The 57,671-nt window shown below is 72.4% G+C and carries 47 protein-coding genes and 1 riboswitch (2 of these 48 only partly in view); of the genes, 19 read left to right on the forward strand and 28 right to left on the reverse strand.

Annotated features, from left to right (window positions below; translation table 11 throughout):
• From OG570_RS37555 to OG570_RS37565, 3 genes are all read right to left on the reverse strand, one after another.
• Positions 1-1,410, reverse strand: partial view of an extracellular solute-binding protein gene (locus OG570_RS37555; RefSeq protein WP_326949273.1) — the 5' portion only. Its footprint begins 27 nt before the window's first position; only the first 1,410 of its 1,437 coding nucleotides appear in the window; the start codon lies at positions 1,408-1,410; the stop codon falls past the left edge of the window.
• 95 nt (positions 1,411-1,505) lie between these two features.
• Positions 1,506-1,781, reverse strand: coding sequence for a hypothetical protein (locus OG570_RS37560; protein WP_326953584.1), 276 nt, complete (start codon positions 1,779-1,781; stop codon positions 1,506-1,508).
• Between the two features lie 49 nt (positions 1,782-1,830).
• The gene (locus OG570_RS37565) at positions 1,831-2,571 is read right to left on the reverse strand and encodes a FadR/GntR family transcriptional regulator (protein WP_326953585.1); all 741 of its coding nucleotides are present in this window, start codon (positions 2,569-2,571) and stop codon (positions 1,831-1,833) included.
• Between the two features lie 72 nt (positions 2,572-2,643).
• Between OG570_RS37565 and OG570_RS37570 the strand changes: the two genes are divergently transcribed.
• Entirely contained in the window at positions 2,644-3,801 is a 1,158-nt protein-coding gene (locus OG570_RS37570; protein ID WP_326953586.1) for a mandelate racemase/muconate lactonizing enzyme family protein, read from the forward strand.
• Positions 3,802-3,856: 55 nt separating this feature from the next.
• Here the strand turns inward: OG570_RS37570 and OG570_RS37575 are convergent, their stop codons facing one another.
• Positions 3,857-4,432 (reverse strand): CGNR zinc finger domain-containing protein, encoded by a 576-nt coding sequence (locus OG570_RS37575; protein WP_326953587.1) that lies wholly within the window; start codon positions 4,430-4,432, stop codon positions 3,857-3,859.
• Positions 4,433-4,593: 161 nt separating this feature from the next.
• Here OG570_RS37575 and OG570_RS37580 point away from each other — a divergent pair, with 161 nt between their 5' ends.
• From OG570_RS37580 to OG570_RS37595, 4 genes are all read left to right on the forward strand, one after another.
• Positions 4,594-5,865, forward strand: a complete 1,272-nt coding sequence (locus tag OG570_RS37580) for an MFS transporter (protein WP_326953588.1) — start codon at positions 4,594-4,596, stop codon at positions 5,863-5,865.
• 30 nt (positions 5,866-5,895) lie between these two features.
• On the forward strand, positions 5,896-7,017 hold the full coding sequence (locus OG570_RS37585; protein WP_326953589.1) for an epoxide hydrolase family protein: 1,122 nt from the start codon (positions 5,896-5,898) through the stop codon (positions 7,015-7,017).
• A 68-nt stretch (positions 7,018-7,085) separates the two neighbouring features.
• Positions 7,086-7,538, forward strand: a complete 453-nt coding sequence (locus tag OG570_RS37590; protein WP_326953590.1) for a hypothetical protein — start codon at positions 7,086-7,088, stop codon at positions 7,536-7,538.
• Positions 7,539-7,618: 80 nt separating this feature from the next.
• Positions 7,619-7,813 carry a hypothetical protein gene (locus tag OG570_RS37595; protein ID WP_326949266.1) on the forward strand — a complete coding sequence of 65 codons (195 nt, stop codon included), beginning with the start codon at positions 7,619-7,621 and terminating at the stop codon, positions 7,811-7,813.
• Here OG570_RS37595 and OG570_RS37600 read toward each other — a convergent pair.
• From OG570_RS37600 to OG570_RS37630, 7 genes are read right to left on the reverse strand one after another with little or no spacing between them, the layout of a single operon-like run.
• A complete protein-coding gene (locus tag OG570_RS37600; protein WP_326953591.1) occupies positions 7,791-9,050 on the reverse strand; it encodes a 2-hydroxyacyl-CoA dehydratase family protein in 1,260 nt (419 codons plus the stop codon). The two genes, OG570_RS37595 and OG570_RS37600, sit on opposite strands and share 23 nt — an antisense overlap.
• Entirely contained in the window at positions 9,047-10,069 is a 1,023-nt protein-coding gene (locus tag OG570_RS37605) for a 2-hydroxyacyl-CoA dehydratase family protein (protein ID WP_326953592.1), read from the reverse strand. The genes OG570_RS37600 and OG570_RS37605 overlap by 4 nt, the downstream gene beginning before the upstream one ends.
• A complete protein-coding gene (locus OG570_RS37610) occupies positions 10,066-11,304 on the reverse strand; it encodes a CaiB/BaiF CoA transferase family protein (protein ID WP_326949263.1) in 1,239 nt (412 codons plus the stop codon). The genes OG570_RS37605 and OG570_RS37610 overlap by 4 nt, the downstream gene beginning before the upstream one ends.
• Complete coding sequence (locus tag OG570_RS37615; protein ID WP_326953593.1) at positions 11,301-12,440, reverse strand: CapA family protein; 1,140 nt, start codon at positions 12,438-12,440, stop codon at positions 11,301-11,303. The genes OG570_RS37610 and OG570_RS37615 overlap by 4 nt, the downstream gene beginning before the upstream one ends.
• Entirely contained in the window at positions 12,437-13,222 is a 786-nt protein-coding gene (locus OG570_RS37620; protein ID WP_326953594.1) for an amino acid ABC transporter ATP-binding protein, read from the reverse strand. Before OG570_RS37620 ends, OG570_RS37615 begins: the two co-directional genes overlap by 4 nt.
• Positions 13,219-14,085, reverse strand: coding sequence for an amino acid ABC transporter permease (locus OG570_RS37625; RefSeq protein WP_326949260.1), 867 nt, complete (start codon positions 14,083-14,085; stop codon positions 13,219-13,221). Before OG570_RS37625 ends, OG570_RS37620 begins: the two co-directional genes overlap by 4 nt.
• 5 nt (positions 14,086-14,090) lie before the next feature.
• Positions 14,091-15,011, reverse strand: coding sequence for a transporter substrate-binding domain-containing protein (locus OG570_RS37630; RefSeq protein ID WP_326953595.1), 921 nt, complete (start codon positions 15,009-15,011; stop codon positions 14,091-14,093).
• 209 nt (positions 15,012-15,220) lie between these two features.
• On the opposite strand from OG570_RS37630, the gene OG570_RS37635 reads away from it, so the two are divergent.
• A complete protein-coding gene (locus tag OG570_RS37635; RefSeq protein WP_326953596.1) occupies positions 15,221-16,204 on the forward strand; it encodes a PaaX family transcriptional regulator in 984 nt (327 codons plus the stop codon).
• Between the two features lie 67 nt (positions 16,205-16,271).
• Here the strand turns inward: OG570_RS37635 and OG570_RS37640 are convergent, their stop codons facing one another.
• From OG570_RS37640 to OG570_RS37675, 8 genes are all read right to left on the reverse strand, one after another.
• Positions 16,272-17,477 carry an MFS transporter gene (locus OG570_RS37640; RefSeq protein WP_326953597.1) on the reverse strand — a complete coding sequence of 402 codons (1,206 nt, stop codon included), beginning with the start codon at positions 17,475-17,477 and terminating at the stop codon, positions 16,272-16,274.
• Between the two features lie 137 nt (positions 17,478-17,614).
• A complete protein-coding gene (locus OG570_RS37645; RefSeq protein ID WP_326953598.1) occupies positions 17,615-18,640 on the reverse strand; it encodes a prenyltransferase/squalene oxidase repeat-containing protein in 1,026 nt (341 codons plus the stop codon).
• Positions 18,637-19,509: an ECF transporter S component gene (locus OG570_RS37650; RefSeq protein ID WP_326953599.1), complete on the reverse strand. Its 873-nt coding sequence runs from the start codon at positions 19,507-19,509 to the stop codon at positions 18,637-18,639. Before OG570_RS37650 ends, OG570_RS37645 begins: the two co-directional genes overlap by 4 nt.
• Entirely contained in the window at positions 19,506-21,098 is a 1,593-nt protein-coding gene (locus OG570_RS37655; RefSeq protein ID WP_326953600.1) for an ABC transporter ATP-binding protein, read from the reverse strand. The genes OG570_RS37650 and OG570_RS37655 overlap by 4 nt, the downstream gene beginning before the upstream one ends.
• Positions 21,095-22,222, reverse strand: coding sequence for an energy-coupling factor transporter transmembrane component T (locus tag OG570_RS37660; protein WP_326953601.1), 1,128 nt, complete (start codon positions 22,220-22,222; stop codon positions 21,095-21,097). The genes OG570_RS37655 and OG570_RS37660 overlap by 4 nt, the downstream gene beginning before the upstream one ends.
• Positions 22,222-23,148: an ABC transporter substrate-binding protein gene (locus tag OG570_RS37665; RefSeq protein WP_326953602.1), complete on the reverse strand. Its 927-nt coding sequence runs from the start codon at positions 23,146-23,148 to the stop codon at positions 22,222-22,224. Before OG570_RS37665 ends, OG570_RS37660 begins: the two co-directional genes overlap by 1 nt.
• Positions 23,145-24,008: an ABC transporter substrate-binding protein gene (locus tag OG570_RS37670; RefSeq protein ID WP_326953603.1), complete on the reverse strand. Its 864-nt coding sequence runs from the start codon at positions 24,006-24,008 to the stop codon at positions 23,145-23,147. The genes OG570_RS37665 and OG570_RS37670 overlap by 4 nt, the downstream gene beginning before the upstream one ends.
• Positions 24,009-24,012: 4 nt before the next feature.
• Entirely contained in the window at positions 24,013-26,535 is a 2,523-nt protein-coding gene (locus OG570_RS37675) for a prenyltransferase/squalene oxidase repeat-containing protein (RefSeq protein ID WP_326953604.1), read from the reverse strand.
• Positions 26,536-26,602: 67 nt separating this feature from the next.
• Positions 26,603-26,751, reverse strand: a riboswitch (adenosylcobalamin (AdoCbl) riboswitch).
• Positions 26,752-26,960: 209 nt separating this feature from the next.
• On the opposite strand from OG570_RS37675, the gene OG570_RS37680 reads away from it, so the two are divergent.
• Both OG570_RS37680 and OG570_RS37685 read left to right on the forward strand, forming a co-directional pair.
• The gene (locus tag OG570_RS37680; protein WP_326953605.1) at positions 26,961-27,842 is read left to right on the forward strand and encodes a hypothetical protein; all 882 of its coding nucleotides are present in this window, start codon (positions 26,961-26,963) and stop codon (positions 27,840-27,842) included.
• A 106-nt stretch (positions 27,843-27,948) separates the two neighbouring features.
• Entirely contained in the window at positions 27,949-28,812 is an 864-nt protein-coding gene (locus tag OG570_RS37685; protein WP_326953606.1) for a serine hydrolase, read from the forward strand.
• A gap of 79 nt (positions 28,813-28,891) precedes the next feature.
• Here OG570_RS37685 and OG570_RS37690 read toward each other — a convergent pair whose 3' ends face one another.
• Positions 28,892-29,302: a hypothetical protein gene (locus OG570_RS37690; protein WP_326949248.1), complete on the reverse strand. Its 411-nt coding sequence runs from the start codon at positions 29,300-29,302 to the stop codon at positions 28,892-28,894.
• A gap of 387 nt (positions 29,303-29,689) precedes the next feature.
• Here OG570_RS37690 and OG570_RS37695 point away from each other — a divergent pair, with 387 nt between their 5' ends.
• The 4 genes from OG570_RS37695 to OG570_RS37710 all read left to right on the forward strand — a co-directional run bounded on the left by OG570_RS37695 (position 29,690) and on the right by OG570_RS37710 (position 35,755).
• Positions 29,690-33,103 carry a S8 family serine peptidase gene (locus tag OG570_RS37695; protein ID WP_326953607.1) on the forward strand — a complete coding sequence of 1,138 codons (3,414 nt, stop codon included), beginning with the start codon at positions 29,690-29,692 and terminating at the stop codon, positions 33,101-33,103.
• Positions 33,104-33,189: 86 nt separating this feature from the next.
• Entirely contained in the window at positions 33,190-33,600 is a 411-nt protein-coding gene (locus tag OG570_RS37700; RefSeq protein ID WP_247051428.1) for a VOC family protein, read from the forward strand.
• Positions 33,601-33,618: 18 nt separating this feature from the next.
• Positions 33,619-34,215 carry a TetR/AcrR family transcriptional regulator gene (locus OG570_RS37705; protein ID WP_326949246.1) on the forward strand — a complete coding sequence of 199 codons (597 nt, stop codon included), beginning with the start codon at positions 33,619-33,621 and terminating at the stop codon, positions 34,213-34,215.
• 46 nt (positions 34,216-34,261) lie between these two features.
• Entirely contained in the window at positions 34,262-35,755 is a 1,494-nt protein-coding gene (locus OG570_RS37710) for a carboxylesterase/lipase family protein (protein WP_326953608.1), read from the forward strand.
• 9 nt (positions 35,756-35,764) lie between these two features.
• Here the strand turns inward: OG570_RS37710 and OG570_RS37715 are convergent, their stop codons facing one another.
• Positions 35,765-38,329: an ABC transporter substrate-binding protein gene (locus OG570_RS37715; RefSeq protein ID WP_326953609.1), complete on the reverse strand. Its 2,565-nt coding sequence runs from the start codon at positions 38,327-38,329 to the stop codon at positions 35,765-35,767.
• Positions 38,330-38,489: 160 nt separating this feature from the next.
• Positions 38,490-39,035 carry an EF-hand domain-containing protein gene (locus OG570_RS37720; RefSeq protein ID WP_326953610.1) on the reverse strand — a complete coding sequence of 182 codons (546 nt, stop codon included), beginning with the start codon at positions 39,033-39,035 and terminating at the stop codon, positions 38,490-38,492.
• Between the two features lie 237 nt (positions 39,036-39,272).
• Between OG570_RS37720 and OG570_RS37725 the strand changes: the two genes are divergently transcribed.
• Complete coding sequence (locus OG570_RS37725) at positions 39,273-39,977, forward strand: DUF6218 family protein (protein ID WP_326953611.1); 705 nt, start codon at positions 39,273-39,275, stop codon at positions 39,975-39,977.
• Positions 39,974-41,218, forward strand: a complete 1,245-nt coding sequence (locus tag OG570_RS37730) for an exonuclease domain-containing protein (RefSeq protein ID WP_326953612.1) — start codon at positions 39,974-39,976, stop codon at positions 41,216-41,218. The genes OG570_RS37725 and OG570_RS37730 overlap by 4 nt, the downstream gene beginning before the upstream one ends.
• A 33-nt stretch (positions 41,219-41,251) precedes the next feature.
• On the opposite strand, the gene OG570_RS37735 is transcribed toward OG570_RS37730, so the two are convergent.
• Together OG570_RS37735 and OG570_RS37740 are read right to left on the reverse strand one after the other, a co-directional pair.
• On the reverse strand, positions 41,252-42,157 hold the full coding sequence (locus tag OG570_RS37735) for a universal stress protein (protein WP_326953613.1): 906 nt from the start codon (positions 42,155-42,157) through the stop codon (positions 41,252-41,254).
• Between the two features lie 86 nt (positions 42,158-42,243).
• Complete coding sequence (locus OG570_RS37740; protein ID WP_326953614.1) at positions 42,244-46,917, reverse strand: RHS repeat-associated core domain-containing protein; 4,674 nt, start codon at positions 46,915-46,917, stop codon at positions 42,244-42,246.
• Between the two features lie 305 nt (positions 46,918-47,222).
• Between OG570_RS37740 and OG570_RS37745 the strand changes: the two genes are divergently transcribed.
• Positions 47,223-50,315, forward strand: coding sequence for an MGH1-like glycoside hydrolase domain-containing protein (locus OG570_RS37745; protein WP_326953615.1), 3,093 nt, complete (start codon positions 47,223-47,225; stop codon positions 50,313-50,315).
• Here the strand turns inward: OG570_RS37745 and OG570_RS37750 are convergent.
• The 3 genes from OG570_RS37750 to OG570_RS37760 all read right to left on the reverse strand — a co-directional run bounded on the left by OG570_RS37750 (position 50,287) and on the right by OG570_RS37760 (position 53,867).
• Positions 50,287-50,739 carry a VOC family protein gene (locus tag OG570_RS37750; RefSeq protein WP_326953616.1) on the reverse strand — a complete coding sequence of 151 codons (453 nt, stop codon included), beginning with the start codon at positions 50,737-50,739 and terminating at the stop codon, positions 50,287-50,289. The two genes, OG570_RS37745 and OG570_RS37750, sit on opposite strands and share 29 nt — an antisense overlap.
• A complete protein-coding gene (locus tag OG570_RS37755; RefSeq protein ID WP_326953617.1) occupies positions 50,736-51,578 on the reverse strand; it encodes an alpha/beta fold hydrolase in 843 nt (280 codons plus the stop codon). The genes OG570_RS37750 and OG570_RS37755 overlap by 4 nt, the downstream gene beginning before the upstream one ends.
• Before the next feature lie 387 nt (positions 51,579-51,965).
• Positions 51,966-53,867, reverse strand: a complete 1,902-nt coding sequence (locus OG570_RS37760) for a neutral/alkaline non-lysosomal ceramidase N-terminal domain-containing protein (protein WP_326953618.1) — start codon at positions 53,865-53,867, stop codon at positions 51,966-51,968.
• A gap of 62 nt (positions 53,868-53,929) precedes the next feature.
• Between OG570_RS37760 and OG570_RS37765 the strand changes: the two genes are divergently transcribed.
• Positions 53,930-54,577: a TetR/AcrR family transcriptional regulator gene (locus tag OG570_RS37765; RefSeq protein ID WP_247051414.1), complete on the forward strand. Its 648-nt coding sequence runs from the start codon at positions 53,930-53,932 to the stop codon at positions 54,575-54,577.
• A gap of 8 nt (positions 54,578-54,585) precedes the next feature.
• Here OG570_RS37765 and OG570_RS37770 read toward each other — a convergent pair whose 3' ends face one another.
• Entirely contained in the window at positions 54,586-55,491 is a 906-nt protein-coding gene (locus tag OG570_RS37770) for an SGNH/GDSL hydrolase family protein (protein WP_326953619.1), read from the reverse strand.
• Between the two features lie 205 nt (positions 55,492-55,696).
• Between OG570_RS37770 and OG570_RS37775 the strand changes: the two genes are divergently transcribed.
• From OG570_RS37775 to OG570_RS37785, 3 genes are all read left to right on the forward strand, one after another.
• Positions 55,697-56,098, forward strand: coding sequence for a YciI family protein (locus OG570_RS37775; protein WP_326953620.1), 402 nt, complete (start codon positions 55,697-55,699; stop codon positions 56,096-56,098).
• Complete coding sequence (locus OG570_RS37780; RefSeq protein WP_326953621.1) at positions 56,098-57,324, forward strand: RNA polymerase sigma factor; 1,227 nt, start codon at positions 56,098-56,100, stop codon at positions 57,322-57,324. The genes OG570_RS37775 and OG570_RS37780 overlap by 1 nt, the downstream gene beginning before the upstream one ends.
• Before the next feature lie 122 nt (positions 57,325-57,446).
• On the forward strand, positions 57,447-57,671 hold the beginning of the coding sequence (locus OG570_RS37785) for an ABC transporter ATP-binding protein (protein ID WP_326949231.1). Its footprint extends 687 nt past the window's final position; the window shows 225 of its 912 coding nt (coding positions 1-225); it begins with the start codon at positions 57,447-57,449; its stop codon lies beyond the right edge, outside the window.

Consider the following 57,671-nt stretch of genomic DNA (forward strand, 5'->3'; position numbering starts at 1 on the left):
GATCTGGACGATCCGGGTGTGGGTCGAGGCCACGGCGTCGGCCGGCCGGGTGCCCTGGATGACCGACTGCATCATGTCGGTCAGCAGGTAGGCGGCGGTGGCGGCCTGCTCGCCGGGGCTCGGCGCCTGCGGGAAGGCGTACCCGGTCTTGGTCTTGATCGGGAGCGCCGCGCGGGTCTGCTCGCGCAGCGCGGCGAAGGCCGGGTCACCGGTGGTGTAGTACGGGTCGGAGTCCCACACCTTGTCCCACGAGGGATTCACCAGGCACGGCGCTTCCTTCGCGACACCGAGCAGGGCGCTCCCGCCGACCATGAACTTCGCGACCAGCTTGGCGAGGTCGGGGTTCTTCGCCCCCTTGAACACGACGAACGAGTTGGACTCGCCGTACGCGAGCGGCCGGTCGAGCGCCGGTCCGGTGGCGCCGTTGAACGGGTGGGTGTTGGCGTAGACCGGGTTCTTCTTGGTCTTCGAGTCGGCGTAGACGCTGAACTGGTTGAGCGTGAGCCCCAGGATCTGGGCCAGCCAGTTCTCGTTGTTGCTCGAGTCGGTCCAGCTGCCGATCCCGGGCGGCAGCATCGGCGCGTACTTCGGGTTCGTGTAGATGTCGCCGATGAACGTGACGGCTTCGACGGTTTCCGGCGAGTTGAACGTCACCTTCGTGCCGGTGTTGTCCGCGATCGCCCCGCCGTAGGTGTTGATGACGTTCGCGATGAAGCCGTTGGCGTCGCCGGAGCGGTTCACCGTGAGCCCCCAGCCGAAGCGCCGCTTCGCCGGGTCGGAGACGGCCAGCGCGTTGTCGCGCAGCTCTTCCCACGAGTAGTAGGGCTTGAGCGGGAGACCCTTTTCCTGGTACCAGTCCTTGCGCAGGTACATCCCGGTCGCGATGAAGTGGTACGGGATCGCGAACCAGCGCCCGTCGAACACGCAGTAGTTGGCCGCCTCCGTCGCGGGCTCCCCGTAAAGCGCTTTCATCTCGGTGACCACGTCGGTGACGTCGGTGAGGGCGCCGAGGTTGTGGAGCTGGCCGACGAACCGCCGGTCGCTCATGAAGGCCAGGTCGCGGTTGGTGCCCGCCTTCACCTCGGCGTCCATCTTCGCGACCATGTCACCGGCGTCGCCGGAGACCAGGTCGTTGCGGACCGTGGTGCCGGTGGCCTGCGCGAACACCTGCAACGACTTGTCCAATGCCTTGTTCGCGGCCTCGGAGTACAGCTTCTGCGAGAGCATCCCCGCCGACCCGCCGCGCAGCGCGGCCGCCTGGTCGAGCAGCGCCTTCGGCACCTGGACGTCGACCTGCGGCGCGGGTGCGGGGCCGCTCCCGCACCCGGCGAGACCGAGCACGCCCAGCGCGCTCACTCCCGCGCTCATCCCGAGGAACGTGCGTCTCGACAGGTCCGTTTTCTCTTCCATGACAACTCCTCTCGCGTCCGATCGAGCGGACGCGTACCGACGGGGCGACGGTGCAACCGGCGGGACAGCGAGGCGAGCGCCCCGCTGCGGGTCGTTCATGCGGCGAAGGACGCCGAACTGTTGCGGGCGATATGGAGAACGCCGAAGCGGGCGTCGCGCGGGTCGTCGCGGTGGAAGAAGTTCTCGCCCAGTAACAAGGTTCGGTCCGGATGTCCGGCCGCCGGTGCGAGGAAACACGCGTCGACGTGGTCGCGGGCGAGCGGGCGACGGGGCTCGACGGCACGGGCCGGCGGCCGGCGGCCCGCACGTGCGACGTCCGGTCCGGGGCCGGTCGGTCCCGGCCGGATCGGCGGGATCGCGGGTGCTGCCATGCCTCGTCCGTCCTCGTCGTCGGTTCCGGATCCCGGTCGTGCGGTGTGGCTAGCGCCGCCGGGTGGCTCGCTTGGTTCGCTGTGTCTGCGCGATGAGCGTGGAGTTGTTGCTCAGGTGCTTGCGCATCGCCGCGCGGGCCCGTTCCGGGTCGCGCGCCACGAGCGCCTCGTAGATCTCCGTGTGGTCGGTGGTGGCGCAGCGCAGCGCGGCCGGCCCCTCGTTGGTGATGCGCCGGCTGGCCGTGCCGAGCCAGCGGGCGGAGTACATGATCCGGTCGAGGATGCGGTTGTCGGCCGCCCGGCAGATCTCCATGTGGAACTCGTGGTCGACCTCGAGGTAGGCCTCGGGATCCGCCTCCAGCACCGACATGCGGTCGATCTCGGCCCGGAGCCGGGCCAGCGTCTCGTCCGTGACGGTGGCCGCGGCCATCGCGGCGAGTTCCGGTTCGAGCAGCACGCGCAGCTGGTGCAGCTCCTGCAGCAGCTCGCCGACGATCTCCGCGGGCAGCCACTCGATCAGCAGCGGGCTCAGGTAGTCCCACTCCGCGCGGGGACGCACGACGACGCGGCGGCCCTGCGCGACATCGACGATGTCGAGTGAGGCGAGGATCTTGAGCGTCTCCCGCGCCACCACACGGGACACCCCGAACTCCTGGGAGATGTCGAGCTCCGACGGGGCCCGGCCCTCCTCGAACTCGCCGCTGACGATGCGCCGGGTCAGGTGGGCCGCCACCTGCACCGGCAGAGTCCGGACCTTGACAGCGTCCTGTGACTCTTGTCTCCTTTGCATGTCATCAGCTTATAGGACAAGTTGGACCTCGCGACAGTCCATTCGTACGCACTACCCGGCGGCGGGAGAACAATGCGGATCGTGAACGTCACGACGGCGGTGGTGGCCTACCACGGTCAGGCCACGCTGGTGCGGATCGACACCGACGAAGGCATCAGCGGGTTCGGCGAGGCCAATCCCGACGCCGGTGCGGGCGCCGTCGTCGGGATGATCGGCTTCCTGGCGCCCCTCCTGATCGGCGAGGACCCGCGCAACGTCGAGCGGTGCTGGGAGAAACTGCGCCGTAGCAAGGTTTTCGCGGGTGTCCAGGGCGGAGTGTCCGTGATCGCGCTGTCCGGGATCGAGCTCGCGCTGTGGGACATCGCGGGCAAGGCCGCGGGCCAGCCGGTCTACCGGTTGCTCGGCGGGAAGTTCCGCGACCGGATCCGCCTCTACGCCGACTGCGGCGACGGCGACGACCCGGCGGGCTCGCTCGCCGGGTGCGTCGACCGGGCCCAGCGGATGGTCGCCGAAGGCTTCACCGCCATCAAGTTCGACATCGACAACCTGCGCCACCCGGCCAAGTTCGACGATTTCAACCACACGATCAACGCCGCCGAGCTGCGCTCGATGGTCGAGCGCGTGGCCGCCGTCCGGGAAGCGATCGGACCGGACGTCGATCTGGCCATCGACCTCCACGCGCGCTACGACGTGCCGAGCGCGTGCCGGATTTCGTGGGAGCTCGAGCCGTTCCACCTGATGTGGCTGGAAGAACCGCTGCCGGCGGAGAACATCGACGCGCTGGTGCGGGTGCGGGAGCAGACCCGCACGCCGATCTGCGCGGGCGAGAACCTCTACCTGCGGTGGGGATTCCGCGAATTGCTCGAACGCGGCGCCGTCGACGTCATCGAACCTGACGTGCCGAAGTGCGGTGGTCTCGCCGAGGCCAAGAAGATCGCCAACCTCGCGGAGCTGCACTACATCCCGTTCGCACCGCACCTGGTGTCGACGCCGCTGGGCACGATGGCCACGTCGCACATGTGCGGCGCGATCCCCAACTTCCTGGTCCAGGAATGGCACGCCCTGGAGGAGCGCGCGGTGTGGGACAGCTACGTCCACGCCCCCGACGGGAGCGGCTCGATCGTCAAGGACGGTTACATCACGCTTCCCGACACGCCCGGCGTCGGCGTGGAGCTCGACATGGACGGCGTCCGGGCCCACGCCGTCGCGGGCTACGGGGTGTTCGAGTAGCCGGTCACGCGAGCCGGCCCGGGCACCGTCCGCGCGGTCAGTACACAGTGGAGGGTCAGCCCTGGGCGTTCCGGCTCCGGTAGGCCGCGACGCTGGCGCGGTGGGCGCAGGTCCGGGTGCAGTACTGCTTCGAGCCGTTGCGCGAGAGGTCCACGAAAGTGCCCCGGCAGTTCGACCCGGCGCACACGCCGAGACGGGCCGGGCCGAGCGTGGCGATCACGGCGGCGAGCGCGCTGAGCGTGGTCGCGGCCAGGTGCGCCGAGCAGCGGTCGGTGTCGGCGGTGACCTCGGTCCACCAGCGGTCGTGCTCGTGGCGCAGCGCCGGGGTGGCGCGGCTGCGACGCAGGCCGTCGTTGATCAGCGCCGCGGTTCCGGCCGCGTCGGTGGTGGCTCGTTCGAGCACGGCGCGCACCGTCTCGCGCACCTCGCGGACCTCCGCCAGGTCGGTGCCAGTGAGCCGCCGTGGACCGGTCCCCTGCTCCCCGGCCAGACCGGCTGGGGAATGGGCGTCGAGGAAGTCCCGGAGCTGCGCCACGGTCTCGAGCGCGTCCTCCCCCTTGATCGGCTTCCAGGTGTTGGCGAGATCGACGGCCGCCTGGACCGCCGCGTCGGTGTAACACGCATCGAGCATTTGACGTGTCTCCTCACCGTTCCGTAACGTGACATCCAAAGCAGCTGTCACGTGTCACACCATACCGAGAGGAGACGACGATCCGAGCGGACGGGGCCCTCAGCGGCGAAACGGACCACTCCCCGGACGGGCGCCGGCTGGGGCTGGTCCTGGGATTGCTGGTGCTGCCCCAGTACGTCGCACTGGGCGCGCCGTCGGTGGCACTGCCGGCCATCGGCCGCGGGCTCGCGGTGCCGTTCGGGGCCACGGCCTGGATCCTCGCCGCGTGGTCGCTGACCTCCGCGCTCGCGATGCCGGTCGCAGGCCGGCTGATGGGCCGGTGGAGCCCCTTCCGGGTCCTCGTCGCCGGGGTCGTGACCCTCGCCGCGGGCTCGGCGCTCGCGGGAGCCGGCCCGACGCTGCCGGTCGTCATCGCCGGCCGGCTGCTCGGGGGCGCCGGGGCGGGCGCGACCGTGATCGCCGTCTTCGCCGCGGTCACCGCCCTTCCCGGGCGGGAACGGATCCGGGCGCTGGGGATCATCGCCGCCGCCAGCGCGACGGCGTCGGCGTGCGGGACCCTGCTGGGCGGGGCGGTCACCGCCTGGCTGGGGTGGCGTGCCGTGCTCGCGATCCCGTTCGTCGCACTGCCGCTCCTGCCGGCCGCGTGGGCGAGCAGGCGCTCGTTCGCGCGGACCGGCGGCGAGCCGGCCGGGCGGTTCGACGTCGCCGGCGCGGCCGTGCTGTCGGTGCTCGCCGGCGCGGTGATCACACTGCTGCAGGCGCACTCGGTCGGCCTGCCCGCTCCGGTGACGCTCGTCGTGGCCGCCGCCGGCGTGCTCGCCGCCGTCGGGCTGTGGTGGCGCGTGCGGCGCACGCCCGACGGGTTCGTGCCCCGCCGGGTGATCACGGCCCGCGGCTTCCTGCCCGCCGGCGTCATCGGCGGGACGGTCTTCGCCGGCTACTACGGGGTGCTGTTCCTCGCCCCGTCCCTGATCGAGCAGGCCACGGGCGGCGGCGCCCTGGAAGCCGGCGCGCTCCTGGTCCCGGCCGCCGCCTGCTCGGTACTGGCCGGGCGGCTGGTCGGCACCCTGACCGGCCGGCTCCCCGGCTGGCGGATCTCGGCCGGGCTGGCGGCCCTCACCGTCGTCGGCGTGCTCGTGGTCGCGGTCTTCACCGGGCCGGTTCCGGTCGTCGCCGGCACGGCGCTGACCGTGTGCGGGTTCGCCGGCGCGCAGGCCGTGCTGGTGGGCCTCGCACCGGAACTGGTCGACGCGCGCGACCGCGACACCGCACAGGGCCTGCTCACCTTCATGATCTTCCTGGGCGGCGGGATCGGCCCGGCCGCGGTCGCGGGCCTGTCCGGCGTCGTGCCGGTGCCGGTGGCCCTCGCCGCGCTCGCGGCCCTGCCGCTGGCCGGACTCGTCCTCAGCCTGACCCGGCGCCCCGGCGCCTGACCCGCATCCGATCCGAGAAAGGGGCCCGCTGTGGCCGCCGAACCGTTCGAAGCCAGCGTCACCGAAGCCGAGATCGCGGATCTGCGTGACCGGTTGCGCCGGACGCGGTGGCCCGATCCCGAGCCGGTGGACGACTGGTCGCAGGGGTTGCCGCTGGCCTACGCGCAGGAGCTGTGCCGCAGCTGGGCCGAGGACTACGACTTCGGGTTCGCCGCGCGGCTGAACGTCTTCCCGCAGTACCGCGACACCGTCGACGGGCTGGGCGTCCACTTCCTGCACGTCCGCTCGCCGGAGCCGGGCGCGTTCCCGCTGGTGCTCACGCACGGGTGGCCGGGTTCGGTGCTCGAGTTCCTGGACGTCCTCGGCCCGCTGACCGACCCCCGCGCGCACGGCGGGGACCCGGCGGACGCGTTCCACGTCGTCGCGCCGTCGCTGCCCGGCTACGGCTGGAGCGACAAGCCGTCGACGACCGGCTGGGGCGTCAAGCGCATCGCGCGCGCCTGGGACACGTTGATGGTGTCGCTGGGCTACGAGCGGTACGGCGCGCAGGGCGGCGACTGGGGTTCGGCGGTGTCCGGCGCGCTGGGCGAGGTGGCGCCCGAGCGGGTCGCCGGCGTGCACGTGAACCTGGGGTCCGTCGCGCTGGGGACGTTCGACGACCCGACGCCCGCGGAGCGCGTGAACCTCGCGGCCGCGAAGGAGTTCCAGCGCACCGGCCGGGGGTATTCGGGACAGCAGGCGACCCGGCCGCAGACGCTCGGTTACGGCCTCACCGACTCCCCCGCGGGCCAGGCCGCCTGGATCGCCGAGAAGTTCCGGGCCTGGACGGACAACAACGGCCACGCCGAGGACGCGGTGTCGCGGCAGCAGATCCTCGACGAGATCTCGGTCTACTGGTTCACCGCGTCGGCCACGTCGTCGGCGCGCCTGTACTGGGAAAGCTTCGCCGACTTCCGGGACACGGTCACCGCGCCGTCCGGGGTGTCGGTCTACCCGCGCGACATCACGGTCCCGTCGCGCCGGGAGGCCGAGCGGCGGTTCACCGACCTGCGCTGGTTCGAGGAGCTGCCGCGAGGTGGCCACTTCGCCGCGATGGAGCAGCCGGAGTCGCTGGTCGAGCAGGTGCGCGGGTTCTTCCGCCTCTTCCGCTGACGCCACGGGAAGCCCGCGCGGTCCCGTGCAACCGTGCGGCCGGCCCCTTCCGTCCCTGAAGCGTGCCCATGCGAAGACGGCCCGCCGTGGCCGGCGTCCTGCTCCTCCTCGCCGCCGCCACGGCGTGCGGCCGCGCCGAACCGGGGTCCGGAGACCTTCCGGCGCTGTGCTCCCCCGGCTACGAACCCCGGGAACTCGTCGACCGCCCCCTCCAGGTGGCGCTTCCCAGCCTCTCCGGCCGCACCCCGGCCGAAGCCCGCACCACCGACGCGGCGGCGATCAAGAAGATCGCCGCCGCCGCGTGCTCCCTGCCGGCCCCGCCTGCGGACATCGCCTGCACCCTCGAACTCGGACCGAGCTACGAACTCCGCTTCCTCGACACCCAGAACCGGACCACGACTCTCACCTCCGCAAGTTTCGGTTGCCAGTTCGTCGAAGGGCCGGGCCTCCACCGGTACGACGCGAAGCCCCTCTGGGACGCCCTGGCCGCCGCCGGTCTCCCCGCGCCGCAGCCTCGCTAGCGCCCGTCGGGAGCTCACCACCTGTAACGGCCTCGCCACCGCTTGCGACCTACGAAGACCAACGCAGCGAGGAGTGATCGATGGCCGTCGAGGTAAGTACCAGCCGCAGCTACGAAGACAAGTATCCGAACGGCGAGCACTTCGAAGCCTCGCGGCCGGAAGGGATCCTCTACGTGTACGGCGGCAAGGACCCCCAGGGCGACGACAAGGTCCTCGCCATCTACGCGCCGGGGAACTGGCAGTCCGTGAAGATCACGGAGGGCAAGGAGAAGTGAGCGTCCGCCGGAGTTCGTCGAGCCACGCGGTCATCTGCGTGCTCAGGTCGTCTCCGGTGCGGGCGTCGACGTTGTCCGCGTGCAGTTCCAGCACGGGGATCCCCGCGGCGCGCAGGGCGCGGGTGGTGAAGTAGCCGCCGCGGGCGTCGTCGGAGACCAGGTGCACGACGCCGTCGACGCCGTGGTGCCGCGCTTCCTTGACGTACCACCCGGCCGACCACGGCGGCGTGTAGAGCTGGTCGCTGAAAGCGGCGAAGCGGGCGGCGAGGGCGCGCAGCGGGTCGTCGCCGTAGCGCAGGTAGCCGTCCGCGGCGATGGCGAGGTACATCGACCAGACGAAGACCGCGCCGTGTGAGCGCTGGAACCGCTGGTAGAACTCGAGGTCGAACCACAGGCCGCGGCCGATCCACATCAAGCGCAGCCGCTCGTCCGGGCACGCCGCGACGCCGGCGTCGATCCTCTCGCGCACCTCGTCGTGGAACGCGCGGGCGGCGTCACGGGCCCACTCGGTGCCGCGGTGCCACTGGGGCACCATGACGCTCGGGATGCCGTCGGTGACGGCGATCGGGCACGGCCGGGCGGCGGCGATCAGGTCGCGGGTGCGGCGGTTCCACTCCTGCTGCTCGTTGACCAGCGCCATGACTTCCCGGAACCGGGTTTCGGAGAACACCCGGCCGGTGGTCTGCTCCAGGAACCGGATCAGGCCGGTCAGCTCGCCGGTCAGCAGGTCGAGCCGGTCGCTCCCGATGGCCTCCTCCCAGCGGTGCGGCATCAGCTCCCACCACCGCTCGGGCACCGCGTTCTCCGCCGCGCTCTCCAGCGGGTAGTACGTGACGCCGGGCTGCGCGTCCCAGACGTCGAAGATCTTCCGGGACGCGTCGCCGGTCGTCTCGCCGAGCACGATCGACGGCTTCGGCAGACCACCCCACGGGGCCTGGCCGGGATCGTCCTCGAACGCCGACGCGAGCGACGTGGCGCTGTACTGCTCGATGTAATCGGGGTAACCGCGCTCGCGCAGCAGGCCGAGGTAACGCTGCGTCTGGCGTTTCGCCGCGACGATCGAGGCCCACCACTGGTTGACGACGTACGGGATGCCCATCGCGCGGAAGATCTCCTGGGGCGCGTCCGCGTTGACGAGCGCCAGCGGTGCACCGGCGGCGACGTCGTCGCGCATCCCGGCGAACCACTCGCGCTGGTAGCCGGTCGCAGTGGTCGCGGAGGCCAGCCGGCCGGTCATCCCGCGACCCCGGCCGGCAGGAGCGCCGCGAGGGCGTCGCCGGTCAGCTCGCCGTACGGTTGCCGTTCCGCCGCCACCGCCCGCAGTCCGGTGGCGGCCCGTTGCGCCGGGAAGTCCCACGGTGGGGCGTCGTCGTGGACGCGCGCGTAGGAGAACAGGACTTCCGCGTCGCAGGCCCGGGCGGCCGCGGCCGTGTGGGCGGCGCGCTGCCGGATGGACGCGCGGGGCGCGGCCGGGCCGTTGTGCTGGTAACGCTCGGCGAGCGCGAGTTCCGTCGGCGCCGCGCACGTGCGCGCGAAGAGCAGCTCACCCCAGTCGTGGTCCTCCCCCACGACGAGGAAACCGTTGTCTTCCAACGTTTTGTAGACGCCGGGGTCGTCGTGGGAGCTGCCGGTGAGGAACAGCCGCATCCCCTCGACCTGGGGCGAGCCGGCGGCCACGCGGTCGGCGAGCGCGGTGGCCGCCGTGACCGGCAGCCTGGTGGTCGCGGCGACCAGGGTGAGGAACTCGGTGCCGCTCAGCCGGTTCGCCCGGCGCAAAACAGCGCAGCGGCCGAGCGACCGCCGCAGGGTGTCGTGCGCGGTGATCGCCGCGGCGAGGTCGTCGTCGCCGATGGGCCGCCACCGGCCGAGCCATTCGCGCAGCTGGGCGATCTTCGCGTGGACGTACCGGGTGGTCGTGTGGTGCGGCAGGTGCAGGACGTCCACCAGGCGCACCGGCGGCAGCCGCAGCTCCGGCTCGACCCGGTGCAGCTCGCGCAAGGCGTAGAACAGGCGCAGCGAGGCTTCGCAGTCACGGGAGACGACGACGGCTTCGAGCGGCCCGTAGCCGCCGGTGAGGATCCGCGTCAGGATCGACCGGGCGACCGGATCCACGCCGCGGCCGAGGTAGCGGTCGCCAAGCGTGCTGTCCTCGCCCGGCTTCCCGGCCAGCCGCAGCGGCAGCAGCCCCGCCGCGGTGATCAGCTCGACCGGGACGTCGGCCCCGACGTACCCCACCGCGGGCAGCCCGGCGCTCAAATCACCGCCTCCGCCACCAGGTCCGCCAGCTGCTGTTCGGTGTAGCCGAGCAGCTCGCGGTAGACGTGCTCGTTGTGCTCGCCGAGCGCGGGCGCGGGCCGGTCCAGGGCGACGCGGGCGGCGGAGAACCGGATCGGCACGCCGGTCCCGGCCAGGTCGGCGACCGCGCCGTGCTGCGGGTGCCGCAGCGGCACGACTTCTTCGCGCGCCAGGACCAGCGGGTCCCGGACCGCCTCGCGCGGCTCGCGGACCTCGGCCGCGGGCACCCCTTCGGCGGTGAACGCGGCGAGGATCTCGGCGAGCGGCCGCACCCGGCACCACTCGCGGATGAGGTCGTGCAGCTCGTCGGCGGCACGCACGCGCTGGTCCCGCGTGCGGTAGCGGTCGTCCTCGGCCAGGTCCGGCCGGCCGATCGCCCGGAGCACGCCGTGGGCGAACGCGTCGGTCGGCGCGCAGAGCGCGAGGTAGCCGTCGAGAGCGGGCAGGATCCCGAACGGCGCCAGCCGCGGCACCATCGAGCCGGTGCGCTGGGGCAGGCCGACCGCGTCGAAGGCGTCGAACGGCTCGCACGCGACGAGCGAGGTCAGCGCGCCGAGCATCGACACGTCCACGCGCTGGCCCTCGCCGGTGTGCTCGGCCTGCAGCAACGCGGACACCGTGCCGACCACGGCGAACAGCGGGGCCAGGAGGTCACCGATCGGCAGGCCGAACCGGACCGGGCCCTCGTCGGGCTCCCCGGCGGTCATCATCACCCCGCTCAGCGCCTGGATGATCGAGTCCATCGCCTTGCCCGAGCCCGGGCCGCCCTGGGCGCCGAACCCGCTGATCGAGGTGTAGACGAGCCGCGGGTTGATCTCCCGGACGCTCTCGTAGGAGATGCCGAGCCGCTCGGTGACGCCCGGGCTGTAGTTCTCCACCAGCACGTCGGCGTCGCGGACGAGGTCGGTGAACACGGCCCGGGAGCGCGGGTTCTTCAGGTCGAGGGTGACGCTGAGCTTGTTGCGCCCGCGCAGCAGCATCGACACCGACAGGTCGTCGTCGTGGCGGCGGGCCAGGTTCAGGCCGTCGCGGCCGACGTAGGGCGCGTTGTTGCGCGACGAGTCGCCGCCGGTGGCCGGGTTCTCGACCTTGATCACGGTGGCCCCGAGCCCGGCGAGCAGCAGCGTCGCGTACGGCCCGGCGAGCGCGGTGGTCAGATCGACGACGACGCGGCCGGCCAGTGGCTGGTCGGTCATGTGGCAGCTCCCTCGGAGAGATCGACGAGCACTTCGGGGCCGCGGGTGGTGAACCGGCCGTTGAGGCCCGCGCCGCGGGTGATGTCCTCGACGTACTTCGCCACGGCTTCGCCTTCCGGGGTGCCGCCGACCGGCACCGGACGGCCCTGGTCGTCGACCCGGCAGGGCACGAAACCGGCTTCGTGCAGCCCGGTCTCGTCGAAGCGGCAGAAGGCGATGGCGGTGTTGCGGCTTTCGGGGTGGAACGGGAAGAACGGCATGTCCGGGTCGGGCGCGAAGCCGTAGAGCTTCGTCCGGCGTTCGGCCCACGCGCGGAGTTCGTCGGCCCCCACGCCCGCGCCCGGCGTCAGCGCGTGGGTGACCGTGACGAAGTTGCCGAGCCCGTGGAACACCGGCCGTCCTTTGTAGACCTCGATGCCGCGCATGATGTGCGAGTGGTGGGAGAACACCGCGTCGGCCCCGGCGTCGACCGCGGCGCGGGCGACCGGGCTCTCGTACATCGCGACCACGACCGGGGTGTGCCCGACGCCCTTGTGCAGCGACACGAGCACGATGTCGGCCTCCGCGCGCAGCCGGCGCACGTCGTCGGCCATCGCCTCCAGGCTGTCAGGATCGGCGAAGGTGTAGACCTTCGGCGGGCCGCCCGGGCTCGCGTGGTCGAGTTCGTAGTGGGTCAGCACGTGCACGTACGCGCAGCCGGGCTTGCGGGAGGCGGCCCAGGAGTCGCGCGGGCCGACGCAGTTGTAGGACAGCACGCCGATCCGCAGGCCGCCCCGCTTCACGATCGCCGGGCGCCGGGCCCGCGCGAGGTCCGGCCCGGCGCCGGCCGTCAGCAGGCCCGCCGCGCGGGAGTAGGCGATCGTGTCGGCCAGTCCCCCGTCGCCGGCGTCGCAGACGTGGTTGCCCGCCAGGGTGACCACCGCGAAACCCGCCTCGGCCACCGCCTTCAGCGCCATCGGGTCCGCCGGCGGCGCGGGGACGTCGGTGCTGCTCTGCACCGACGTCGTCGAGTGGGGTACCTCGATGTGCCCGATCGCCAGGTCCAGCTCCCGCAGCACCGGCGCGGCGGGCGCGAGGAAGAACTCCGGATCCGGTTCGTCCAGGATGAGGTCGCCGACGGCGCCGACAGTGATCACGAAACACCCTCCTCGTGGGACAGATGACGGGACAGGAAGGCACGCAACCGGTCGGTCCGGGGCCGGGTGAACAGCTCCTCCGGCGGCCCTTCCTCGACGATCCGGCCGGCCTCCATGAACACGCACCGGTCGGCCACTTCGCGCGCGAACGCCATCTCGTGGGTGACGACCACCATCGTGGTGCCCGCCGCCGCGAGGTCCCGCAGCACGGCCAGGACCTCGTCGACCAGCTCCGGGTCGAGTGCGCTGGTCGGTTCGTCGAACAGCATGATCCGCGGCCGCACCAGCACGGCCCGCGCGATCGCGACCCGCTGCTGCTGCCCGCCCGAGAGCTGCCGCGGGTAGTGCTCCTCCCGGCCGGCCAGGCCGATGCGCGCCAGCAGCTCGCGCGCCTCACCCTCCACAGTGGACCGATCGCGGCGGTGCACGCGGATCGCCGCGTCGGTGACGTTGCGCAGCACGGTGAACTGCGGGAAGAGGTTGAACTGCTGGAAGACCATGCCCATCCGACGCCGCTGGGCGGCGATCCGCCGCTCACTCAGCGGGCGCAGGCCGCCGGGCGAGCGCCGGTGGCCGAGCAGCTCGCCGTCGAGGTACATCGCGCCGCCGTCGACGGACTCCAGCTGGTGGGCGCAGCGGACGAGCGTCGACTTGCCCGAGCCCGACGGCCCGATGACCACGACGGTCTCGCCTTCGCGGACGTCGAGGCTGACCCCCGCCAGCGCGTCCACCGTGCCGAACCGCTTGCGGACGTCGCCGATCCGCAGCACCGGGGCGCTCACCGGGCACTCCGGTGACCACGGGAGAACCGGCGTTCCAGCCGGCGTTGCCCGGCCGTCAGGACGGTGACCACGACCAGGTACCAGAAGCAGGCGACCAGCAGCATCGGCACGATCTCGTAGGTGCGGTTGTAGATCACCTGCACCGAGTGCAGCAGGTCCGACATCGCGATGACCGACACCAGCGCGGTGCCCTTGAGCACGTTGATGAACTGGCTGCCCGCGGGCGGGATGATCACGCGCATCGCCTGCGGCAGCACGATCCGCAGCAGCGTCTGCCCCGGCGGGTAGCCCATCGCGCGGGCCGCGTCGCGCTGGCCGGGATCGACCGACGACACCCCCGCGCGGAAGATCTCCGCGAGGTAGGCCGATTCGACCAGCGACAGGCCGATCACCGCGGCGGTCACCGGCGTGATCACCGCGTTGGCGTCCCAGCTGCCGAAGACCGGGCCGAACGGGATGCCGATCGAGAGCCGCGGCAGCAGGTAGGCGAGGTTGAACCAGAAGATCAGCTGCACCAGCGGCGGGATGCCGCGGAACAGGCCCACCCACAGCGTCGCCACCCACCGGGCGGGGCCGAACCCGCTGAGCTGCATCGCCGCGACCACCCCGCCGGCCAGCGACCCGAGCACCATCGCCGCGATCGCGAGCACCACCGTGGTGCCCAGCCCCGCCAGGACGCTCTTCTCGAAGAGGTACTTCGCCACGACGTCCCACTGGAACCGGGAGTTGCCGACCAGGAAGACGGCCAGCTGCGCCGCGAGCACCGCGAGCACGAGCACGAACAGCCAGCGCAGCGGCCGGAAGCGGCCGCGCGCGGACGCGACGTCGTCTTGGGCCGCGGCCGTCTCCGCCACAGTGGACATCGCGGTCATTTCGCGGACGCCGCGTCGAACAGCGGCTGCGGGACCGTGACGTCGGCCAGGGCCCACTTCTGCATGATCCGGGTGTAGGTGCCGTTGCGGAACAGCTCCTCGAACGCCTTCTGCAGCACCGGGCCGAGCTTCCCGGCCTTCGGGGTGTACAGCGCGAGGTTGTCCGTCGTGGCGCCCTGCTCCTCGGTCTGCGTCACGTACTCGTACTGCCCCTTCTGCTGTTCGGTCACGTCGATCGCCGCGGCCTGGGTCATGCCGGCGGCCTCGACCCGGCCGGACTTCGCGGCCAGCAGGATGGCGTTGGTGTCGTCGAGCCCGATCACCTGCACCCCCGGCCGCTGTTCGCGCTCACAGAACGCGGACAGCTTCGCGAGCTGGCCTTCCACCACGCTGGCGGTGACCACGGCGACGCGCTTGCCGCACAGGTCGGCGGTCTGCTTGATGCCGGCGGCGGACCCCTCGGGCACCACGTAGGCGGTGCGCGTGGTCATCCAGGTGACGGTGTCGAACTGCTTCTCGCGCTCGGCGGTGGCCTTGACGGGCCCGTTGAAGGCGTCGTACCGGCCGCTGAGCATGCCCTGCAGCGCGGCCGGGAGCCCGGCGACGATGGTGGTTTCCGTGCGCACGCCCAGGATCTGGCCGAGCGCCTGCTGGAAGTCGGGGTCGATGCCGGTGACGGCCTTGCCGTCCGGCCCGACGGTGCGGTACGGCGGGTGGGAGTCCCCGGCGAACCGGAGCACCCCCGCGTCCTTGATCGCCTGCGGCAGCTGGTCGTGCAACGCCGCGACGACGGTGAGCGCGGCCGCGGAGGGCGCGGGCGCCGCCCCGTCGTCGACCGTGCAGCCGGCCAGGACGAGTCCCGCGGCGGCGGCCACGGCGAGCGGGCTTCGACGCCATTGACGAAGTGAGGAACCCATGTCGTTTCTTCCTGAGGAAGGCCGTCCGAACCGGGCGGCGCGAGAACCCGAGGGGAGATTGGTTGCTATCTGGGCGCCGATCGTCGCATGATGTGTCGTGTGATTCAACCCCTCGATTCGGACACCGGTCCGGGACTGCCACCATGGACACCGGCGGCGGGCGACCCCGGCCGATCGCCGGCCCGAACCCCGGAAGAGGCGAGCGCGCGATGACGACGGGCCCGCTGCCCCGCTCCCAGCAGGGAGCCGAACCGCAGCTCCTCCTGACGTCCCTGCTCGGCGACTTCTGGTACTGGCGCGACGAGCACATCCCCTCGGCCGCCCTGGTGGAGCTGCTCGGCGAGTTCGACATCAGCGCGGCCAGCGCGCGGGCCGCGATCCGCCGCCTCGCCGCGCGCGGCCTGCTCACCGTGTCGCGGAGCGGGCGGACCACGGCGTACGGCATTCCCGCCCGCACGTCCGAGGTGATCATCGAGCGCACCCACCGGATGCTGACCTTCGGCACGACCGCGCCGGAGTGGGACGGGCAGTGGACGGTCGTCACCTTCTCCGTGCCGGAGCAGGACCGCGGGCTCCGCACCGCACTCCGGTCACGGCTGCGGGTCCTGCGGTTCGCCGCCCTCTACGACGGCGTGTGGGTCAGCCCGCACGACCTGGCCGCCCCCGCGCTCGCCGCGCTGCGCGAACTCGGCCTCCGCAGCGCGACGGTCTTCCGCGCCACCGAGGTCCCCGGCGACGCCGGCAGCCCGGTCGCGGCGTTCGACCTCGAGCCCCTCGCCCGGGAGTACGAGCAGTTCGTCGAGCGGTACGAACGGGTGCTCACCGGCCTCGATGCCGGTCTGGTCAGCCCGGCGCAGGCGTTGCGCACCCGCACCGAGCTGCGCGTGGACTGGCGCCGGTTCCCGGAGACCGACCCCGACCTGCCCGCCGAGCTGCTGCCCGCCGGCTGGGCGCGCGACCGGGCCCAGAAGGTGTTCCTGCAGATCTACGACCGGCTCGGGCCGCTCGCCGAGCTCCGGTTCCGGCAGGTGCTGGCGGCCACCGACCCGGCGCTGGCCGACTTCGCCGCCCACCACGACTCGGTGAAGGTGGCCGCGCTGTTCGCCGGCCTGGGCGACCACCACGCGGCAGGCGACACGCCGTTCGAACAGGCCGCGCAGGCGCGTCGGCTGGACGAAGCGGGCCACCAGTAAGCGGCACTTGCCGAGCCGGACGTCCCGGGACGTGCGTCAAGGATCAACGACGTCGGGCCGCAGCGCGTCACCCAGTGCCCGGGCCGGCGCGTGCGGGCCGGGGTATCCACCGCCACAACGCGCCCGCCGCCGCGAAGCCGACCAGGCCGCTCGCCACGATTCCGGCGCCGAGGCCGGCCAGCGCGGTCACCGCGGACAGGATGAGCGGGCCGGCGCCGGCGCCGATGTCCGCGAGCTCGTTCCAGATGCCGATGTGCGTCGGCCGTCCGACCGGCGGCGACACGTCGGCGCCGAGCGTCATCACGATGCCCGACCCGATGCCGTTGCCGAAGCCCATCACCATGGCCACCACCACCAGCGCCACCGCGCCGCCCGCGAACGGCATGACGACGAAGGAGACGCCCAGCACGAGTGTCGCGGGCACGGCCACCCACCGCCGCCCGTGGCGGTCCATCACCTTGCCGGCCGGGTAGAACGTCAGCGCGTCGATGGCACCGGCGACGCCGTAGACGATCGAGCTGGCGGTCGGCGACAGCCCGATGTGCGCCGCCCACAACGGCACCACGGTCTGGCGGGTCTGCCGGATCGCCGACAGCAGCAGGATCCCGACGCCCAGCGTCGCGTACACCCGCCACCGCTGCCGGAGCATCCCCCGCGTCGTGGCGGCGGCCGCGTCCACCCGCTCGCCGGTGGTGACCTCCAGGTCGGGCACCCGGAACACCAGGACGGCCGCCGCCACGATCGCGGCCAGGCTCACGTAGTACGCCCCCGGCAGCCCGGCGACCTGCATCGCCCCGGCCCCGGCGAACGGCCCGAGGAACACGCCCACGCGGATGCTCCCGCCCAGCGTCGACAACGCCCTGGCGCGCATGTGCGCCGGGACGATCTCGGTCAGGTACGACTGGCGGGCCAGGCTGTAGACCGCGCTCGCCGCCCCGATCAGCAGGATCCCGCAGCCGTAGAGCAGCAGCGACGCCGGTCCGCGGCCCAGATCGACCAGGCAGGTCACGACGCCCGCGACCATGACGGCCGACGCCAGGAGCATCGACCGGCGCTCGCCGATCCGGGTCGCCAGCATCCCGGCCGGGATGTTCGCGACCAGTGACCCGACGCCGAGCAACGCGGCGATCAGCGCGGCCGTCGAGGTGCTCGCCCCGCGGTCGATCGCGCTCAGCACGACGACCGGCAGCACGGCCCCTTCGGACAGTCCGAACAGGACCGCCGGCCCGTACGCCGCCGCGGCGACCGAGCGCAGGCGGAAGTCCTCAACCATTTCCGGCCATCATGCGTGACCGACGCGGGCGCCCGGAGCCGGGAGTGATCAATGTCGCTTCGTGAATTCGTGCGTTGACCAGGGCGCCTCGAACCGGCGAGAGCCCGGCACCTCGCGGGCGCCGGGCTCCCCCGTGGTCACGGGCAGGTCGGCGCCGGCTCCGCGGCGGACGACCCGGCCGACGTCAGCTGGGCCAGGCCGCGGCCGCCGAGACCGAGGACGGCCTGGGTGGTCGCGCGCACGACATTGTCGGCGTTGTAGCCGGTGGCGTCGTAGGCGATCGCGCCGCGGTTCGCGGCGACGCCCGCGCAGCCGACCTGCAAGCCGGTGAGGAACGTCTTCGCCTTTTGAGCCGCGGCGAGCCGCAGGCCCGCGCGGAACGCCTGTCCGGCCAGGCCGGTCGTGTTGGCGTTCGGCGCGACCGCCGGGTCACCGGTGCCGACCGAGATCCCGCCGTTCGCCTGCTGCTTCCCGGCCAGCCAGGTCAGGCCCTGCTGCGCCTTGCCGGGCCGGCCGGTCGCCTGCAGCGCCTGGGCGGCCATCGCCGTCGAGTCGGTGTCGCTGACGCAGGGCGTCACGCCGAAGTCGAGGGGGAAACCGCCGTCCGCGCACTGCGTCCCGGCGAGGAAGCTCACCGCGGACGCGGGTGCGCCGCCCGGCGTCCGGTCGAGGGCGATGAGCGCGAGCGACTGGCTGAAGGCGTTGCTGTAGTCCCCGTACTGCGACTTGTCCGAGAACCGCCCGGACGGCGCCAGCAGCGCGCGCAGCCGGGTGGGCAGGTCGGCGCCGCCGAAGGTGGCCGGGTTCTGGCCGCGGACCTCGGCGGCCAGCGTCGCCTTCGCGGTGGCGCCGGCGTAGGACTCGGTGACGCCGTCGCCGACGTAACCGGCGAGGTTCGTGGCCACGTAGGTGGTCGCGCGGCCGGCGGCGGTGTTCGCGACGCCGGCGGACGCGAAGGCGAGGATGCCGTCGATCGTCAGGCCGGTGTCCGGATAGGACACTCCGCCGAAGACGGTTTCGAGGTGGTCGCCGCCGGTCAGCTGTCTGGCGAGCCAGCCGGCGGCGACGTCGGCGCTGTGCTGCGCCGGGGTCGTGGCGGACGCCGTCGCCGGGATCAGGAGTGCGGCGGCGGTGACGACTGCGGCGAGCTGACGGAGTTTCACGGTTTCTGCCTTTCCGGGATTCGTTCGGGGAGTTCGGCGAAGGTCGGGGCGACGCCGTAGGAGGCCTTGCGCGAGGCCCGCCGCAACGTGGCGAGCACCGCGGGGCCGAGCACGACGATCGCCACGGTGTTGGTGATCGCGCGGCCGGTGTCCCAGCCCGCGGTCGACGTCAGCAGCGTGAACACGGCGAAGCGGTGCAGGTTCTCCCACACCGGATCCCCGGCCACGTACGAGATGTGCCCGTCGTGGTACGGGACTTCGGCACCGGTGATGAACGGCCAGAACCACAGGTTCATCAGGAAGCCGAACAGGTACGCGACGACGATGCCGTAGCCGATCAGCATCGCGATCTCGGCCTTGCCCGTCACGCGACGCGGCAGCAGCCCGGCACCCATCCCGATCCACGCCGAGCACAGCATCTGGAACGGCAGCCACGGCCCGACACCGGCGGTCAGCAGGGCCGAGGCGAACAACGACGTGCAGCCGAGCACGAACCCGAACCCGGCGCCGAACACGCGTCCGGCCAGGACGAGCACGAAGAACACCGTCTCGATCCCGGCCGTGCCCGCACCCAGCGGCCGCAGCGCGGCGTTGACCGCGGAGAGCACACCGAGCATCGCGAGGGCCTTCGCGTCCATGCCGCCCTCGGACAGCTCGGCGAGCACGATGGCGATCAGGATGGGCAGGATGCCGAAGAAGATGAACGGCGCGTCCGGGCCGTGCTGCATGCTCTGCGGCGCCACCCGCACCAGCAACGGCCAGACGAACATCATCAGCCCGGCCAGCGACGCGAGCCCGAGCACGACGGCCGAGCGCGGGCCGACGCGCATGGCCTGGTCGGCGCGCCCCCACACACGGATCCGCGTCATGAGACCGCCGCCTCGACCTCGGCGACGGTCAGCCAGCCGCCGCCGAGGATCTTGGCCACCTGCGTCGCGAACGCCGGCGATCCGCCGAGCACCTCCGCGGTGGCGCCGTCCGCGACGATCTCACCCTCGGCCATGACCACGACCCGATCGGCGACCGTCGCGACGAACTCGACGTCGTGCGTCGCCACGACCACCGCGCACCCCTCGGCGGTCATCGCGGCGATCATCCCCGCCAGCGCCGCCTTGGCCGGGTAGTCGAGCCCGCGGGTCGGCTCGTCGAGCAGCATGATCGACGGCGACGCGGACAGCTGCACCGCCAGCACCAGCGCGAGCCGTTGTCCTTCGGACAGGTCCCGCGGGTGCCGCCCGGGGTCGATCCCGGGGGTGAGCCGGTCGAGCAGTCCCCGGCAGGAGCCGGGCTCGGCACCGGTCTCGGCATCGGCCGCGGCGCATTCGGCGGCGACGGACTCGAGGTAGAGCAGGTCGCTCGCGGTCTGCGGAACGAGCCCGACGACCTTGCGCGCCTTCGCGCTCGGCAGCTCCCCCGGATCGACCCCGGCGGCACGGACCTTCCCGCCCTGCCGCGGCCCGGAACCCTGCAAAGCCCACAGCAACGACGACTTCCCCGAGCCGTTGCGGCCCATCATCGCGACCACCCGGCCGGGGTGCAGGTCGAGATCGAGCCCGCGGACCGCGACCACCGGCCCGTACCGGACGACCACGCCGGAGGCGGTCAGCACCGGTTCCGCCGGCTCGGCCCCGGCCGGCTCCGGGCGCGAGCCGAGGCGCTCGCGCAGCGGGCGGGCGACCCGGCGGGCGTCGCGCACGGACATCGGCAGCGGGTCCCAGCCGGCGAGCCGGCCGAGCCGCACGATCGGCGGCGCGATGGGCGTGGTGCGCAGGATCTCCGGCGGGGTGCCGTCGGTGACGCTGCCGTCGCCCGGGACGTAGAGCATCCGGTCGGCGAACGGGATCACCCGTTCCATCCGGTGCTCGGCCAGCACGACCGTGGTGCCGAGGTCCTGCACCAGCCGCGCGAGCGTCGCGAGGACCTCCTCGGCCGCGATCGGGTCGAGGGCCGACGTCGGCTCGTCGAGCACGAGGACCTTCGGGTGCATGGTCAGCACCGAGCCGACGGCGACGCGTTGCTGCTGCCCGCCCGAGAGTGTCCTCAGTGGACGGCGGCGCAGTTCGGCGATGCCGAGCAGGTCGAGAGTCTCTTCGACGCGGCGGCGCATCACCTGCGGGGCCAGGCCGAGCTGTTCCATGCCGTAGGCGAGTTCGTCCTCGACGACGTCGGTGACGAACCCGGCCAGCGGATCCTGTCCGACGACGCCGACGAGGTGCGCGAACTCCCGCGGCGGCCGGTCCCGCGTCACGGCGTCCCCGACCGACACCGTGCCTTCGAGGTGGCCGCCGGTGAAGTGCGGGACCAGGCCGTTGAACGTGCCCAGCAGCGTCGACTTGCCCGAGCCGGTCCGCCCGGCGACGAGCACCAGCTCGCCCTCCCCGATCGACAGCGACACGTCGGCGAGGACGGGTTCCGGTTGCCCGTGGTACCAGAAGGAAACGCGGTCCAGCTCGATCATGCGGGGACTTTCTCGGTCTCGGGCACCGGTTCCGCCTCGAACGGCAGCGCGGGCGGCGGAGTCAGGAACGCGGGCAGGACGCCGAGGAGCACGCCGGCGAGCGGCACCCAGGACAGCAGCGGCCAGGACAGCGTGCTCAGCGACGGGTTGAGGTTCGTCGGGTCCACACTCGACGTCGTGAACAACGCCACGGCCACCGCGGCACCGCTCGCGGCGGTGACGAACTCGGCCGGGTGCCAGCGATCCGGCCGGTAGCGGGTGCGCCGCACGCGCGTGCCGGCGGTCCGGAAGCCGATCAGGCCGAGCACGAGCCCGCCCACCAGGAACGGCGTGGCGAGGAACCGCGGGGTCGAGCCGTCGAGCGTCGCGTAGACCCCGACGCAGACGCCGATCAGGCCGGTGATCATCAGTACGCCGGTAAGCAGCCGGGCGCGGGCCCGCACCACCCCGGCGCGGCCGTAGCCGCGGGAGTCCATCGAGGACGCGAGCTGCAGCGACCGGTCGAGCGCGTCCTCCAGCACCGGGATGACGACCGCGTGCAGCGCCCGGAACCGGCGTCCCTTCGCGCCGCCGCGCAGCTTCCGCGCCCGGTGGACGCGCTGGACGCTCTCGGCCAGCTGCGGGAACACCGACAGCGCGACGATCACGGCCGTGCCGACCTCGTAGAGCGCCGGTGGCATCGCCTTGAGCAGCCGTTTCGGGTTGGCCAGGGCGTTGGCCGCGCCGAGGCAGAGCACCATCGTGGCCAGCCGGAGCCCGTCGTAGAGCCCGCCCAAGACGGACTCGGCGGAGACGTCGCCGAGCAGCCGGATGCCCGCGGCCCACGCGGGCAGCGGGATTTCGGGCAGGCGCAGGATGATCGTCGAGCCTTCGGCGCCGCCGAAGACGATCCGGAAGAACACCCGCACTCCGATGATGACCGCGGCGAGGTAGGCGTACATCCGGAACGCCATGGCCCACGGCGCGTCCGCGCGCCGCGCGATGACGACGTGACAGAGCACCGCGACGATCGTCAGCAGCAGCCACGGGTTCGTCGTCCGGCTCGCCGCCACCGCCAGCCCGAGCGCCCACACCCACCACGCGGCGGGGTGCAGATCACGCGGCAGGAACCAGGAAGCGAGCATCAGCTGTCCCGGGCGCGTTTGCGACGCCGCGCGGTGAACCACGCCGCGGCGGCGAGCAGCACGACCGCCGCGCCGGCCACCCAGGGCGCGTAGTCACTCGCCCCGGCCTGCTCCTTGATCGCCTGGTCGACGTCGGCAGCCTGCTCGCCGCCGGTGAACGCGACGTTGCCGGCCGGATCCGCGGCCTGCTGGCCACCCCCGCCGGGCCGCGGCTTGGGCGGCGGCGGCGGACGGCCGCTCGTGCCGGGCTGGTCCGGTTGTCCCGGCGGCCCGGCCGTGGTGGCCTGCGTTCCCGAAGGCGGCGCGGCCGGGGCGGTCGTGGCGCCGGGCTGCTTTTCGTTGATGTCGTCGGATGTCGGCGCCGGCTCCGCCGCGGTGACGCACGGCCCGGCGGTGCCGGGCCGGACCGCGGCGATGCGCGGCACCGGGTTCGAGTCGGCCGTCGCGTTCAGCGAGAACGACCAGCCCTCGAAGCCGCCCGCGGTGAAGTCGCGGTTCTTCACGCCCCACTGGCTGTACTCCCACGCGCAGTTGTTCCCGGCGTGCCAGTACGACCAGTAGCCCGCCGCGGGCGGCGTGTCGACGCAGGTCTCCTTGTAGTGCTCGTTGCCCTTGACCGGGATCTCCTCGACCGCGGACGGCCGGTTCTCGATGCGGCAGATGAACGCCTCGCCCCACCGCTGGACCCCGGCGACCTGGAAACCCGCGTTCTTCAGCGCGTCCAGGCCGGTGCCACGGCCGGTCTGCGGGTCGCAGCGCACGATCGTCGTGCCGCCCAGCTGCTGGAAGTCGAGCACGACGGTGACCCCGGCGCCGTCGGTGCAGAACCCGGGATGACCCTTGCCCTGGTCGACGGCGTGCGCGACGCCCGGGGCGAGGGCGGCCGTCAGCACCGCGACGGCCGCACCCGCGAAGATCCGCCTCACTGCACCGTCAGGGTCGCCGTCGAGTACACCGTGCCGCCGGTGCCGACCGCCTTGATCGTGTACGTGTAGGTCCCCTTGGCCGTCGGCGTGATCGTCTTCGTCCCGCCCGGCACGGCCAGCGACCCCGACCAGGCGCCGCCGCCGGTGGCCGGGGTGACGGACTGCGCGGTGAGCGTCGTGGAGTTGGTGGACGTCCAGGTCAGGGTGGTGCTCTGGCCCAGGGTGATCTTGTGGTCGAGGTCGTCGGCCGACAGGCTCACGGTCGGGTTGCTCGCGTTGACGGCCGGGTTGAGCGGGGTCACCCGCGGCACCGGGTTCGAGCCGGCGGACCGGTTGAGGGAGAACGACCAGCCTTCGAAACCACCGGGGACGACGTTGCGGTTGAGCGCGCCGTAGCTGCTGTAGGTCCAGGTCGAGGTGGCGCCGGTGGCGTTCCAGTACGACCAGTACGCGGCGCCCGGCGGCGTCCGCACGCAGGCTTCCTTGTAGGTCGGGTTGCCCGAGACCGGGATCGACTCGGTCGCCGAGGGCCGGCCTTCCAGCCGGCACACGAACCCGAGCCCCCACTGCGCGACACCGGCGACGGCGATCCCCGCGTCCTGCAGGGCCTGGATGCCGGTGCGGTCCGTGCCGGGAGCGGCGTTCGGCGAGCAGCGGGTGATCGTCGGCGCGGCGGTGCCGCCGTTGCCGTTGAGTTCCTGGAAGTCGACGACGACGGTGACGCCGCTCAGCGCGTCGTTGCCGGTGCAGATGCCGGTGTAGCCCTTGGTCGGGTCGACGGCCGACGCCGGCGTCGCCGACGACACGACGAGACCGGCCATGACGGCGAGACCGGCCAGCAGCGAAGGAAGACGTCTCATGGTGTTACCCCCTGGTGCGTGGTGTGCGGGTGATCAGGTGGCGCAGGCCGGCGGCCAGCGCGAAGGCGAGGACGAGCGCGGCACCGGACAGGCGGAAGGCCAGCCAGAGCGCCGGACCCCCGAGGGCGGCCGGCGCCGGGACGACACCGCCGTGGCTACCTGCGGCGAGCGGCTGGGCGAGTGGCAACCGGACCGCCGTCGTGAGCGGCGAGCCGTCCGCGTCGAGCCAGGTCCGCCCGGCGATCCCGGTCGCCGCGGCGATGCTCGCGCCCGGGTCGCTCGGCCCGCCCGGGCTCTTCGGGAACCCGCCGTCGGCCAGCACGAGCGCGCCGAGGGCCTGCGCGGCCTTGCTCGCGTCGAGCCCGGCGGAGCTGAACCCGCCGGCGACGGCCGCCGTGAGCACGGGATCGGGCTGCCCGTCCGCCGCGGCGATCGTGCCGTCGGGTCCGGTGCGGGTGGTCAGCGCCGCGGCGGCGGACTCGAGGGCCTGCCGGTGTTCGGGCGTCCAGCCGGCCGGTGCGACGTTGCCCGGCGCCCGGCCGTCGCGCGGGACGGCGTTCAGCGCCTCGACCGCGGCGGCCGTCGCGGTGAGATCGCCGGTGGCGCACGGCTTTCCGGTCAAGACGGCCGGGAAGAGCCCGTCCGCACACTGGTGGGCGATGAGCGCGCCGACCGGCGCTTCGGCGGGATCGGCGCCCGCCGTGGTCGCCAGCGTGGCCCAGGCGTGCCGCCGCAGGGTGCCGGTGGTGTCGGCGAACTCGCCGGTGTCGGTGAACTCGCCGGACGCGGTCCGCAGCGCGGCGAGGTCGGTGCGCAGCTGCCCGACGGCCTCCGCGTCCGCGCCGGATTCCGGGAACCGGGCGACGATCTGCAGCTTGGCCAGGGGTTCGGCGTAGGCGGCCTGGCCTTGCTCGTAGGGCGCGCCGTGGGCGTAGGCCCGGATCGAGTCCGGGCTCAGCAGGAACCGTGACGCCCGGGCGGCGGCGTCCGGCTGCTGCCCGAGGGTGTGCAGGGCGAGCACGAGATCCGCCGTCAGGTCGTAGTCGACGAAGGTCTTGCCGTCCTGGGCGACCTCGACGTGGTCGCCGTCGACGAGCCGGCTCGCGAGGTAGCCGCCCAGCCGGTCGGCCGGGGTCGGGCCGGTCACCGGCGCCGGGGCATCGACGGGGACGACCACGGTGCCGCGCGGCGAACCGGGCCGCACCGCCGGGGTGCCGGCCTTCGGGCTCACCGGCGGCTTCACGGCGTGATCCCCCGTCGGCGCGGGCTTTTCGCCGGGCGGCGGTGGTGGCGGACCGGGCGGGCTGCAGCCGGGGTCCGGTGGCCCCTGCGCTCCGGCGTGGCCGAGGGTGAGGTCGTGGAACCCGATCTGGGACAGGCCGAGCGCGGCCTGCGCGCTCGCGCGGACCCAGGTGTCGAGCCCGCCGATCCCGGTGGTGCGCGCGGCTTGGTACTCGGCCGGGGTGTAGGCGATGGCGCCGAGCTGATCCCCGAGCGGGGTGCCCGCGTCGGCCGCGGTCGCTTCGGCGGACTTGAGGAACGCGGTCCCCGAGGCCATCGCGGCGTCCGCGCACCCGGCGTCGGCGAGCGCCTGCACGATCAGGCCGGTGCTGTTGGTGTTGGGCGCTTCGGTGCCGACGCCGCCGCCCCAGCCGCCACTCGCGGTCTGGTGGGCCTTCAGCCACCGCACGGCCTTGGTGATGGGCGCGTCGAGGTTCGCCGCGCCGGCGTCGCGGGCGGCGAGCATCGCGGAGAGTGCGATACCGGTGGCGTCGCCGTCCGGCGTCGACTGGTCGAACGGTTTGCCCTCGTCACACGTCGAGATCCGGTGGCCGTCCGGTGTCACCTGGTCGCCGGTCTCGGTGGTGGGGATGAGGCCGAAGAAGATCCGGAAGAAGCCGTCCGAGCACTGCTGTTTCAGCATCGTGTCGATCACGAGCCGATCGGTGAGGCCGGCGCCCGCCAGTCCGATCACGGCCAGGGCCTGGCCGAACACGTTGGCGTTGTTGCTGACGAAGTCCTTGAAGTCGGGGTTCTTCGAGTAGTCGCTGACGCGGCCCTTGTCGACGCCCGAGCGCGCGATGGTGCCGAGGGTCTCGGCGACCATGTCGTGCCCGCCGAAGGACCTCGGGTCCCGTCCGGCGATTTCCGCGGCGACCAGCACTTTCGCCGCGGCGCCACCAGTGATGATCGCGTCGTAACCCTGGCCGGGGACGAGGCCGTCCCACGTGTAGTAGTCGGTGGCGTGGTGGTCGTCGTCGAGGTACTTCACGATGGGCGCGGCCAGCGCGCCGTCGCCGGAGGCGTACATCGCGAAGAGCGTGTCGATCATCAGGCCGTGGTCGGGCAGCGCGCCACCGAGCGGGTTCTGCAGGGTGCCGTCGGGCGCGAGCTGCGCGGCGAGCCACTTAGAGGTCGGCTTCGAGGCCGCGAGGTCACCGGCGAAGGCCGGGGTCACCGAGCCGACGGTGAACACGACGACGGCGGACACCCAGGCCGCGATGGGCCTGAACCGCTTGCCGGCCACGTGATCCTTCCTCTCCCCAGACGCCGGCGCGACACACACAGGGAGAGACCGGCCCCCACGGGAGGCCGGGCGTCCACCCACTGCTGGCGCGACAGCGGTTCGACAAACACCTGCCCGGGGCGGTAATCCGACTCGTCACCCCAAGGTGACCCACGGTTGCGCGACAGTGCCGGACTTCGACCGGCTTCCCCTGCCACGGGCAGAAAACATGAAGTTGTACTGACTGAGCGAGCCGACACTAACACCTGGTCAGCCGAACGGGAACGGCAGAACTCACGTCGCCTTCACCACACCGGGACGCGCGCGGCCGTCCGGACGATCTCGAAGACAACTGCAACAGAACGCGGGGCAGGTGGCCTCTTGAGAGGTGTGCGGTGCTTGAGCGCGCTGCACGTCCAGCTCGACGAAGGCAAGGAGACCGTGCCATGACCGACCTCGACGAGGTGCGCCGCGCGCCGGACGCCCAGGAGTCCCTGGCGCCCGATCCCGACGCCGTGGTGACCGTCGCCGGACGCCGGGTCCGGCGGCGCCAGACGGCCAGCGTCGCCGCGGTGACGCTCACCGTCGCCGCCCTCGGCGCGGGGGTCTTCTGGGCGCAGGACCGCGGTACCGCCGCGGTGCCACCGGCCACGCTCGCGAGCCCGCCGTCCGCCACGGTGACCCAGCCGCCGGCCGCCGGGAAGGTGCCCCCGGCCGCGCCGGCGATCAGCCTGGAGGACAGCTCCTGGGACTTGCTGTTCTGGGCCGTCCAGCCGCACTTCGCCGGCCTGCACTACGCGCAGGATCACCGGTACGCGTTCGAGATCGACGTCCGGGACGGCACCGCGCCCCACAGCGCACTGGCCACGAAACCCTCGGCGGCGGACCAGATTCCGCACCCGCAGTCGGTCATGTGGCAGGACGGACCGGACCGCTGGATCCGGGTGACGACCACAAAACCGGTGACAGCGGCGGAAATGCTGGCCCTGCTGGGGAAGATCCACACCACGCCACCGGTGATCGCGTCGCCGCTCAAGTCGCTGCAGGTGCCCGACGGACAGCAGGTCGGCACGTTCACCAGCGAGCCCGACACCAACACCCTGGTGCTCTGCCCCGCCGCCGAGGTCGGGAAGGCCCCGCTCGACCCCCGATGCTTCTCCCTGACGGTGTCGCTGACCAGCAGAGCCGCGGACAGCAGCTTTCCGCAGGACCCGCTGCCCGTGCACCAGCACCGGACGCTCGGGGCCTACACCCTCGAAATCGACAGTTCGCGTGTCAACGAACAGGCCGCGCTGGCGTTGCTGAACTCCGTTCAGCTCAATCGCTGAGAATCCGCGTCACCGCCGGATTCTGATCTGTTCCGCATTTCCGAAAGCGCACTCGAATTGCCGTTATTCCGCGGCATCGGTCCATGGCCCAGGCGAGGGAGTTTCGATGCGTAATTCCGCGCTCGTCGTCGTCCTGGTGGGTGTCATCCTCGGCGCGCTCGCCGCGGCGGTCTGCGTTCGTTCCGCGAACGTGCCCGCCGCGGCGGGCACGTCACCGGCGCCGGACGTCCCGCCGTCGTTCCCGAGGACGCGGGCGGCCACGCCGGTTCCGGGGGCGGCCGAGGTGGCGGTCGACGTCCGGGGCGAATGGTCCTGGGCGTTGCGCGAGACGGACACCGGCACCGTGGTCGGTGCCGGAACCTTGCGCACCACGACCGAATCCATGATCAAGAGCTGGCTCGCGGTGGACTACCTGGCCTCGCGGGAGTCGCGGATCTCGGCCGAGGACGAGGATCGGGTGACCCGGATGATCCGGTCCGGCGACGACCGTGCCGCGCAGACGCTCTACCTCCGGCTCGGCGGCGACGACTCGATCGCCCGGATGATCCGCACCTGCGGCCTGCACGACACGACCATTCACCCGAACTGGTGGTCCAAGACCACGATGCCGGCGACCGAGGCCACCCTGCTCGGCCGGTGCGTGGCCCGCGGTCCGGGCTTGAGCCCGCGGTGGCGGGCCAAGCTGCTGGACCTCATGCGGTCGGCGGACCCCGCGACCGCCTTCGGCATCCCGGAGGCCCCGGCCCTGGCGGGCCTGCACCCGGCCGTCGAGAACGGCTGGACCCGCCACGGAACTTGGTGGACGGTGAGCTGCCTGGCGATGTGGGACCACTGGGTGCTCGCGGTCATGGTGCACTACCCGGACCAGGGCGACGAGCACCACTACGGCGCCGAAGTGTGCAAGTCCGTGGCCCAGCAACTGTTCGGCCGGATCGACATCGGTTCGACCACGGGCACGGGAAGCAAGTGACCACAGGAAACGGGGATCAGACCCGCCCGGCGCCGACCAGGTCGAGCAGGTTCTGCACCAGAGTACGGACGGCAGCTGGTCAGCAGTAGACGTTGCCGCAGACTGCCAGGATGAACGCCGTTGCGGTCAGGGTTTCGGTGGCGCCGGCCTGGGTCAGGGTGACCGAGACGGTGACTTCGTCGTCGCCGGTCAGGCCGTCTACCCGGCAGCCGGACGTCGTGCCGCACAGGCCGGGTGCGGTCTGGTAGCCGGCCGGGACGTGCCAGGTGTAGGTCGTGCCGGCGGCCGCGCCGCCGACGGAGAATCCGGCCGAGTAGGGGCCGTGGAACTTCGCGCTGTTGTGGCAGTTCCCGGTGTAGGAGCCCACCGGGCCCGGTGAGACCTGGCACCCGTACGTCTCGCCGCCCAGGGCCGCGGCGGGTCCGGCGGTCAGCACACCGATGCCCGCCGCCAGCAGGACGGTCGAAACCAGGGCCGCACTCTTGCGCATGGGTTACCTCCGGAACTGGTGGTTCCTCTGTACGACACAGGGACGATACCCAGCGCGACATCCCGCAGGTAGCGCCGGACGAGTGCGGGGAATTCCGCCGGACGAGCGGGAAACGGACGCCCCGCCGGCGCCCTCGGGCCGCAGCGGCGGGCGAATTCGTCGATGGGTGTCGGGAACTTTCCAACTCGTCGACAGCCACTCCTGGCATCGGTCAATGCGGATGTAACGCCCGTTGCGGCACGGAATCGCGCGGAATCGCCGACCATTGTCGCTTGTGGACGGGACGTCGAACCGCAATAGTCGCCAGGCGACGAAAATCGAACCCGAAAGGGAGTCCGATTTAGTCGGATCTGCTGGATTTGAACCCCTACGACCAGGGAGCTGCATATGCGGCGTTCGTCGCTCATACACCGGCCGGCGATTCTGGCCGCCGTCGGTGGCTTGGTGCTGGCCGGATCCATTCAGCCGGCCGGTGCGGCCGTGCCCGCGGCGAACGCCGGGACCGCGTCGCAGGCGGTGATCGTGGTGCTGGGCGACCAGATCGCGTCAGCACCACCGACGAAAGCGGCATCCGGGAGCAGACGCGACCAAGCGACCAGAGCGCAGAACGCGGTGCTGGGCAAGCTCACCGGGCTGGCGCCGGCGAACGTCAAGCACTTCGCGGTCGGCAACGCCTTCTCCGCGACCGTCAGCCCCGCGCAGGCGGCCGCGCTCGCGCAGGACCCGGCGGTGGCTTCCGTGCTGCCCGACAGCAAGGTCACGCTGCCGACGCCGAGCACACCGCCGGCGGCGGCGAGCGGGGCGGCGCCGAGCGCGCAGCCCCGGACGTCGACGGCGCCCGGCGCGATCTGCCCGGCCGACCCCGCGAAGCCGCTGCTGGAGCCGGAAGCGCTCACCTCGATCCACGCCTACAGCACCGACGGCTCGAAGAGCGCGTCCGATCTCGCCGACGGCTCGGGCGTGAAGGTCGCTTTCCTCGCCGACAACATGGACCCGGACTACGCCGACTTCATCCGGCCGGACGGGTCCAAGGTGTTCGCGGACTACCAGGACTTCTCCGGGGACGGCCCGGCGACCACGGACGCGGGTGCCGAGGCGTTCGGTGACGCGTCGTCGATCGCCGCGCAGGGCACCGTGGTGCACGACCTGTCGAAGTTCGTGAACCAGGCGCACCCGCTGCCGCCGGGCTGCACCATCGTGGTCAAGGGCGTCTCGCCGGGCGCGAGCCTGGTCGGGCTCAACGTCTTCGGCTCGACCGCGACGAACTCCGCGGTGCTGCAGGCCATCGACTACGCGGTGACGGTCGACCACGTCGACGTCATCAACGAGTCGCTCGGCCTCAACCAGTACCCGGACACCAGCTCGCGCGAGCTGTTCCAGGTGTTCAACGACGAGGCCGTCGCCGCCGGCGTCACGGTCACCACCTCCAGCGGCGACGCGGGCACGACGTCCACCATCGGCAGCCCGGCCACCGACCCGCTGGTCATCTCCGCCGGCGCGACCACGGACAACCGGCTGTACGCGCAGACCACGTACGCGGCTTTCCCGTTCTCCAACGGGAAGTGGGTCAGCGACAACATCTCCGCGCTGTCCTCCTCCGGCATCACGCAGAACGGCCGCACGATCGACCTGGTCGCGCCCGGTGAGGGCAACTGGGCCGACTGCGAACCGGGTTACGCGGAGTGCCAGACGTTCCAGTCGCCGCCGCAGGGCGCGGACCTGGAATCCTTCGGTGGCACCAGCGAATCGGCGCCGCTGACCGCGGGTGTCGCGGCACTGGTCATCCAGGCCTACCGCGGCACGCACCACGGCGCGTCGCCGACGCCGGCGCTGATCAAGCAGCTGATCACCGGCACCACGCGCGACCTCGGCCTGCCGGCCGACGAGCAGGGCTCCGGCCTGCTGGACGCGCGCGCGGCCGTCGAGGCGGCCTCGACCGCGCCCGGCACCACCGGCGCCCCGGCCGGGGTGTCGTCGAACATCGCGCTCTCGACCGACCAGCTGACCCTGGACGGCGCGCCCGGCAGTACGCAGACCGCGACGGTCAAGGTGTCGAACGTCGGCACCAAGCCGCTCACGGTGTCCACCGGCACGCGCGGGTTCGCGACGGCGTCGACGCAGACCCAGACCGTGCCGTTCGACGCGGCCAAGCTGCCGACGTTCACCTACTACAACGGCGCGCAGTGGGCGCAGAAGACGGTGAAGTTCAGCGTCCCGCCGGCCACCGACCGGCTGCTGTCGCGGATGGCGTGGCAGGGCAGCCCCAAGACGGTCAACGGCGCTTCGGTCACCCCGGTGGTGCGGTTGACGCTGCTCGCGCCGGACGGCACGTTCGTCGCGAACAGCCGCCCGCAGGGTGGTGCGGCGACGGCCAACTACGCCAACGTGGACGTCCGGCACCCGGCCGCGGGCACCTGGACGGCGGTGCTGTACTCGGTCGCCGGCGCGTCCGGGTACACCGGTGACATCCAGCTGGCCGCGGACGCGCAGCGCGCCGTGCCCTACGGCCAGGTCTCGCCCCAGCTCCTGACCCTGGCCCCGGGCCAGACCAAGCCGGTCAAGATCGCCCTGCCGACCCCGGCCTCGGGCGGCGACGCGGACTACTCGGTGACCTTCGGCAGCTCCGACGGCCACCAGACGTCCGTGTCGGCGGTGCTGCGCTCGCTCATCCCGACCGGGAACGGCCCGGGGGCCTTCAGCGGCACCATCACCGGCGGCAACGCCCGCGCGTTCTCCCCCGCGCAGACGTTCAGCTACGAGTTCGACGTGCCCCACGGCAAGAAGGACCTCGACGTCGCCGTGCACCTGGCCGACCCGGGCACCGTCGTCGACGGCGTCCTGGTCGACCCGAACGGCGAGCTCGGCGACGTCACCAGCAACATTTCGCTCGCTTCGCCGACGACCGTGTCGCAGGGCACCGGGCTGCAGCTGACCGACGCGAACCCGCTGCCCGGGCGCTGGCACCTGGTGCTGGTGGTGCAGAACCCGGTGACGGGCAAGCAGCTGCAGCAGCCGTTCACCGGCACGGTCGCCTTCGACCGGGTGTCGGTGTCCGCGCCGGCGCTGCCGAGCGGCGGCAAGCTGGCCGCCGGCAAGGCGGTCACGGTGCCGGTGACCGTGCACAACACCGGCATCGAGCCGATCGCGATCGGCGTCGACGCGCGCACCAACACCGCGCAGACGCTGCAGCCGGTCCCGGTCGGCGGCCAGACCGAGGTCGACCTGCCCGAGCCGGGCGCGATCGCGCCGGTCTACGAAGTGCCGCCGGACACGAGCAAGCTGACGGTGGCCACCTCGTCGAGCAGGCCGGCCCAGGTCGAGCTGCAGAGCTCGGCCGCCGGGATCGACGTGCTCGGCGACCTGAAGCAGGCCCAGGCCGGCAGCACCGTCTCGGTCGCCACGATCGGGGAGAAGAAGGGCTACGTCACCAAGGGCATCTGGTTCGCCGACGTGCAGGAGCTCGGCCCGTTCGAGCCGTCCGGCGCCCCCGCCGGGCACGCGAGCTACACCTCGTCCCTGGTGACCGCGGGCTTCGACCACGCCGTGACCTCGTCCACCGGAGACCCGTACGACCAGGCGATCGACCCCGCCGGCACCGGCGGCACGCCGGTGATCATCCAGCCGGGCCGGACGGCCACCATCCAGGTGACGATCACCCCGGCCGGCGCCCGCGGCACCGACGTCACCGGCCACCTCAACCTGGTGACCGTCCCGACCCTGCCCACCGGCTCCACCGGACTGCCGGAGGAGGGCACCGGCGAGGTCATCACGACCCTGCCGTACCACTACCGGATCGGCTGACCCGAGCACCGGGCCGCCGGTTCCCCCTCGGGAGCCGGCGGCCCGTCGCCGTCCGGGGCGCGGAACCGCGAGCTAGCGTGAGCGCCATGGACATCACCATCCACACGACGGTCCTCCCCCACGACGACCCGGACGCCTCGCTGGCGTTCTACCGCGACGTCCTCGGCTTCGAGGTCCGCAGCGACGTCGGTAAGGGCAAGATGCGCTGGATCGCGGTCGGCCCGCCCGGTCAGCCCGGCACGTCCCTCCTCCTGGCTCCCCCGGGCGCCGACCCCGGTATCACGGACGCCGAGCGCGGCACCATCTCCGAGATGATGGCCAAGGGCACCTACGGCTGGATCATGCTCGCCACCCCCGACCTCGACGCCACCTTCGAGAAGGTGCAGGCCGCGGGGGCCGAGGTCGTCCAGGAGCCGATCGAGCAGCCCTACGGCGTCCGCGACAGCGCCTTCCGCGATCCCGCCGGCAACCTGATCCGCATCCAGGAACAACGCTGAGCCCGTTAACCTCGGGCCATGGCCACCTCGCAGCCCGCGCCGCTGCCCGTCCAGAAGCGGGCCTGGGACACGCGTGAGCGCATCCTGGCCGCCGCGGTCGCCTGTCTCGCCGAGGACGGCTACGCCGCGACGACGACTTCGCGCATCCAGGAACGCGCCGGGGTGTCCCGCGGGAGCCTGCTGCACCAGTTCCCCTCGCGCGACGACCTGCTGATCGCCGCCGTGCAGCACCTCGCCATCCAGCGCGCCGGCCAGGTCGACGTCCCCGAGGCGGCCGGCACGATCGACGACGCCGTCGAGCAGATCTGGCTCACCTTCCACGGCCCGCTCTTCACCGCCGCCCTGCAGCTGTGGGTCGCGGCGCAGCACAACCCGCAGCTCGCGGCGGCGCTGCGGCCGCCGGAGCACGAGCTGGGCCGGCACATCCGCGAGCTGATCACCGGCCTGTTCGGGCCGGAGCGCGTCGCGCACCCCGGCTTCGCCGACCTCGCGCCCGTGCTGCTGGCGAGCATGCGCGGGGTCGCCCTGACCTACACCTTCGAGCCGCGCGACCACCGGAGCGACCCGAACCTCGCGGCATGGAAGCGGCTGGCCCACCGCATCCTCGACGCGTAAATTAGTACGGCTTGACTAATTGCCTCCGAGTCGAAAGGCTGCGGAGATGACGAGCGTCGCCTTCCCGCGGGTCCGCACCGAGAACGGCGTGGTCCGGGGTCTCGAGATCGACGGCCTGCACCACTTCCGCGGCATCCCTTACGCCGCCCCGCCGTTCGGGCCGCGCCGGTTCCTGCCGCCGCAGCCCGCCGCGGACTGGGACGGCGTCCGCGACGCCACCGCGCCCGGGCCCGCCGCGCCGCAGGTCGCGGAGGAGAACCCGCTCGGCGCGGTCTACGCGGCGACCGAGACCGGCGAGGACTGCCTGACCCTCGAGGTGTGGACCCCCGACCCCGGCCACGCGAACCTGCCGGTGGTGGTGCACATCCACGGCGGCGGGTACATCTACGGCGCCGGCTCGCTGCCCGGCTACAGCGGCAAGAACTTCGCGCGCGACGGCGTCGTGCACGTCGGCATCAACTACCGGCTGGGCATCGACGGCTTCCTGTACCTCGGCGAAGGTCACGACAACCTCGGGCTGCGCGACCAGTCGGCGGCGCTCGCCTGGGTGCAGCGCAACATCGCCGCGTTCGGCGGGGACCCCGCGCGGGTGACGATCTTCGGCCAGTCCGGCGGCGGCGTCAGTGTGATGAACCACCTCGCACTGCCCGCTTCGCGCGGCGCGTTCGCCGGGGCCATCGCCCAAAGCGGGTGTTCGATGGCGTCCGTCGACGTCGACGAGGCGTGGCGCGTGACCCGGCAGGTGGCGCGCGACCTCGGGGTCGCGCCGACCGTGGCGAGCCTGTCGGCGGTCGGCCTGGAGCGCACCGCGGCGGCGTCGTTCAAGGCGCTGAAGCGGTACGCACTGGGCCTGGTCAAGGGTGATCGCCGGGCGCTGCTGCTCAGCCCGTTCCGCGGGGTGCACGGCACGGAGTTCCTGCCGGCGAACCCGGTCCGGTCCGCCGGTTCCGCACCGGGCGTCCCGCTGCTCGCCGGAACGGTGCGCAACGAGGCCGCGCCGCTGATCGAGGGCATCGCGAGCGTCGCCGGCCCGGTGGCGCCGCTGATCCGCCTGGGCCTGCGCCGCACGCTGGGGATGGACGGCCCGACGGTGCGCGCCTACCGCGACGGCCCCCGCCACGTCCGCGGGCTGGCCGCCCTGGTCGAGGCCGGCTGGACGGACTGGGGGTTCCGGATCCCGACGATCCGCCTGCTCGAAGCGCGTCCCGAACCGTCGTGGCTCTACGAGTTCCGTTGGCAGCGTGAGGGAATCCCGCCGGGCTCCGGCGCGTTCCACGCCGTCGACCTGCCGTTCGTGCGCGACGACCTGGAAACGGTCATGGCGCTGGGAGCGCCCGCGATCGACCGGTTCGGCAGCCGTCCCCCGCGGGAGCTGGCGCGGCGCGTGCACGCCGACTTCGTCCGCTTCGCCACCACGGGAGATCCCGGCTGGCCCCGGTACGACCGCGACGGGCGGACGACCATGGTCTACGACGAACAGACCCGGATCGTCCAGGACGCCGCGGGCGCCGAACGAGCCGCCTGGGACGGCCGCCGGTAGCGGCCCGCCTCAGCCGAAGGCGATCATGAAGACGGTCACGATGCCGAGGAGGTAGACCGGATAGCCGATCCGCGCCGCCCGGCGCAGGGTCTGTTCCGCGTCGTCCCGTTTCAGCGTGGCGAAGCGCTTGCGCAGCATCGCGATCAGCACACAACCGGCGGCCAGCAGGATGAACGCGTAGTAACCCCATTCGAGCGCCACGATGTAGCTGACCGACGGGAGCTGGGACGTCACGTTGTTGAGCAGGACCGCGGTGCTGAGGATGGCGGTCACGCCCATCGACACCGGCGCGCTGCCGTCGGCGGCCTTGAAGAACAACGACAGGTACGTGACGCAGATCAGCAGGATCAGCGGAAGCAGGTTCTTGATCAGGAACGGCAGCGTGTCCCGCTCGATCTCGATCTCGGCCGCGTACTGGCTGTAGTAGATCCCGGTGGCGGCGCCGGCGGACTGGCCGTCACCCAGGGCGTCGCTGCTGCCGACCGTCTGGCGGAAGAAGTGCACCGAGGACGCGACCCAGTTGGGGACCTGGTTGATGGTGGCCTCGGCGTCGGCGCCGCTGCGCAGGTAGGCGCGCGGATCCTGGTCGAGGATCTCCTTGTCCGTCACGTAGGAGACCTGGTCCGCGGTCTGCGTCCGGTTCTGCAGCAACACGGTCAGCTGCTGGTGGTCGAACGGGAAGTCGTGGAACTCGAAGCTGCTCTTGAAGCGGTCGGCCACCCGGTAGAGGCGGTAGGTGCGCCCGTCCTCGGTGACGTCGCGCAGCGGCTCCCCCAGCTTCAGGTCGGGTTTGACGGCGTTGACGAACTGCACGTCGGCCGCGCCGTTGTTGCCGGTGTACTTGAGCCAGACGAAGAAGTCGACGAAGTACGTGCCGTCGGTCGTGTCGAGGTCGCGGACCTCGTTGAGGTTGATGCCGGTCGCCACCACCTGGCGCCGGCTCAGGTACCGGTTCTTGACCGCGATGACCTCGCCGTCGGCCAGCCCCGCCTGCAGCGCGTCACCGGACGGAGGTTCGTAGATCGTGAACTGGACGGGCGCCGAGACGAACCGGGCGCCGTCGCTCGTCACCACCGACACGGCCATCTGCGCGGACCCGCTCGCGTTGAAGTACAACGGCCCGAGCAACGCGGGAAACGAATTCTTCCGGTCCTTCAACGACGCCAGGGAGTCACGCACCCGCTGCCGGTCCGCCGCCCGGTGGTTCCCGTCGAAGCCCAGCCCGCCGACCTCCATCGCGTGCAGCCCGACGTTGAGCGCCTGCCGGGCCGTCGCGGCCTGCCACAACGGGCGTTCGCCGTAGCGCTGCTCGAAGGCGTCGGCCCACACCTGCGCGGGGCCGGACAGCGAATCCTGGGCCAGCGGCGTCGCCATGAACAGGTTGCCGGTGAGCGCCCCCGGCCGCCCGCTCTTGCGTTCGGCTCCGGTCAACGCGTCGTGGAAGGCCCGGGAGCTCAGCGAAGAGGTGCCGAGGACGGGCGCCGTCACACCGGCGGACCGGAGCCGGTCGATCACCTCGAGGCCGCTCTTCTCCTTCAACGCCAGCACGATCGGCTCACGCGGGTCGTGCGCCTCGAGCGCGGCGACCGCGGCGTCGACCGACGCGGCGCGGCTCGCGGGCGCGGCGGAGATCGGCAGCTCGGCGGTCACCCGGCCGAACTCGCCGAAGGACTCCAGGAAGGTGTCGTGCGCCGACCGGCCGTCCTCGTCGTCGTCGTAGATCACGGCCGCGGTCTTCGAGCCCAGGACGTGCGAGGCGTACACCGACATGAAGTCGCTCTGCGTCCGGTTGCCGAACATGCTGCGGAAGTACCACTCGCTGCCGTCGGTGATCCGCGACGAGCTGGCCGAAGGGGTGATGGCCGGGATCCGGGCCCGCCGGTAGATCGGCGACGCCGCGAGCGCGGTGTCACTGCTCCCGTGCCCGATGACGTAGAGGACCTTGTCCTCCCGGACGATCTGCTGCGCGATCCCGATCGCCTTGTCGACCCGGTCCGCGTCGTCGTAGACGAGCAGCTCCACCGGGTGCCCGTGGATCCCGCCCGCCGCGTTCACGGTGTCGAGGTGCATCCGCACGGCGTGCTCCATGTGGGCCGAGGTCACCGCGTTGTCCCCGGTCATCCCCGCCACCAGCGCCACGTAGACGGGTTCGCCCCGCTCGGCTCCCGCCGCCGTCCAGACGCCCAGCACCGAGGCCAGGACCACGGCCGCGCCCACGGCGAGCCAGATCTTCTTCCAGCCGCCCTTCGCCCGGCCGGCACGGACGTTGGCCGGCGGCCGCTCCGGTTCCACCAGGTCGGCGACGTCGGCGGGCGTGCTCGGTGGCGTGGTGCGCACGGCCTTGAGCGCCCGGCCGGTCTCGGGATCGGCTTTGATCTCGTAGGCCCGTTCGAGGCAGAACCGCCGTTCGCCCTCGGTCGCCACCAGTTCGGCGAGCCACCGCCACGCCGGCTCGTAGCCGTCGTCCTTCGCCAGCGCGACACCCAGCAGTTCCCGGGCCCGCGCCGGGTCCGATGCCCGGAGCCCGATCGCCCGATGGGTGAGCGCGACCGCGGTGTCGGGTTTCTCCGGCACGGGGACAGACCTCCGAAATCGGTTTTCGCTGAGCACCCCACAGTAGGCAGCACCCGCTTACCCGATCGATGAACCTCTGTCCCCCGATGCGGTCACCACCGCGGTGCCGCCCGTGGTGCCGCCGACCGGCCACTGTGGACGGTCGGCGGCACCCGGGGCGTCAGGCGAGCGGGCCGTACAGGCTGTTGCCCGGCGCGTCGGCGTCGGTGCTGGTGAAGTACTGCCGGGTGGCGGCCGAGATCTCGTCGTGCGAGAGGTAGCCGCTGCCGTCGGTGTCGAGCAGGCCGAACGTGTACTCCGCGTCGGTCTCCGGAGTGCCGTAGCCGACCTGCAGGCGCACCCACTCCGACCGGCTGAGCTGCCCGTCGCCGTCGGCGTCGCCCATCGCCAGCAGCGCGTCGATCGCCGGCTGGAACAGGTCCTGGTAACGGTCTTCGCCGGCGAACACCGTCATGCCGCCGGTGAACTCTTCGCGCGACACCCGGCCGTCACCGTCGGCGTCGAGGTTGCCCACCAGGGACTCCCAGACCCGCTGGAAGCCCGAGGTGACGGCCTGTGCGGCGGCTGTCTCACTGGCGTACCCGAACGCGGCGGCCACCTGCGCACCACGCTGCACGAAGTCTTCGTGCTCGATGAAACCGTTGCCGTCGGCGTCGAAGTGCCGGAAGAAGTTCGACCACTTGCGCTCGAGGAGATCCTGGGACACGAAGGTCCTTTCGTCGGGGAAACCTTGCGGCGCGTCACGATAATCGGGACCCACCCACCCCGGCCGAGAACGGTTGATCACCACCCAGCGCAACCACAAGCGACCGGCAACACGCTGCCGGATGACCCGTTGGGGAAAGAACCAGGGGAATCGGGCGACGCGGCCTCACCGGATCGATGGGTTGTAACAACCGCTGCGCACCGACGACTTGATGTTGGTCGACGAAGGAGGCGCTCGGTGACGGACCCGGTCACGGTGGAACCGCTCGAAGAACTGACAGCGTTGTGGGCACCCGGAAGCGCGGTGCTGTGCGTGGGGGAAGGCGACGACGGGATCGAGTCGGTGGCGACCTGGCACGTCAGCCCGCCCGGCGACGCGACGGGAGCGTGGATCTACCCCGCCGACGACGTGTTCGGCTCCCAGGACGCGGCACGACGTGTCCTGACGTTCGTCGAGCGCCGGGCGATCGCCGCCGTGCACCCGCGGAAACTGCGGGAATGGCTCGACCGGCTGACCACGACGGCGAAGGTGGACATCGAGGACGGCGGGTGGGAGCGGCACCTGTTCTCCCCAGTGGACGCGTTCCGTGAGACGGCCGAGCGGCGGCAGCAGTACGCCGCGACCGTCGAAGCCGCACGCCAGGACAGCAAGACGATCACTCCCCTGGAGTGGACGCACGACCTTCCCGACGACGCCGAGGTCCAGGACTTCGCTTCCCTGCAGCGGGTTGCGCGCATTTCGGCCGCGCCCGGGACGCCCGTGGTGTCCGAGGTCCTGTCGATCGCCCGCACGCTGAGGTGGCTGGTGTCCGTCTGGGCGGAGACCGAGCAGGTGAAGAACCGGCGCCGCTACGTGCGGGCCGCGCACGGGGATCCCGATCCGCTGCCGCCCCGGTGGCTGGCCGCGGTCCGATCCGCCAGCACCAACCGGCTGCCGCTGTGAAAGCCGCGCACGGCTACGCCGTCATCGACACCGAGACCACCGGGATCCTCACCGGCTGGCACCACCGCATCGCGGAGATCGCGATCGTCCACGTGGACCCGCGCGGCACCGTCACCGACGAGTGGGTGACGCTCGTCAACCCCGAGCGCGACCTGGGCCCTCAGGCCATCCACGGCATCCGGGCGGCCGACGCCCGCCGGGCACCCCGGTTCGAGCACCTCGCGAGCGAGCTCGTCGAGCGGCTGAGCGGGCGCGTGGTGGTGGCGCACAACTGGACCTTCGACGCGATGCACCTGCGTGCCGAGTTCAGCCGGCTGGGCATCGACACGCCGTTCGAACCCGACGCCGGGCTGTGCACCATGCGAGCCGCGGGCCGGGCGCGGCTGGGTTCCGGGCGGTCCCTGGTCGACTGCTGTGCGGCCGCGGGGCTGCCCGAACGTGCGTGGCACACCGCGCTCGCCGACGCGCGAGGCGCGGGCGAGCTGCTCGGCTTCCTCCTGCGGCACGCGCCGGACGCCGTGCGCGTCACCGATGCCCAGCTGCACGCCGCGAACTGGACCTGGCCGCACCTCGAGCGACGCCACACCCCGGCGGCGCACCGCACGGCGATCGGGCACGTCGAACCGCACTTCCTGGCCAAGCTCGTCGAGCGGCTGCCGCGAGACGGCGAACCGGCGGTCGACGCGTACTACGCGATGCTCGACGACGCCTTGCTCGACCGGCAGATCTCGGCCACCGAAGGCGACGCGCTCGTCGAGATCGCCCACGACCTCGGCCTGCACAAGAACGAAGTCGTGGCCCTGCACCTGAGCTACCTGCGGGACCTGGCGCGCGAAGCCTGGGCGGACCAGGTGGTGACCGACGAAGAGCGGAACGATCTGCTCACCGTCGCCATCCTCCTGGCGCTCGACCCGGCGATCGTCGAAACGATCCTCGACGAGGAACGCGACGCCGTCCGGGAACCGACGCCGGGGCCGGAACGCCAGGTCGGCGGACTCGTCCTGCGACCGGGCGACAAAGTGGTCCTCACCGGTGCCATGCGGCGCGAACGCGCCGACATCGCGGCCGAAGCCGCCGCGGCCGGCATCCGCGTCACCGGATCTGTCAGCAAGCAGACGCGCGTCCTCGCCGCCGCCGATCCGGACTCCATGTCGGGCAAGGCCAAGCGAGCGCGCGAATGCGGCGTCCCGGTCGTCTCCGAGCACGCTTTCCTGCAGGCGCTCGCGCGGCTCGTCGGCTAGGCCGGTCTGTCGCTGCTTCGCCGGTCCGGTCGGTTACTCCGCCGCCGGGTGAGTGCCGCCGCGGGCCACTACCACCGGGCAGAGTGCGTACGACATCATCGCCTGGCTCGTCGAGCCCAGGGCCAGCGCGGCCAGGCCGCTGCGGCCGCGGCTGCCCACCACCAGCAGCTGGGCCCGGTCGGCCAGGTCGAGCAGGGCCTGCGCCGGGCGGCCGCGCTGGACCAGCCGTTCCACCCGGACGTCCGGGTACCGCTCCTGCCAGCCCGCCAGCCGCTCGTCGAGCAGTTCGTTCGCGGACTGCTCGATCGCGGTGCCGTCCATGGTGCGGCGGCCTTCTTCGAAGACGCCCGCCAGGAACGTGTCGTGCCAGGCGTGGACCGCGACCAGCGGTGCGCCGCGCCAGGACGCTTCGTCGAACGCCACCGCGATCGCGTCTTCGCTCGCCGGGGTGCCGTCGACGCCGACGACCACCGGGCCTTCGGTGGGCGCGTCGTCTTCGGCGACGTGCGGGCGGATCAGCGCGACCGGGCACTCCGCGTGCGCGGCCAGCGCCAGCGACGCCGAGCCGAGCAGCACCCGCGCGGCCGTCGAGAGCCCCGGTGTGCCGAGCACGACCATCGCCGCGGACGCCGATTCGGCGATCAGCCCCTCCGCGGGCTGTTCCGGACGGAGCACGACTTCGGGGGCCAGGTCCGGCGCGACCTCGGCCACGGCGGCCCGGGCCGCGTCGAGCAGCCGCTGCCCGCGCGCGCCGACCAGTTCGTAGAGATCGTCGAAGGTCCCGCCGGCGTGCGGATAGGCCACCGGCAGCTCTTCCGTGGCGTGCACGAGCCTGAGCCCGCGGCGGCGCGTCGCGGCGGCCCGCGCCGCCCAGCGGACCGCCGTCAACGCCGGCTCCGACCCGTCGACTCCGACCACCAGGTCTGTCGCGCTCGCCATCCGCGTCCCCGCTTTCCTCGTCCGGGACCCGAGTAAAGCACCGAACGCCGCCCGCGGCTCGCGGACGACGCCCGGTGGGGTGACGGCTACTTCTGCCACTGCCCCGGTTTCGGCACCCCCGGCAGCGCGGTGGTGTTGTTCCAGCTGGTCTGCGGGTTGGCCAGGCCGCCGCCGGGCTGCTTCCACAGCTGGAGGTTGATCGGGCGGCCGCTCTCCATCGCCGCGGCGAAGCTGTGGTGGCCGTCGCCGGCGAGCTTGAGCTGGTTGGAGCCCGGCGGGTAGTAGACCTTGACGTCCAAGGGCTTGTCCATCAGGCCGTCCGCCTTCCACTTCGCGATCTTGTCGTCGATCACGCCCTGGAAGACGTGCTCCTGCATCGGGGTCACGTCGCCGTAATTGCTGCCGCTGATCTTCTGCGGCTCCGGCTTGAACGTGTACTCCCCCTGCAGCTTGCCGTTCGCGCCCGGCGGCGGCTGGTGGAAGTCGTCCTTGCCCGGCGGCGGCTTCGACGCCGGGTTGCCCGTGGTGCCCGGCGCGCCGCCCGCGTCCGGCTTCGGGTTCGACGGCCCGGGGGTGTCCGGCTTCGGCTCGGCCGAGGTGTCGGGCTTCGGTTTCGTGCTCTGCGGCGGCGGTTCCGGCCGGGGCGGCTTGCTGCTCGACGGCGTCGTCGTGTCCGGCTTGGGCTTGGGCTTGGGTGGCACGATGGGCCTGCCGTCCGGCCCGAGCTGCGGCTTCGGTTTCGGCTTGGGCGGCACGATGGGCCTGCCGTCCGGCCCGAGCTTCGGCTTCGGCTTGAGCGGCGGCGGTGTGGGCTTCCCGTCACTGCCACCCGTGTTCCCGGCGTCGTGCCCGCCCCTCGGGGTCTGCGGGGCACCGTTGCCCCCGCCCGCGGACTGCGAGCTGGTGCCGCAGTTCATCAGGCCCAGCGCGTCGAACTCCGCGTACGGATCGGGCACGTAGGCGTACGGGTCCGGTCCCGGTTCCAGGCCCAGCGGGTCCTGGCTCAGGTACCGCGCCGTCGCCGGGTCGTAGTAGCGGAAGACGTTGTAGTGCAAGCCCGTTTCGGCGTCGGCGTACTGGCCGGGGAACCGCAGCGGCGTCGGCGCGGCCGTCAGCTCCCGGCCGTGCGCGGTGCGGCGGCTGGTCCACACCAGCCCGCCCCGCTCGTCGAGCAGGTCGGTCGGCGTGCCGACGGCGTCGGTGACGAACGTGCGCAACCGCGTGCCCTGGGCGTCCCGCTCGCGCTGCACGACCGGGGTGACCGTGCCCGGCAGGTGGTCCCACGTGACGATCCGGCCCGGCCCGGCCTCCTCGATGAGCGTGGTGCCGTCCCAGGTGTAGATCGTGGTGGCGGTGCTGCCGTCGGCGCCGTGGCGGGTCTTGCCGACGCGGCGGCCGAGCGGGTCGTAGTGGTAGCGCCACACCGTGCCGTCCGGCGTGGCCGCCGCCGTGAGGCGGTCGCCGGACCACGTGAACTGCACCGCGCCCTGGGTGACCCGCCGGCCGTAGCCGTCCTCGGTCACCGCGAGGTCCGCGGGCGGGAGCAACGTGCCGCCGTTGTCGTAGCGGTACTCCTCGCGCCCCTGCGCCGAGGTGACGCCGACGACGCGCCCGGCGGCGTCCCGGGTCAGCGCGGTGGTGCCGGTGACGTCGTCGTGCAGCGTCGCGAGCGTCCCGTTGGCCTGGTAGCCGAACGCCCGCCGCTGCACCGGGACGCTCCCGGCGGCGACGGCCTGCGTGACGAGCTCGCCCTGGCCGCCGTAGGTCTGGCCGAGCTGGGCGGCCCCGTCGTGGCGGCCGATCACGCGGGACGCGGTGTCGTGGCGGTAGACGATCGCGTGCGGGCCGGCCAGCAGCCCGATCGGCCGGGCGAGGTCGTCGAAGAACCAGGTGCTCTCGGCGTCGCCCGGGGTGCGGCGGTGGATGTAGCCCGACTCGTCGTACTCGAAGCTCACGCTGCGCCCGTCGACGGTCTCGCGCACGACGCGGCCCAGCTCGTCCCGTTCGAACTCCACTGTGGACTCGCCGTTCGCGGCGTGCGCCAGGTGCCCGACGGGGTCGTACCGGTAGGTGGTGGTGCGCTCCGGCGCCCGCACCTCGACGAGGTTGCCGATGACGTCGTGGCGGTAGGTGGTCACCAGCCCCGCCGGGTCGGTGGAGCGGACCAGCTGCCCGGCCGCGTCGTAGGCGTAGGTGCGGGTGCGCCCGGCGAAGTCGGTCTGCGCCTGCAGCCGCCCCAGCTCGTCGTAGCGGTAGAGCCAGGTGCGGCCCTGCGGGTTGGTCACCGACGTCAGCCGCAGCTCGGTGTCGTAGCCGTACACCGTGCGCGCGCCCGCCGGGTCGGTGAGCGCCGTGAGCACGTCGAACGGGCCGTACTCGCGGCGGGTGACGCGGCCCAGCTCGTCGACGTGCTCGGTCTCGTTGCCTTCCCCGTCGTAGCGCCAGGACGCGCGTTCCTGCCGCGGTCCGACCCGGGCGGCCGAGCGGCCCTCGACGGTCCAGCTGAGCGCGACCGTCCCGGTCGCGGTCGGCAGCGCCCGCGGCCGGCCGAACTGGTCGGGCTCCACACCTTCGGGCGCGGGCGGCTCGTCACCGCTCAGCGAGATGGGCGTGGCGACGCCCATCGGGGTGGTACGCGGATCCGGCGCGTCGTCCTCGTACCGGCGGTGCCAGGTGGTGTCTCCACTGTGGACGGTGATCGCGGCGGGCCCGCCCGCGGCACCCTCGACGAGCACCACGGAGCCGTCCGGCCGGTGCACCTGGGTCAGGGTGCCGTTCTCGTCGTAGCCGTAGCGGGTGGTGCGGCCCAGCGGGTCGGTGCGGGAGAGCAGGCGGTCGTAGCGGTCCCATTCGGAGAGCGTCACGCCGCCGATCGGGTCGACCTCGCGCACGACCTGGCGCGCGTCGTTGAGGTGGAACTCGGTGACGTGCCCGAACGAGTCGGTGTGGCGCGTGAGGTGGTCGTCGTAGGCGAACGTGCCGTCGAGGAAGCCACCGTCGCCGGTGGTGCGGACGCACCGGCCCCGCTCGTCGTAGGTGTAGGCGTAGTGGACGTCGTTGCGGTCCTGCCACGACGTGAGGCGCCCGGCCTCGTCGTAGCCGAACCGCTGCGCCTGCCCGGAGGAGTTGGTCACCGCGGACAGGTGGCCCTGCGGGGAGTACTCGAAGCGCAGCGCCGTGACGTCCGGCAGGCCGTCGCCCAGGACGACGACCTCGCTCACCCGGCCGCGCCGGGTCCGCAGGGCGACGCGGACGCCGTCCTCGCGGCGCAGCAGGGTCGGGGTGCCGAAGTCGTCGTAGAAGACCTCGACCCGCTGCTCGCCCTCGAAGGCGCGCAGCGGCACCACGCGCCCGGAGCCGGAGAACTCCAGCACGGCGTCGTCGGTGGTGAGGGTGAACGTGTCGCCGTCGCGGGTGAGCGGCCAGCGCGCGCCCTCCAGCGGCAGCTGCTCGCCCTCGCCGCGCGGGTAGACGAGGATCGTGCCGGCGGGTGAGAAGTAGCAGACGTGCTCGTCGTCCACCTCGAGCCGCTGGTCCACAGTGGACGACCACGAGACACCGAACCAGTGGCCCGCCCGGTAGGTCGACACGTGCGTGCGCGCCAGCACCAGCGAACCGAGCTCGAGGTCGAGCTGTTCGAGGATCACCTCGCCGCTCGCGATGTCGACGGGATCGTCCTTGCAGACGCGGTTGTCGGGGTCGGGAGCGGTGTCGCGCGGGTTGTTCGGCTTGTTCGACGACGGGCTGGTGCCGCCGCCCCCGGACGAGCCCTTCCCGCCGCCGCCGTTCCCGTTGCCACCGCCGTGGCCGCCGGGTGGGGTGTCGCCGTTGGTCCCGTTACCGGACGGCGACGTGCCGTCGTTCTTGGGCGGCGGGCCGTCGTGCTTCGGCGGCGGCGTCCCGTCCGCGCCGGAGGTCGTGGTGCTGTCGCCACCCTTGGGCTTGGGCTCCGGGGCCTTCGGCGTGCCGTCGATCTTCGGGGGCTTCTTCGGCGCGGACACCTTGCCGGGCTTGATGTTCTTCAGCGCCTTCGCGGCGTCGCCGAACAGCGAGCCGGCCCGCTTCAGCAGCGGGATGAGCGCCTTGAGGGCCTTGACGAGCCGGGTGACGAGGTCGGCGATCTTCGACGCCGTCTTCGCGACCGCGCCGATCACCTGCGGGACGACCCAGGTCAGGCCGATGCCGAGGGTGAACACGACCTGCAGCGCCCAGCTGATCAGGTGCCCGACCAGCTCGGCGATGATGTCACGCACCAGGGACCGGACCGCGCCGACGACCTCGCCCGCGGTCTTCACGCCGCTGGAAGCGCCTTCGCAGCCCTTCTGCGCGCTCCCCAGCAGGGCGACGAGGTCCTGCGACTGCTGCCGGTAGGCGTCGGACGCCGGACCCGTCCACGACTGCAGGTCGGCCTTGACCATGTCGCCGAAGTCGGTGCCGACGCTCTGCAGCTCGCCCGCGATGTTCTTCCACGTCTCCGACTGGGCGGCGATCTCGTCGGCGTTGCCGGTGAGGCCGTTGAGCGCCTCCTTCAGCGGCCCGACGTGCTCGATCAGCCAGCCCACCCCGGCGGCGAGGATCGCGCCGAAGGGGTCCATGGCCATCGACAGCGCGTCGAGGGCGGTGCCGACCGCCCCCATCGCGACCGAGGCCCAGTCACCGCTCTCGATCGCGGACTTCAGGTCGTTCGCCGTCTCCAGCAGGGAGATCCCCGAGTACGCCTTCGTCGAATCCTGCGTCGGCGCGATCAACGGGTTGCTCATGTGGTGGAACCATCCTCAGTGGGGGGACCGCTCGCCGGCTCACTCTGCCCGGCCCGAGATCTTTTCAAGCTACCAACCTCCAGGGAACCGGCGCCGGGGCCTCCGGATCGGGTTGCCCGTCCGATCACCCACGGATGCCCGCGGACCCTCCTATTCGGGCGAACCAGCAGTCGAACTCGTCGAACCGGGTCGATCGAGCAGATCGGGCAGCCGACGTCACGAGAGGTGTTCCCTTTTGCGCACTCTTGGGCGATAGTGGTCGAAGCTGTGTTTTACAACGTTGTAAACCCTCTCGTGGAGGTCCGATGCGCGGGCGGCTGTCCTGGAAACGCACCCGGTCGGCGATGACCTGGGTGGCCGCGCTGAGCCTGGCCGCGCAGCTCGCCCTCAGCGGCGTCGCGGAAGCGGCCGGGGACTCCTCGCCGCATCCGACACCAGGCGCGGGGACCCACTTCCTCGACCACGCCGCCGCCCTCGCCGGGTACTCGGATCCCGCCTGGTACGAAGCGAACATCCCGTTCGTTGACCTGCCCGACGCCACCATGCAGAGCGTCTACTACTACCGCTGGCGCGTCTACAAGGAGCACTTGCGCTACACCAACCCCACCGACGGCTGGATCTCGACGGAGTTCCTCGACTGCTGCGGGTACGCCGCGCCCTACCAGGCGATCGACGCCGCCGCCGGGCACCAGCTGACCGAGGGGCGCTGGCTGCGCGATCCGAGCTACGGCCAGGACTACCTCAAGTTCTGGCTGACCGGCCCCGGCGCGGGCCCCAAGCCCGCCACCGACGACGTCAACGCCGACACGACCGACTGGGCGCACGAGTACAGCGTCTGGCTGGCCACCTCGGCCTACGGCCAGGCCCAGGTGACCGGGGACTTCGCGCCGTTGCGTCAGCTGCTCCCGGCGCTCGTGCGCCAGTACCGCGGCTGGGACAAGCAGTTCGACCCCGGCCTCGGCCTCTACTGGTCGGTGCCGGTCTGGGACGCCATGGAGTTCTCGGCCTCCTCCTACGAATCCGCCGAGCCCTACCACGGCGGCGCCGGCTACCGGCCGACGCTCAACTCCTACCAGTACGGCGACGCCGTCGCGATCAGCCGCATCGCGGACTCGGTCGGCGACCACCGGCTCGCCGCCGAGTACGCCCAGCGCGCCACCCGGGTGCAGGCCGCGATGCAGAAGTGGCTGTGGGACCCGGAACGCGGCTTCTACTACGCCATGGCCCGCGACGACAACCCGGGCCACCGCCTGTCCGGCAGCCGCGAGCAGATCGGCTACCTGCCCTGGACGTTCGGCGCCGCCGGCCCGGCCGACACCACCGCCTGGTCCCAGCTGCTCGACCCCCAGGGGTTCGCGAGCGCCTACGGCCCGACCACGGCCGAGCGCCGCAGCCCGTTCTTCATGAAGGACGCCGGTTCGTGCTGCCGCTGGGACGGACCGAGCTGGCCCTTCGCCACCTCCCAGACCCTGACCGGCCTCGCCAACCTGCTGGACGACCACCCGGCCCAGCGCACGGTGTCCAAAGAGGACTACGCCGCCGCGCTGGGCACCTACGCCCGGACCCAGACCAGGAACGGCAAGCCCTACGTCGCCGAGGCGCACGACCCGGACCGGGACGCGTGGATCTACGACGGGCAGAACCACAGCGAGGACTACAACCACTCCACCTACACCGACCTGGTGCTGTCCGGGCTGCTCGGCCTGCGCCCGCAGTCCGGCGACACCCTCGAGGTCAAGCCGCTCACCCCGGCCGGCTGGGACCACTTCGCCGCCGAGAACGTGCCCTACCACGGACACAACGTCAGCGTGCTGTGGGACCGCGACGGCAAGCACTACGGGCAGGGCGCCGGGATGCGCCTCTACGTCGACGGAAAGCTCGTCCAGCGCTCCGCGACGCTGCGCAACACCACCATCGACGTCGGGCGCACTGTGGTGCCCCAGCGGGACGACCTCGTCAACGACGCCGCCAACCCGCTCCGCACCGGCTACCCGCGGCCGATCACCTCCTACACCTGGCCGAACGACAACGCGTGGAACGCGCTCGACGGCAAGGTCTTCTACAGCGAGGTGCCCGAGAACACCCGCTGGACCAACTACGGTTCACCGAACCCGAGCGACTTCTACGGCGTCGACTTCGGTGCGCCCACGCCGGTCGGCGACATCCGCTGGAGCGGGTACGACGACGGCGGCGGCGTCCGACCGGCCGCGGCCTACAGCCTGCAGTACTGGACCGGCTCGGCCTGGCAGGACGTCCCCGGCCAGGTCCGCGCGCCGGCGAGCCCGGTGGGCAACGGCGTCAACCGCGTCACCTTCCCCACGCTCACCACGAGCAAGGTCCGGCTGGTGTTCACCAACCCGCCGGGCGCGTTCGTCGGCGTCACGGAGCTGCAGTCCTGGACGCCGTCGAGCCCGGACGCGCGGGTCGCCGTCGGGCCCGCCAACGCCAACGGCGTCGTCCTCGTCGGCCGGAGCACCCCGCTGACTGTCACGGTGCGCAACACGACGTCCAGCCCGCTGGTCTCACCGCGGGTGAGCCTCGCCGTGCCGGCCGGCTGGGCGGTCACGCCGGCCGGACGGCCCGCCGCCGCGATCCCGCCCGGGCAGTCCCGGACGTCGGCGTTCACCCTGACGGCGCCACCGGACGCCGAACCGGGCGGTGCGGCGACGCTGACCGCGACCGCGTCCTACCGCGGGCCCGGCGGCCGGACGGAAACCACGCACCAGCGCCAGAACCTGCAGATCCCCCACCCGGCCGGGCAGCACGACCCGGTCGGCGCGTGGAGCCTCGACGAGGGCAGCGGCACCGTCGCCCACGACAGCGCGGGCGGCCACGACGCCGCCCTGACCGGCGCGCCCGCGTGGGTCCCCGGCGTGACCGGCACCGCCCTGCAGCTGGACGGCTCGAGCCAGTACGGGCAGACGAGCGGGCCGGTGCTGGACACCACCGGGAACTACTCGGTCAGCGCGTGGGTCCGGCTGGACCGCACGGGATCGTGGGCCACCGCCGTCAGCCAGGACGGCGACCCGAGCAGCGGTTTCTACCTCCAGTACTCCGCGGCCGACGACCGGCTGGCCTTCTCGACCAGCGCGGGCCGGGCCCTGGCGGACGTCGCCCCGCAGCCGTGCCGCTGGTACCGGCTGGTCGGCGTGCACGACGCCGACGCGGGCACCTACGTGCTCTACGTCGACGGCGTGGCGCAGGCCAAGACCTGGAGCCAGGCGACCGGGGACGCGTCGCCCGGCCCGCTGGCCATCGGCCGCGCCGTCTCCGGCGGGCAGCACAGCGACCTGTGGCCGGGCAGCGTCGACGACGTCGAGGTGTGGAACCGGGCCCTGACCGCGGCCGACGTCACCGGCGGGACGAACCTCAGGCGTCCGGCTCCAGCGGGGCCGTGAGTTCGAGCTGGATGCCGTCGGGGTCGGTGATCGACAGCACCGCGATGCCGAACGGCGCCAGCTCGGCGAGTTCGCCGTGCTCGTGCCCGCCGGCGGCGCAGCGGTCGCGGATCTCGGCCAGCTCGGCACGGCCGCCGACCGAGAAGCTGACGTGGTCGAGGCCGACGCGCAGCGGGTCGAACCGGTCGCCGGCCCGGCGCCGCGGGTCGTCGCAGGGCCGGAGCCCGAGCTGCAGCTGCCCGTTGGTCAGCACGATCCCGCCCTGCAGGTTGTGGACCATCAGCCAGTGGTCCGGATCGTCCTGGGGCGGCACCGTGTCCACGGCCACCGAGAAGCCCAGCACGCGGGTGTAGAACTCCCGCGCGCGGGCGACGTCGGTGACGGTCAGCCGGATGTGGTGGACCGCGCCGGCCGCCGCCGTCACGCGGTGCCCCGGGCCAGGAACGCCAGCAGCGCGTCGTTGAACTCCTGGGCGTGGGAGGCGTTGATCGCGTGCGGGCCACCCTTGATCACGACCAGTTCACTGTCCTCGAGGGACTCCGCCGAACGCTTGCCGCTGACCTCGAAGGGCACGATCGCGTCCGCGTCACCGTGGATCACCAGGGTGGGCACGCCGATCTTGGCGATGTCGGCGCGGAAGTCCGTGCGGCCGAACGCCGCGATGCAGTCGAGGGTGCCCTTCGGCGACGCGAACGCCGCGATCTCCTGGGCGTACGCGCGCTGGTCCTCGCTCACGAGCAGCTTGCCGTTGGCGCTGAAGAAGTCCGTGGTGAACTGCTTCAGGAACGCCAGGCGGTCGCCGCGGACGCCGGCTTCGAACTGGCCGATCGTCGCGTCGTCGAGACCGCCGTCCGGGTTGTCGTCGCTCTGGTATAGGTACGGCGGGACGGCCGCCGCGAGCACGGCCTTGGCGACCCGGCCGGCCCCGTGCGTGGCGAGGTGGCGGACGACCTCGCCGCCGCCCATCGAGAAGCCGACCAGCGTGACCTCACGCAGGTCCAGGTGGGTGAGCAGCGTTTCGAGGTCGGCGGCGAAGGTGTCGTAGTCGTAGCCGCCCCACGGCTGTGAGGACCGGCCGAAACCGCGCCGGTCGTAGGTGATGACGCGATAGCCCGCGTCGACGAGCGCCGGCACCTGCGCTTCCCAGGAGCGGCCGCTGAGCGGCCAGCCGTGGATCAGCACGACCGGCTTCCCGGTGCCGTGGTCCTCGTAGTACAGGTTGATCGGCGCGGAGTTCTCGTGGCCGACGGTCACGCTGGGCATCTGTCCTCCCGACGGTAGAAATTACCTCGTCCACAATTCGAGTGCCCGCAACTCATCTGCCTCAAACACCGCGAGCACCGTTGGTCGTTCGGGGCGGACCCCGCACCGGATTGGCGTCAGCAGTCGTCCTTCGCCGCGTCGCGGACGACGAGCAGGCTGGTGAGACCGGTGCCGTGCACCTCGGAAGGCAGGTTGCCGGGCACGCCTTCCAGCTGGTTCGCCTCGCGGGCTGGTGCCGGCCGCCAGGACGGCCGAGGTGACCACCCAGGTCGCCGGGCCCTGCCCCGTGAACGGCTGGAACTGGTCCTGCACAGCGGAGACGAACCCGACACCGGGGCCGAGCACGGTCACCATGGCGGCGAAAACGGTCCCCTACCGGGGCTCCCGTCAGCCGATCACGAAGACGTCGGACACCGCCGTGAACGGCTCGATGCGGCCCGCCGGGTCCTTCGCGTCGCCGTGGTAGCGGATGCGGTGCGGGCCGGTCGTGCCGGGTGGGATGTCCCAGGTGATCCGCACGACCGGGCCGGTGCCCTTGCCGCGTGACCAGTGGAACTTCGTGGACCAGTCGCCGTCGTCGGCGATCGTGTGCCAGGCTCCGTCCACTTCGGACTCGACCGTCAGGTACGTACTGCCGCGGCGGAGGTCGTTGTTCGGGTTGGCGGCCACGAAACTGACGCCAGCCTGCTCGCCGGGGTGGTAGCTCGGCGCGGGCTGGGTCAGGACCCGGCCGGGCGACGGGCCGTCCACGGTCTTGTCCTCGGCGGGCCGGATCCGGCCGGAGTGGCCGGGTTCCGGCGTGCCCCGGTCCACCGGCGTCCCGTCGCGCAGGGCGACGGCCAGCCTCGACGCGGTCTGCCGCAGGGCGTCGAGCTGCCAGCGCCCGAACAGCGTGCTGCCGCCCTCGTACCGCTGGGCCTCGTACTCCTCCGGCGTGGTCACGTAGTGGAAGTAGCCGTTGCTGTAGCCTGCGACCAGCACGTTCTCGAGGTCGGCGCCCACGAGCTCGGCGACCGTGCGGCGCAACCGGAGGCCGGCCACGATCGTGACCTCGCCGGGGATCCCGATCAAGTACAACGGGCCGACGCGCAGCAGCTGCACCGGGAACCGGGTGGCGATGAACGGGCGCAGCCGGTTGAGCAGGCGGCCCGGCAGCGCCATTCCCTTGGGCGCCTGGGCATCCCGCAGTCCGGGGGCGAGCCGGTACAGCACCGCGGACAGCGCGTCCCAGAAGGGGTTGCGCTGCTGGCGGAACCCGGCGAAGCCCTTGCCTTCGTCGGTGCCGGCCAGCGCCGCGGCGCCGCCGATCGGGCCGCGGGTCCGGTGGGCGCGCCCGTCACCGCAGAACTCCGCCGAGACGGCCGTCGCGGACAGGTCGACGTGGGTCAGCCGGTGGTCCACCCCGCCGCGCACCGGAACACCGGGTTGCTTCAGCAGCGAGGCCGCGGCCGCGTACTGGCGCAGGCCGATGATCCGGGTGTTCTCGAACTCGTCGCCGGTCGGGCCGCTGCCGGGCCGCCCGCCGACGTTCGGCGACATGTCCCCGGCGTTGGTCTGCGCGAACGCGGCGACGAAGCCCGGCGGCGCCGGTGCGAGGTAGTCGCCGCCCTCGACCTCGCGTTCCCAGTGCAGCGCCGCGTATCCCTTGTTGTCCGAGCTGATCAGCAGGTTCCGGTTGGTCATGCTGGTGCCGTGGGTGGCGAACCAGTTGATCACCCCGACGACCCGGCCGTCGCGCTCGACGCGCAGCACCGTCGTCTGCGGGTCGACGCCGTCGGGGAAGAACTCCCGGTCCGCCCGCGGGTTGCGGTCGAACGCCACGCGCGACCGGTTGGTGCTGGCGTCGCGGAGCTCCCCGTGCGCCAGCGTCAGGTCGGCGGGTGCGAGGTCGGCGTGCGCCCGCTCGACGGCTTCGGTGATGCCGTCGACGATCGCGGTGAACGTCTTGGGGTGGAACCCGTTGGACAGGTTGTAGAGGTGGTGGTGCCCGTAGCCGCCAGGGCCGCAGTGCGTGTGGGTCACGGTGATCATGACGTTGGACTCGGTGTACCGGTCGTCCAGGCGGGCCAGCACCGCGCGGTGCACGCTCGGGAACATCAGCGGCAGGTCGCAGACGATCAGCAGCACCCGGCGCGCGCCGTCGTCGATGACGAAGGCCCGCGCGCGCAGTCGCGTGTGGAGCCCGGCGCTGCGCTGCCAGGACTTGCCGTAGCCCATCAGTTCGCAGCCGGCGGCCTCGCCGGTGATGTCGGCGATCCCGCGGCCGACCAGGAAGTCCCTGTCCGTCAACGGCTGTCCCCTCCCGGTGGCTGCGCGGTCGCCCGCCTCGCTCCGGACGGTACTGTGCGCTGGTGACCGAGCCAGGACCGGACCGCGCCCTCAAGGGGCTGCGCAAGGAACCCCAGCAGGCCCGCAGCCGCGCGCGGGTGCGGGCGATCGTCGCCGCGGCCGACCGGATCCTGGCCGGCGAAGGCGTCGAGGCGCTGACCATCCGCCGGATCGCCGACGGCGCCGGCGTGCCGACCGGCACGGTCTACCAGTTCTTCGAGGACAAGGCCGCGGTGCTGTCGGCGCTGGCGCAGCACTACATGGACAGCTTCGGCGAGACCATGGCCGAGGCGGTCGAAGCGGCGTCCCGCGCGCCGCTGGCGGACCTGGTCGACATCGTCTTCGACCGGTTCGTCGAGCGGTACCGGCAGAACCCGGGTTACGTCGCGATCTGGACGGGCCGCCACCTCAGCCCCGAGCTGCTGCGCGCCGACGACGCGAACAACGACCTGCTGGCCGAGAGCATCCGGCGGATCCTGCTCGCGCGCTCCGACGTCGTCGACGGACCGCCGCTCGCGCTCGCCTGCCGGGCGGCCGTCCGGGTGGCGGACGCCTTGCTGCAGCTGGCGTTCCGGATCGACCCCCACGGCGATCAGGACACTTTGGACGAGGCCAAGCGCCTCGATCGGCTCTACGTCGACGAGATCGTCACCAGCCCCCGCTTCCGCTAGCACCCCGGTCACCGCTGGGGTCCGGCGGCCAGCGCCTGGTGGATCAAGCCGGCCTCGGCCTGCATCCCGGCCAGGACCGGGTGGTAGGCGACGGCTTTGACCAGGTTCGTGTATTGGCCGTTGACCCAGGCGGCGCTGCCCGCGCACGCGTCGTGGCCCAGCGACGGGCCGTAGGTGTCGACGTAGGTCGCGCCGGTCTTCTTCGCGGCCTTGGCCAGGGCGGCGTTGAGGGTGCGCTCGACGCCGTCGAACCAGCGGTAGTCGCCGTCGGCGAAGGGGATCTGGTCCGGGCAGTACCCGCTCGGCGGGACCAGCCGCGGATAGCCGACCAGGACGATCTTGGCGCCGGGCGAAAGCGCGCGGGCGCCTTTGACGACCTTCTCCAGGTTCCGTTCGGTGCCGGTGATCGCGGCGGTGAGGGTTTCGACGCCGTTGACGGTGAAGTGCTCCCGGCACGGCGAGCCGGTCGGGTCGGCGGCACGCAGGCCGGGGCAGGTGTAGATCATCGACCCGAACACGCTGGCGTCGTTGCCGCCGATCCCGATGGTCACCAGGTCGGTGTCCGGGGTCAGGGCGTCGAACTGCGGGTATTCGTAGGTGATCGGCGCGTCTTCGCTGGGCACGGTCTGCTGTCGCGTCATGTTCGTCGTGTCCGCCGAGGAGCAGCTCACGTCGGTGAACGCGCCCGGGGTGGCGTAGATGCCGAGCCGGGTGGCCAGCCACGACGGGTAGTTGTTGTTCGACCGGAAGCACCAGCTCGCCGACTGCCACGGGATCAGCGGCCCGGCGGTGTAGGAGTCGCCCAGCGCGACGTAGTGGCGGAACGCCGGAGCCGGCGCGGCGCTCGCCACCCCCGCACCGGTCACAGTGGCCACCGCCAGCGCGGCGGCGAGGACGATCCGGGACACCTTCATGGGCACCTCGTTACCTCGGAGTCGGAGCGAAGGTAACTGTGAATCACGTTCATGTTTTCGTCAAGCCGGCCTGACCCGGGCGTCCCCCGGCGGGATCGACGGCGCCCGGGGAAGATTTCTCCGGGGCCGTGTCGATTCCCGGGTCGCCCGTTCGACCAGGGGGCGTGAGGCCGGCAGGCGGCCTGACCGGAACGAGGAGCACACGATGTCGAAGTACATGCTGATCATGCGGGGCACCGACGAGTCCAACGCGGCCATGATGGCCGACATCGACCGGGAGATGGCCGCGACCCGGGCGTACATCGAAGACCTGCTCAAGGCCGGGGTGCTGCTCGCGGCCGAAGGACTCGACGACCCGGCCCGCGGTGTCGTGGTCGCCTTCGGCGGCGAGAAGCCGGTGGTCACCGACGGGCCCTACGGGGAGACCAGGGAACTGTTCGGCGGCTACTTCCTGCTCGACGTCTCCTCCCAGGAAGAGGCCGTCGAGTGGGCCACGCGGATGCCCGCCGTGGCCGGGTCGAAGATCGAGGTCCGCCGGGTCGCCGGCGACGACGAGGTCCCGCAGGGCGGCGAGGCGGCCGGGGTCGAGAACGCCGGTCGCGACTGATGGGACCGGCCGACGTCGAGGCCGTGTGGCGGATCGAGTCGGCGCGGATCGTGGCCGCGCTGACCCGGTTCACCGGCGACTTCGGGCTCGCCGAGGACGCCGCCCAGGAGGCGGTGGCCGAGGCGCTGGTGTCCTGGCCCCAGGCCGCGCCGGCCAGCCCGGTCGGCTGGCTGATGGCCACGGCCCGGCGGCGGGCCATCGACACGATCCGCCGCCGGGCCGCCCTGCGGGACCGCTACGCCCTGCTCGCGACCGAGGACGAGGTAACCGAGGTTTCCGAGGACGACGCCGACCCCGACCGGATCGACGACGACGTCCTGAAGCTGATGTTCATCAGCTGCCACCCGGTCCTCTCCCCCGAGGCCCGGGTGGCGCTGACCCTGCGCGTGGTCGGCGGTCTGTCCAGCGAGGAGATCGCCCGCGCGTTCCTGGTGTCCGTGCCGACCGTGCAGGCCCGCATCACCCGCGGCAAGAAGACGATCGCGGCGGCCGGGGTGCCGTTCGAGCTGCCGCCGGCCGGCGAACGCAAGCAGCGGCTGGGCGGCGTGCTCAGCGTCCTCTACGTGATCTTCTCCGAGGGCTCGACGGCCACCTCGGGTGACCGGCTGGTGCGCCCCGACGTCGCGTACGAGGCGATCCGGCTGGCCCGCACGCTGGCCGCGCTGCAGCCGGCCGAGCCGGAGGTGCACGGCCTGCTCGCGTTGTTCGAGCTGACGGCCGCGCGCTTCCCGGCCCGGACCGCCCCGGACGGCGCGCCGATCCTGCTCGAGGACCAGGACCGGCGGCGGTGGGACTTCTCGGCGATCCGCCGCGGGCTGGCCGCGCTGGCCCAGGCGTCACCGCGCGGGCTCGGCCCCTACGGCCTGCAGGCCGCGATCGCCGCCGTCCACGCGTCGGCGCCGTCGGTGGCGGCGACGGACTGGGACCGGATCGTGCTGCTCTACGAGGCGCTGGGCCGGGTCGCGCCCTCACCGGTGGTCGAGCTCAACCGGGCCGTCGCCGTGGCCATGGCGTCGGGTCCGGCGGCGGGCCTGGCCATTGTGGACGAACTGATCGTCACGGACCGGCTCCCGGGTTCGCACCTGGTCCCGACCGTGCGCGGCGAGCTGCTGACCCGGCTCGGCCGGCGGCCGGAGGCGCGGGCCGAGCTGGAGCTGGCGGCCCGGCTGTGCACCAACGAGCGGGAACGCTCGGTGCTGCTGGGCAAGGCGGCCGCGCTGGGCTGACCCGGGCGAAGGTTGCGATTCCTCGTGACCGGGCCGTCCCGGCCGGGCCGTGAGCGGTGGATTCACAGAGTTCTCCCAGAAGCACTCAGGAACTCACCGGACCGGCCGGGCACGCTCGCCGCATGACCACGATCGACGTACGGGGCCTGACCAAGCGGTACGGGCCCGACACCGTGGTGGACGACCTCTCGTTCACCGTCGAACCCGGGCAGGTGACGGGTTTCCTCGGCCCCAACGGCGCCGGCAAGTCCACGACCATGAAGATGATCCTGGGCCTGGCGGCGCCGACCCGGGGCTCGGCCACCATCGGCGGCCGCCGCTACGCCGGCCTCCCCGCGCCGCTCACC

The sequence above is a fragment of the Amycolatopsis sp. NBC_01286 genome, assembly GCF_035982555.1.
GTDB lineage: Bacteria > Actinomycetota > Actinomycetes > Mycobacteriales > Pseudonocardiaceae > Amycolatopsis.

What these genes read in the sequence shown, in the direction of transcription:
- OG570_RS37595 (WP_326949266.1), top strand. Translation starts at nt 7,619, where the DNA reads ATGGCCGTCGAGGTAAGTACCAGCCGCAGCTACGAAGACAAGTATCCG.
- OG570_RS37680 (WP_326953605.1), top strand. Translation starts at nt 26,961, where the DNA reads ATGACCGACCTCGACGAGGTGCGCCGCGCGCCGGACGCCCAGGAGTCC.
- OG570_RS37570 (WP_326953586.1), top strand. Translation starts at nt 2,644, where the DNA reads ATGCGGATCGTGAACGTCACGACGGCGGTGGTGGCCTACCACGGTCAG.
- OG570_RS37565 (WP_326953585.1), bottom strand. Translation starts at nt 2,571, where the DNA reads ATGCAAAGGAGACAAGAGTCACAGGACGCTGTCAAGGTCCGGACTCTG.
- OG570_RS37660 (WP_326953601.1), bottom strand. Translation starts at nt 22,222, where the DNA reads ATGCTCGCTTCCTGGTTCCTGCCGCGTGATCTGCACCCCGCCGCGTGG.
- OG570_RS37710 (WP_326953608.1), top strand. Translation starts at nt 34,262, where the DNA reads ATGACGAGCGTCGCCTTCCCGCGGGTCCGCACCGAGAACGGCGTGGTC.
- OG570_RS37625 (WP_326949260.1), bottom strand. Translation starts at nt 14,085, where the DNA reads ATGTCCACTGTGGCGGAGACGGCCGCGGCCCAAGACGACGTCGCGTCC.
- OG570_RS37655 (WP_326953600.1), bottom strand. Translation starts at nt 21,098, where the DNA reads ATGATCGAGCTGGACCGCGTTTCCTTCTGGTACCACGGGCAACCGGAA.
- OG570_RS37610 (WP_326949263.1), bottom strand. Translation starts at nt 11,304, where the DNA reads ATGACCGACCAGCCACTGGCCGGCCGCGTCGTCGTCGATCTGACCACC.
- OG570_RS37635 (WP_326953596.1), top strand. Translation starts at nt 15,221, where the DNA reads ATGACGACGGGCCCGCTGCCCCGCTCCCAGCAGGGAGCCGAACCGCAG.
- OG570_RS37780 (WP_326953621.1), top strand. Translation starts at nt 56,098, where the DNA reads ATGGGACCGGCCGACGTCGAGGCCGTGTGGCGGATCGAGTCGGCGCGG.
- OG570_RS37630 (WP_326953595.1), bottom strand. Translation starts at nt 15,011, where the DNA reads ATGGGTTCCTCACTTCGTCAATGGCGTCGAAGCCCGCTCGCCGTGGCC.
- OG570_RS37735 (WP_326953613.1), bottom strand. Translation starts at nt 42,157, where the DNA reads ATGGCGAGCGCGACAGACCTGGTGGTCGGAGTCGACGGGTCGGAGCCG.
- OG570_RS37600 (WP_326953591.1), bottom strand. Translation starts at nt 9,050, where the DNA reads ATGACCGGCCGGCTGGCCTCCGCGACCACTGCGACCGGCTACCAGCGC.
- OG570_RS37685 (WP_326953606.1), top strand. Translation starts at nt 27,949, where the DNA reads ATGCGTAATTCCGCGCTCGTCGTCGTCCTGGTGGGTGTCATCCTCGGC.
- OG570_RS37775 (WP_326953620.1), top strand. Translation starts at nt 55,697, where the DNA reads ATGTCGAAGTACATGCTGATCATGCGGGGCACCGACGAGTCCAACGCG.
- OG570_RS37670 (WP_326953603.1), bottom strand. Translation starts at nt 24,008, where the DNA reads ATGAGACGTCTTCCTTCGCTGCTGGCCGGTCTCGCCGTCATGGCCGGT.
- OG570_RS37740 (WP_326953614.1), bottom strand. Translation starts at nt 46,917, where the DNA reads ATGAGCAACCCGTTGATCGCGCCGACGCAGGATTCGACGAAGGCGTAC.
- OG570_RS37745 (WP_326953615.1), top strand. Translation starts at nt 47,223, where the DNA reads ATGCGCGGGCGGCTGTCCTGGAAACGCACCCGGTCGGCGATGACCTGG.
- OG570_RS37575 (WP_326953587.1), bottom strand. Translation starts at nt 4,432, where the DNA reads ATGCTCGATGCGTGTTACACCGACGCGGCGGTCCAGGCGGCCGTCGAT.
- OG570_RS37695 (WP_326953607.1), top strand. Translation starts at nt 29,690, where the DNA reads ATGCGGCGTTCGTCGCTCATACACCGGCCGGCGATTCTGGCCGCCGTC.
- OG570_RS37705 (WP_326949246.1), top strand. Translation starts at nt 33,619, where the DNA reads ATGGCCACCTCGCAGCCCGCGCCGCTGCCCGTCCAGAAGCGGGCCTGG.
- OG570_RS37690 (WP_326949248.1), bottom strand. Translation starts at nt 29,302, where the DNA reads ATGCGCAAGAGTGCGGCCCTGGTTTCGACCGTCCTGCTGGCGGCGGGC.
- OG570_RS37560 (WP_326953584.1), bottom strand. Translation starts at nt 1,781, where the DNA reads ATGGCAGCACCCGCGATCCCGCCGATCCGGCCGGGACCGACCGGCCCC.
- OG570_RS37590 (WP_326953590.1), top strand. Translation starts at nt 7,086, where the DNA reads ATGCGAAGACGGCCCGCCGTGGCCGGCGTCCTGCTCCTCCTCGCCGCC.
- OG570_RS37650 (WP_326953599.1), bottom strand. Translation starts at nt 19,509, where the DNA reads ATGACGCGGATCCGTGTGTGGGGGCGCGCCGACCAGGCCATGCGCGTC.
- OG570_RS37755 (WP_326953617.1), bottom strand. Translation starts at nt 51,578, where the DNA reads ATGCCCAGCGTGACCGTCGGCCACGAGAACTCCGCGCCGATCAACCTG.
- OG570_RS37640 (WP_326953597.1), bottom strand. Translation starts at nt 17,477, where the DNA reads ATGGTTGAGGACTTCCGCCTGCGCTCGGTCGCCGCGGCGGCGTACGGG.
- OG570_RS37770 (WP_326953619.1), bottom strand. Translation starts at nt 55,491, where the DNA reads ATGAAGGTGTCCCGGATCGTCCTCGCCGCCGCGCTGGCGGTGGCCACT.
- OG570_RS37700 (WP_247051428.1), top strand. Translation starts at nt 33,190, where the DNA reads ATGGACATCACCATCCACACGACGGTCCTCCCCCACGACGACCCGGAC.